Origin of the sequence: Synechococcus sp. WH 7805, from assembly GCF_000153285.1 — a bacterium.
Classification (GTDB): domain Bacteria; phylum Cyanobacteriota; class Cyanobacteriia; order PCC-6307; family Cyanobiaceae; genus Synechococcus_C.
Genome location: NZ_CH724168.1, coordinates 1,969,452 through 2,023,128, shown reverse-complemented (window position 1 = coordinate 2,023,128; position 53,677 = coordinate 1,969,452). Strand labels below are relative to the sequence as shown.

Below are 53,677 nucleotides of genomic sequence, written 5' to 3'. Positions count from 1 at the left end.
TCAATGTGCAGGGCCCGGTTTACGTGGGCGGAATGACCCGGATCGAAGACGGGGCAACCCTGATCGGCCCATCCATGATCGGCCCCAGCTGCCACATCTGCGAAGGAGCCACGATCGACAACTCCATCATTTTCGATTATTCGAGAATCGGTGCCGGCGTGCAGCTCGTGGAGAAGCTCGTCTTCGGTCGTTATTGCGTTGGCCGCAACGGTGACCATTTCGACCTCCAGGAAGCAGCTCTCGACTGGTTAATCACCGATGCTCGTCGGCAGGATGTCGTTGAACCCTCTCCGCAGCAGAAGGCGATGGCCGAACTGCTCGGCACCGATCTCACAGCACCGGCAGGCTGACGCCAGCTCGATCCAAAACTTCCGGGATCCGCTGTTCCGCCTTCACGGCCATCAAGTGGACCCCCTGGGCGATTCCTGAGAACTGACGCACCTGTTCTGCAGCGATCGCGATTCCCTCATCCATCGGATCATCCGCCTGATCGAGGCGATCAATTAAATGGTTGGGGATACAGGCGCCGGGAACCACGCGATTGATGAACCGGGCATTACGGGCTGACTTGAGCAGAAACACCCCTGCAAGGACTGGCAGCTCAAGAGGATCAGCGAGGTCTCGGCAGAATCTCTCCAGAGAACGAGGATCCATCACCATCTGCGTCTGCACGAATCGGGCACCAGCCTCACGTTTGCGGGTGAGACGTCGCGACAGACCGGACCAGCTGGCGCAGTGGGGATCAGCGGCAGTCCCTGCAAACAAATTGGTCGGACCGTCAGCAAGCCTGTCTTTGACGGGATCCTCCCCTCGATTGAATGCGCTCACCTGCTGCAGAAGCCGAACCGATTCCAGCTCGTGAACCGACCGGACAGACGATTGATCGCCAGCACGCACGGGATCACCCGTGAGGCAAAGCACATTGCGGATCCCGAGGGCATGGGCTCCCAGCAAGTCGGCTTGAAGTCCGATGCGATTCCGATCGCGACCTGCAACTTGCAGAACAGGCTCCAAGCCCGCATCGATCAACAGACGGCAAACGGCGAGACTGCACATGCGCATCACCGCCCGGCTGCCATCGGTGACATTGATGGCATGGACGCGCCCTCGCAGGCACTCGGCCATGGCAAGGGTTTCACTGGGATCACCTCCCCTTGGAGGCATCACCTCAGCGGTAAGGGTGAGGGAACCAGCCTCAAGGCTGCGCTGCAGCGCGGAATTCAATCGAAGAAACGCTTCTAAACGCCACTATGGAAGATCATTCGCAGGGGCTACCCCTAGGATGAAGTCATGATTCAATGTCAACGGTCAGCATGACCAGCGGCGAGGGGACGGGCTCAATGAATGCATCCCTCTCCGCAAGGGAACTCGAGATCATCGAGTTGGTCGCTGAAGGTTTAACGAATCAGGAAATTGCCGAGCGGCTCACCATCAGCAAGCGCACCGTGGATAATCACGTCAGCAATGTGTTCACAAAAACCGGATCCAAGAACCGGGTGGCCCTTCTCAACTGGGCGATGGATCACGGGAAGATCTGCCGCGATGGCTTCAACTGCTGCTCGCTTCCGGATACATCCGAGGACGCCCCCTGACAGCCAACGGCAGAGGCAATGGCAGATCGAGCATTGAACAATGATTCAGCGAGAGATCGAACAGCTCCGCGTAGGCGATGCACGCCTCGCGATCGAGACCGATGAATCGCAGTACTCCCTCATGGTCGTAGAGGCCGTGCACGTGGCACCTTCACGCTTCCTGAGAGAAATCTAAAGGAAAACAAAAGAAATCCTCAAGGGTGTTTGAGCTTATTGATGGCTGCCGAAGCCATAGCGACATCTGACCTCTTCGGGCCATTCCGCAATGGGTGCGACCGCAAGGGCCGCGTTGCTCCAGCGACCATCACTGGTCACTTCCTGGCCGCACCACGGAGGAAGCTCCAAGGGTGCATCGGCAGTGTCCAACTCCACCTCCGCAAGAACAAGGGGAGCGTTATCACCCTCAAAGCAGTCCACAACCCACTCACCACCGGAGAGAGCGAGGGAGTAGCGGGTCTTGATCAAGCGATGGGGCGCCAGGTCCCAGAGCGCCTCGGCATCGGTGGTAGGCAGAGGGTATTCGAACTCATGCCGGGCGATGCCTGATGCAGGCGCTTTGAGCGTCAGCCAAGCCTCGCCATCGGCACGCAAGCGCATCCGCACGGTGACACCATCCTTGGACGCCGCCAGATAGCCCTGCCTCAGTGGCTGAGGAGTGCCAGCGAAGGCACGCCAACCCTGTCCAGTCACCAGGAAACGTCGTTCGATTTCAAGCGGCATCGGTGGTTTCAGTTCAGCGATGGCATGCTGTCGACCAAACTGCCCGCCCAATGCAGTTTGCGAGACAGAGTGCGGTAATACGAGGGGTTTTGCTCCAGCTGCACCATGAGGGCGTGATGGGGAGCCCGCTGAATCACGCAGCATTCACCAGGAGCCATTACTTCACCGGCGGCACCATCCTTCCAGAGCTTCACCTGGCGATGGGAATCTCCAAGGGGCCAGATCACCAGACGCGACCGCGGAGGCAGCACGATCGGCCGACTGGACAGGCTCATCGGACAGATGGCGCTCACGATGATGGCATCAATCCCTGGGTGAAGAATGGGTCCTCCAGCAGCCATCGCGTAACCGGTGGACCCAGTGGGTGTGGCCAGGATCAATCCATCACCTCTCACCTGATCCACCACTTCTCCATCGATCTCCAATTCCAACGTGCAGGTTGGGGCGAGATCCTCGCGATAGGGGCGCAGATAGATGTCATTGAGAGCCCAGTGCCTCTCAATGACAGATGAATCATCCGGGAGTGTTCCTGAAACCGGACAAGTCAGGGCGTCAGCCCGATGGACCACGGCCTGAAGCATCATCCGTCGCTCCATGGCGAAATGATCCTCCAGAATCCGCGTCCAAATCGTGTCGTTGTGGAGCAGACCTGGCTCATGGGTGAGAAATCCCAGATGGCCACCCACGTTGAAGCAGAGGATGGGAACATCAAGAACAGCCAAGTGTCTCGCGGCTCCAAGAACAGTGCCATCGCCACCGAGCACAACAGCCAGATCGGGAAGCTCGGGCTCAGAGGCGAGGAGACCTGGAAATGGATCGGCCATGAGGCCACTCATGGCAATCGCGACGGAGACACCCAGCGACTCCAACTGGGATGCACACGCTCTTGCTTCCTTCTGGGCGAGTGGACTTTCAGCTCTATAGATCAGCCAAATCCGTTGAAGCTGCATGGTGAGGGCGCTGCCCTACCAGCGCAGAAGGTTGAAACGTTCCATATCCACTGTGACGCGATTGCGATAAAGGGACAAAAGAATCGCCAAACCAACGGCCGCCTCGGCCGCAGCCACGGTGATCACGAAGACCGAAAACACTTGTCCTCGAATCAACTGCCCATCCACGTAAGACGAGAACGCCATGAGGTTGATGTTCACTGCATTGAGCATCAATTCGATACTCATGAGCACGCGAACGGCATTACGACTGTTGATCAGCCCCCAGACGCCAGTGCAGAACAGCACTGCGGCGACAAGGAGATAGGCCTCGAGGGGAACGGAACCGGAAAGCAGCTCAGAAACCATGGGGAAGAAGGGAAGAGGACATCAGGCGGGTGGCTGATCCACCAGCAGAGGAGTGCGCGCCTTTTCAATCAGGCCTTGATCAACAGCTTCTCCAGTTCCAGGGTCAACCGCCTGAACATCACGTCGCGCCAACACGATGGCACCGATCATGGCCATCAAAAGCAATACGGAAGCCAGCTCGAAGGGAAGCAGATAATCGGTGAACAGGTGTTCACCGATGCGGATCGTTGCTCCCTCGCCAATCGGCTCTGGGCCCTCAGCCCAAGGGGTTGTGAGAACCACGCGGGTCAGAAGAACAAACAAGCCTGCACAGACCCCACCAGACAGAAGACGACGGACCGCGATCCCAGGAATCGGTGCCAGGTCTTCGCGCTTGTTGACCAGCATGATCGCAAAGAGGATCAGAACATTGACCGCTCCGACGTACACCAGCACCTGGGCGGCAGCCACAAAGCTGGCATTGAGCAGCAGGTAGAGACCAGCGACAGCCAGGAAAACGCCACCCAGCAGGAAGGCCGAATAAACAATGTTGCTGAGGAGCACAACACCGAGGGCTCCCAGAACGATGACTGCGCTGAGAACAAGAAAACTGATCAGCTGCGTCGACGCTGCGATCGTCATTCAGCGCTCTCCTTGCTGTTGTTGGTTGATGTGGCCGATTCTCCCTCATTGCCAGTGGTGCCAGCAGCATCACGCTTGAGAGAAGCAAGCACCTGATCCGGACGCTGTCCTGCCCGTGGACGCGCCGGGTCGACCCCGTGGGGGTGGACTTCACCGGCGGGAAGATACGCCAGTTCCCTCAGGGGTTGTACAGCGGGATCAGTGGTCACGCTCGTGGGTAAACGGCCCAAGGCCACATTGTCGAAGTTGAGGCTATGACGATCGAAAGCTGCCAGTTCGTACTCCTCGGTCATCGACAGACAGTTGGTGGGGCAGTACTCCACGCAATTGCCGCAAAAGATGCAGACTCCGAAATCGATGGAGTAGTTCCGTAATTCCTTCTTCTTCGTCTCCTTATTCATCACCCAGTCCACCACGGGCAGGTTGATGGGGCAGACCCGAACACAGACCTCACAGGCGATGCACTTATCAAACTCGTAGTGAATCCTTCCGCGGTAGCGCTCTGAAGGAATCAGTTTCTCGTAGGGGTACTGCACCGTCACGGGACGGCGCTTCATGTGGTCGAAGGTGACAGCCAGGCCTTGGGTGAGATTGCGCGCCGCGTCAACGGCGTCGCGGGTGTAGTCACCAACCTGTTTAAGGAAACCGAACATTGTCTGAAGTCAGGTAAGGAGCGGTCTGTCGAGAGGAAACCAGAGGGTCATGATGACGCCGTTGGCGTTCAAGTGTCGCGTTCACCCACCGAAGGCGACGGGGAATGCAAGTTTCAGAGCCGCGGTGACCAGCAGGTTGACCAATGCCAGTGGAAGCAAAAATTTCCAGCCGAGATCCAAAAGCTGGTCGATGCGAACCCGTGGCGTGGTCCAGCGCAGAAGAATGGCAATGAACACCAGGAGGTAGGCCTTCAGGACCGTCATCACAATGCCTGTAGCCCCTGTGATCACTTGAACCAGCGGAGCATCAACAGACTGTCCCAGCCAACCGGCAAGCCATTCCACGGGCACCGGAAATCCCCAGCCACCGAGATAAAGCACTGAAACCAGCAACGCCGAGAGCACCAGATTGATGTAACTGCCCAGGTAGAACAGGGCAAACTTCATTCCTGCGTATTCGGTCTGATAACCGGCAACCAGTTCCTCCTCAGCTTCAGGGAGGTCAAAGGGAAGGCGTTCGCACTCAGCCAGGGCACAGATCCAGAAGATCAAAAAGCCAACCGGCTGGCGCCAGATGTTCCAGCTCAGAATTCCAGCCCCTGTCTGCTGGCTGACGATGTCAACGGTGCTGAGAGAGTTGCTCATCATCACCACCGCAAGCACCGCAAGCGCGAGGGGGATTTCATAGCTGATCGACTGGGCTGCGGCTCGGAGTCCACCCAGCAGGGAGTACTTGTTATTCGATGCGTAACCACTCATCAGCAGACCGATGGGCTGAACGCTGCTGAGGGAGATCCACAGAAAGATGCCGACTCCCACATTGCTGATCAGAAGATTCTGTCCAAAAGGAACGATCAACCAGGACAGAATCACCGGGACGACAACGAGCACGGGGCCAAGCGTGAAGAGAAGCCCATCCGCCCTTGCCGGGATGATGTCTTCCTTCACCAGAAGCTTGAGGCCATCAGCAAGAGGCTGAAGAACGCCAAGGGCTCCGGCATATTCCGGGCCGATGCGCTGCTGAACAGCAGCAGAGATTTTGCGTTCCAACCAAACTGTCACCAGCACGCCGACCACTGCTGCCACAAGCACCAGCAGCATGGGGAGCGGCAGCCAGATCAATCGGGCCGCTTGATCGGAGAGACCGAAACCCTCCAGGGTCTGACTGAAGCTCTGTTCGAGATCCAGACCAGGACTCACTAGAGCCGATGCATTGGTGGCAAAGAAAGTCACCATGAACTGAGGATTGATGTGTGCAACTTAGGTGCTTGCGGAGGGAAGCCGGTCTTCAAGCGGGCTCCACTGACGCATCGATTGGCCTGTGTAGATCTGAGAGGGCCGGAAAATGCGGTTGGCGCCAAGCTGTTCCCGCCAGTGGGCAAGCCATCCCGCCACCCTGGCGATGGCGAATACAGGCGTGAACAGATCCCTTGGAATTCCGAGCTTGCGGTAGACCAAACCTGAGTAGAAGTCGACATTAGGGAAAATGCCTTTGGGTCCAAGGCGACACTCAGCAGCTGCTTCAAGGGCTCGAGCCACGTCGTACATCTCGTCGTGGCCAAAGCGGGCAAACAGCTCTTCTGCCAGCACCTGAAGAATCACGGCCCGAGGGTCTTTGACCCGATACTCCCGATGCCCGAAACCCATGACCTTGCGTTTGCTGGCCATGGCCGCATCGAGATAATCAGCTGCACGGTCAGCTGTACCGATCTCATCCAGCATGGCCAGAACATCCTCATTGGCGCCTCCATGCAGGGGACCAGCCAGGGTTCCGACAGCTGAAGCGACCACGGCATAGGGATCCGTCAGGGTGCTGGCCGTGACCCTCGCACTGAACGTGCTGGCGTTCAGGCTGTGTTCCGCATGCAGGATCAGACAACGGTCAAAGATCCGCGATGCCAGAGGGTCAGGCTCACGCTCCATGAGCATGTAGAGAAAATTGGCCGAATAGGCCAGGTCATCGCGAGGTTGAATCGGATCCTGTCCTTTGCGGATCAGTTGAAAGGCCGCCACCATCGTTGGGATCTTGGCGATCAACCGCACCACGGCGTCATAGATGTATTGGGGGTCATCGATGGCCCGCCGGGAATAAAACAGCCCAAGCGAGGCCGCACTCGACTGCAGAGCATCCATCGGATGACCATCCGATGGAAAGCACTTCATCATGTCTCGCACGCGGAAGCTCACCCTTCGGTGCATCTGCACTTCCTGCTCAAAGTCTCTCAATTGCTGAGGGCTGGGCAGTTCACCCCAGATCAGCAAATACGTGGTTTCGAGAAAACTGCAGTGAGAGGAAAGATCATCAACGGCATAGCCGCGATACGAAAGTTTTCCCGCTTGCCCATCGATGTCACAGATTGACGACTGAGTCGCAGGAACCCCTTCCAACCCGGGACGGAACACCAAACCGGTGCGTTCATGACGAATTTCAGCACTCTCGCTCCGACTCACTGTCTCCCTACTGCTCAATGGCAACTTAAACGGAGCCAGGAAGCAGGAGTCGTGGCCTCAGCAACGCCTGAAGCTGAGCATGTCCGAAGGGGTCGCAGGACAGGTCGTCCCAGCAGAGGTGGCAGAACCCCGCTTTGCGCAATCGCAAACTCCCAGGCGCAGCACCGATGAGTGCAGCGGCCAATCCGCTCAGATCGGGTTCATGGCCGACCAAGAGGCAACGTCCGTGAACAGATCTCACCAGAGGCCTTGGATCACCCCCGGGCGCGAGAGCGGACTCGACCTGGACAGCGGAAGCCAGGCCGGCCTGAACCGCCAGCTCGGCAGTCTCGACTGCACGCCTGTATGGACTGCAGAGCAACAGGTCGGACTGATACCCCAACTTGCTGAGGCGATCAGCCACCGCGAGAGTGCGCTCCACCCCGAGCTCCGTCAGTGGGCGATCCGGATGGTCCTGGTCATGGTCCCGTTCAGCAGCGATGCCATGACGGAACAGGAAAAGATCAACCGAAATGAAGTCGGGCATGCAGACGCAGGCTGCTCGACTCTCCACTTTGGTCCGACGTCAGATCTGGCGCTGCCACCAGAGTGAGGCTCTGCACCGCAGGGCTCAGTGATCGTCCTCCCAGGCCCTGGAGCAGAGTCCATGGACGCCACTTCCCGAGACCATCACGCGCCGGTTCGGCGGCGAGGGCAAACTGTTGCGTGATCGGTGCCTTGGCCAGGTTCCGCAGCACCTGGAGTTGCTGCTTAAGACCGCTCGGATCGCCCCCACTACGACGCTGGCGAAGTCCCTCAAGGGTCTGTCCCCACCAGTTCAAGCCAGCATCCTGTTCCAAAGCCACGGCAAGATCCGCCGTCAACGACTCCTCACCATGGCGTCGCTGACGCACCAACCGGGTCCAGACCTCAAGCGATTGCCCATCGGCATCCAGCGTGGATCCCACGAGTCCGTCCTGCTCAAGCTTGCTGCTCACGGCCTCTGATGGTGGTGCATCCGCGCGGCTCCCGAGAAGCCAACCCGCCTCACCCTGTTGCAGAAGCAGTGGACCGGAGTCGAGGGCAACGACGGCCGCCGCCCCTTCAGCAGCGGCGGAGTCCAGCGTCCGTTGAAGCACAGGGGCAATCCACTGCGCCAATGGATTGCGGCTATCCGGATTCATCAATGCCTGAGGCGCTGACAACAGCGCCAACATCTGAGCGTCACCCCCTGTGGCGTCAAGAAGAGCCTCGGCATCAGAACGTCCATCCGCCCCAGGAACCACCGCGTCCTGAAAGCGAACCAAAGCCTTCAGGTCAAGATCCGTTCCATGGGTCACCAGGCCAGCGACCAACCCGGTGAGATCACCACGCTCTGCGATCACCGTCGGAACGCCAAGCCAGCGCTGCATGGCGGCCGGGCTTGCCGTGAGAAAGGCCACACCGGAACCGAACGATGTCAGATCATCGGCGAGACGTGCATCACCTTGAAGGTTCAAACTCTCAAGCTGCGACACATCCAGGGCCTGTTCCAGCACACCTCGACCGGAAGCCAGGAGCAGCAGGTCATCGTCGATCAATGCCGTGGCAATCGGCTGAGGATCGCGACCCAACAGGGCACCCCGACCACTGATTACGCCCATGCCTCGATAACGGGTGATCTGCAAGTCAGTCCCAGCCAGGCTGCGTGTTTGCCAAAAACGCTGCAAAAAGCGTCGAGCTCCGTCGTCGTCCTGACTGGACAGGGCCAGAACCCAGCCCAAACCGCCCTGATCGTCAGCGTTGGAGCTGCTTTGATCCAACACGGCAAAACTGACCTGTGGGCCGATCCAGTTCACCAGTTCGTCATTGAAATTCAGCCCGGCCAAAGCGAAGGCACCATCGCGGAGCTGGCGTGTGCTTTCGCTCGCGGCCTCTCTCTGACGCACCGGAGCGACGGCTCGGGCATAGGCCGGGATGCGAGACGGATCCACCAGCCAATTCAGGGTGAGTTCAGCATCACGAGGCATGAATCGAGCCGCCCGGTTGAGCTCCAGCGGTCGATCAACGATCCGTAGCGGACTCTGTTGTGCCATCACCCACCACACCCCAAAGGCCAGGGTGAGGAGCACCATGGCCGATGCAACCAGAGCGAGCAGGAACGAACGCCCTTTCATGGACTGGCGGTGGAGGACATCACTGTCATCTTCATGCATCCAGGGTTCATGGCCAGCCCGGAGCCAGACTGATGGGATGAATCAACGCACCCCTCAACCCCTGAAAGCCACTGAGCTAGAGGCCTGGCTGCAAAAGAAGCCTGAGTTGTCTTTGGTCGACGTTCGTGAACATCGAGAACTAGCGATCGCCGCATTTCCTTATCCAGTGGAACATCTGCCTTTAAGCGCAGCGGAGCAGTGGATGGATGAGATCGACCAGCGACTGCCGGCTTCTCGGACCGTGGTTGTGATCTGCCATGCAGGGGTGCGCAGCTGGAACTTCGGATGCTGGCTCCTGGAACGAAATCCCTCGCAGGACGTTTGGAATCTGGAGGGCGGCATTGACGCCTGGAGTCTTGCTGTGGATTCAACTGTGCCCCGCTACTGAGGGTGATCCCGCCATGAAGCCCACATCGGATTCATGGTGGTCACGTTCGAAACCAGAGAATCATTCGTACGATCAATCCACCTCAACAGTTGCTGTGGAGCTCCTGCCCCAACGCCAACAGGACGTGCTTCAGGCCACGGTCCATCACTACGTGGACACGATTGAACCAGTGGGGAGCAAAACCCTTGTCCAGCGTTTTGGGCTCCAGGCAAGCTCAGCCACAGTGCGTTCCGCGATGGGAGCCCTTGAGCAAAAAGGGTTGCTGGTGCAGCCCCATCCATCGGCCGGTCGGATTCCCAGCGCGAAGGGATACCGACACTACGTGGACTGCTTGCTGCCGAAGCCTGGAGCCGCCGTTCACCATCTCGAACAGGAACTCACCCAACTGAGCTTGCGCTGGGCTGCACTCGACGATCTGCTGCAGCAGCTAGCAAGACGTCTGACCGATTTCACGGGGCTCATGAGCCTGATCACCGTGCCGCAACCGACAGAACGGCGACTGCATGCGATCCGCCTGGTCCGAACAGAGGAGAGGCTTTTGGTCATGTTGGTGGCTGATTCCAGCCAGACCCATCACCTGAATTTGCGCTTACCCCACGGCAGTGCCCATCAGGTGGCAGCCCTCGAACGTTGGACCGATGACCAACTACGTCGATCCGGACAGCTCGGCTGGGAGTCCCTGCCCCAGCAGCTGCAAACCTGTGGTCAGGCGCTGAGGGAAGCCCTAGAGCACAAGGATCCCTTTATTGGTCCTAGCGAGCAGGGCGCTCACGTTCACGGCGTCTCCAGGCTGGTGGCGCAGCCAGAGTTCAGCGACAGCGCCAAGGTGCGCCCCCTCCTGGATCTGATGGATTGCAATCCAGCCGCCTTCATCCCGAGTGATCCCTCCCGTGATGACTGTGTCTGGATCGGTGGGGAGCATCCCCACACGGCCCTGAGCGACTGTTCCGTGATTCAATCCAGCTATCGCAGCGGAGGAGGTGGTGTCGGGCAGGTTGCGCTGGTGGGCCCGATGCGCATGGCTTACGCCACGGCACGTGCTGCCGTTCAATCTGTAGCGAAACACCTCAACAATCTTCTGAGCTGATTGAACAATCTCAGAGCTGAATCAGAGAGCGTCTCCGAGGCGTTCAGCCACGGTGTTGACGTCCTTGTCGCCGCGTCCTGAGCAATTGAGAACCACTTCGGTCCCCGCAGGGAGTGTGGGGCAGAGAGTTTCCAGCCAGGCGAAGGCATGGGCCGTTTCCAGAGCAGGGATGATGCCTTCCAATCGACTCACGAGCTGAAGGGCATCCAGCGCCTCCGCATCGGTGACGGCTCCATATTCCGCCCGTCCAATCTCGCGCAGGTAACTGTGCTCAGGGCCGACACCCGGGTAATCAAGACCGGCACTGATGGAATGGGCTTCCTGTACCTGACCGTCCTGGTCTTGCAAGAGAAGACTCATCGCCCCGTGCAGCACACCAACCCGACCTTCCGTAATGGTGGCTGCGTGGCGGCCGGTGGCCACGCCGTCACCTGCGGCTTCCACACCGATCAACCGCACATCCGTGCATTCAACGAAGGGATGGAACAGACCCATCGCATTCGATCCTCCGCCGACGCAGGCCATCAGCACATCAGGAAGCCGTCCGAACGCTTCCCGGCACTGCTGCCGCGTTTCCTGACCGATCACAGCGTGAAAGTCGCGTACCAGCATCGGATAGGGATGAGGACCTGCCACTGACCCAAGGATGTAATGGGTGGACTCCACGTTGGTGACCCAGTCGCGGATCGCCTCACTGGTGGCGTCTTTGAGGGTGGCCGTCCCTGCGGTGACTGGCTGCACGGTGGCCCCCAACAGGCGCATCCTGAACACATTCAGGGCCTGGCGGCGCATATCTTCAGCACCCATGTACACCACACAGTCCAGGCCGAAACGGGCGCAGACCGTGGCGGTAGCCACACCATGCTGACCGGCACCGGTTTCAGCAATGATCCGCTTCTTACCCATGCGCAGAGCGAGGAGAGCCTGACCCAGGGCGTTGTTGATCTTGTGGGCGCCGGTGTGATTCAGGTCTTCACGCTTGAGCCAGATGCGCGGACCACCATCAGCACGGCGGTAGTGCTCGGTCAGACGCTCCGCCTCATAAAGCGGTGTTGCCCGACCGACATAGCTCTTCAGCAGCCGATTGAGCTCCGAGGTGAATGCAGGATCCTTCCAAGCCTCAGCGGCCGCCTGTTCCAGCTCGGCCAGAGCGGGCATCAGTGTTTCAGGCACATACTGACCGCCGTAGCGCCCGAAGCGACCCTCGCGAGCAGGACGGGAGCTGACGGCGAGGTCAGCAGCAGAGGGTTTTGGCGGCAGGGTGCTGGTCACGAAGCAACGGACCGCGCACGCGACCCTTGAGCGATACCTCAGCGTAAGCAGGCGATCACGCGATGCCGTGGATCACAGGCTTTGATCCGCAGATTTCTGAAGCCGACGGATTGCAGAGCGTCGTCCATATCAAGGCTGAAATAGTGCTCGATATAAGGCTCCGTACTTTTGAGGAGGGTGGCAACCGCAGCAGGCAGACGCTGCAGAACCGACGACGCAGGGTCCTGATCCACCATCACCAGTGCACCACCAGGACGCAGCAGCCGAAACGCCTCCGACAGCACGGCATGAATGGCGCTCTGAGGCAATTCATGGCACACAAACTGAAGACTGATCAGGTCGATTGAACACTCCTCCAGGCCCGTCTTTTCGGCCTTGCGATGCAGCCAGCCATCCACGACTCCTTCGCCATCTCGCACTCTGGCCACAGCGAGCATCTCGGGAGACAGATCCAGACCCTGGATGTGCACTGATGACTCGCGTCGCTTCTCGGCACGCAGGCGCAGCCAGCGGCTGAGATGCTGGGTGCTGACCCCCACAGAACAGCCCAGATCGAGGGCTTGATGCACGGGACCGATCAGCAACGGTTCCACCACCTCATGGATCGCATCCCGCAGACGGGTCTGAGCAATCAGCGGGGGCAGAGTCTCATCGGGCCAGATGCGCAGAGCCATCGCATCAGTGGCCTGCTCAGCCTCCGTTGCGGCCTGCCAACAGAGATTGCCTTGTTCGTAAGCATGGAATCGAACGCGGTAATAGTCAGGCGGCACCAAGCCGGGTGTCGTCACGTCCGCCAGCAGTGGGCTCGCTTGATGAAGCAACGTCTTGCGGCGGGCCCGCCAGGGGATTCCATTGCGTTCAGCCGTACGGATGATCAGCTGCCGGGCCTGAAAGAACAAAGGTCGCCGCAGCCAGCCGATGTTGATCAGCCGCTCAATCCACAGCCCCAGACCTTGGCTCGAATCAGCCCATTGCGGTTGCTGAACAACTGACTTCATCTCAAGAGCTCAATCTCTTCAGACAACAGTCTGAATGCTCGGGAACGACGGTGGGCTGGAGATAAAGTGATACCGACAGCAGGTTCAATCGCTGCCCTCAAAAACCAGCATCAATTGCCAAGTCCCGGATCAAAGGCGTTGGGATCGCAACAAATCCTGAATCAGAGAAGATCTTGAGCTGAGCAGGAACAACCAATCAACCCAACTGAGACAAGCACAAGAGCGCTGGTTACGAATCCCCCCCCAACCTCAAGCCTCAAAGGCATTTAGCGACATTCGCAACCAAAACACATATCAAACATTTTAGGCAAGCAGACAAGCCCTAGCTGAATACTTAGAAGCACTATCTCACTTTTGATACAGGATTCTCCAAATTCAGGAAACCAACGAATCACAGCAATAACATGATTAGCCTCATCGACAAGTTGGCCGTCCACGCCAGCGATCCCCCCTAAACCAGAGAAACATCTATCCCGTTGATTTCAACCCTGGTCTCATCGTTCACCCTCAAGCCATGCCTCGACTGATGAATGTTGTTGATCAGATCGCGAATCACTAGTCCAAGGTTTTCCACAGCAGTACTGGGTGAAGCACGAAGCCTTGGGCAAGACTGGCTTGAGCGATCGAGAGTTCCATGCCGAAAGGTGGCTGGCGAGAATTCAGCAGCAGTGAAAGCCTCCAACGACCTGAACCAACCACGGCTGGCACCCCCCGTTCCCAGCAGATTGTTCGGGTGCAGCCGACCCGAGGCGGAAAGGGAGGAAAGACGGTGACCGTGATTCGGGGGTTGCAACTCGATAACGCTGAAATCAAGGCACTGCTGAAAAAACTTAAGAGCCGTATTGGCAGCGGTGGCACCGTCAAGGAGGGCGAGATTGAGCTTCAAGGCGATCAAGTGGATCTAGCTCTTGAGCTCCTCACTCAAGAGGGCTTCAGGCCCAAACGATCCGGTGGGTGAATCGGGAGTCAACTGATTGTCGAGACGCAGGCCTGGGAGATAATGGCGGCCCGAATCGCTGCGTCATGCCCTCAACACCCACCTACGGTCAACTCACCAACCAAGGCGCTTCCACCAACATCGCCTGGCACCACGCCTCTGTTGACCGCAACGCCCGAGCTGAACAGCGCGGACATCGCAGTGCCATCCTCTGGTTCACGGGATTGAGCGGAGCCGGGAAAAGCACCTTGGCCAATGCGGTGAATCAGGCCCTGTTTGAACGCGGGTTAGCCACCTATGTGCTGGATGGAGACAACATCCGACATGGCCTCTGCAAAGACCTGGGCTTCTCAGACGCAGACCGCGAAGAAAACATCCGCCGCATCGGTGAAGTAGCCAAGCTCTTCTTGGATTCTGGCGTGATTGTTCTCACTGCTTTTGTCTCCCCCTTCCGAGCTGATCGCGATAAGGCCAGAGCCTTGGTGGAGGACGGTGACTTTCTCGAGATCTTCTGCTCTGCTGACCTAAGCGTCTGCGAAGAACGCGACACCAAGGGCCTTTACGCCAAGGCAAGAGCAGGCGAAATCAAAGAGTTCACGGGAATTTCCAGCCCATACGAAGCTCCTTCAGATCCCGAACTCTCCGTCGACACCGGAGCCGGTGATCTCGAGAGCTGCGTGAATGAGGTCGTCGACGCATTGGTCAGCCAGGGAATCATCCCCGCTCAGGCCTGATCAGGTCACCACTGGCCGGGATGCCTTGACGCTCTGCCCAGGCATCCACCAATGTTTTGAGGCAACTGGCCACGGGAACAGCCAGCAGCAAACCCAGAAGCTCGCCGAAGCCATAGAGCTCTCCTGCCTTGGCGCCGATGGGAAGGGCGATCAGCAACCAGGCCGGCTGGAGACCCACGATGCTGCCCATCAACCGGGGTTGGATCACCTGATCCACCAATTGTCCGACAAGGATCGCCGCCACTAAGATCTCAAGCCCTGTCTTGGGATCCTGAAAGGCAAGAAGTCCGCTGACCGCGATGATCGTGAGGGCGCTTGCGTAGGGAATCAGTGTGGTGAATCCGATCAGAACGGCGAAGAGAACTCCATAGGGAATTTTGAGCACAGTGAAAACGACGATCTGCCCAACCGCCAGGATCAAAGCCAGCAGGACCTGACCGGCAAAATATCCCCGGAATGTGCGTGAGAGCGTGCTGGTCACCAGTTCACGCCAATCCGTGGGAAGCCATCGGGCCAGGCCAGCCGCGATCGAGCGGCCACCCAGCAGGAAGAACACCGCCAACACCAACACAATCACGGTGTTGATGGTGGTTCCCAGGGTTGCCCCAAGGATGCCGAGCAGCCTCTGGCTGATCTGGCTGGCCACCCGACCGGCTCGGGTGAGGAGATCACTGCTCAGATCACCGAATTCACTGGGCAATCCCCTCGCATCAGCCAAGGATTGAAGGCTTGTGATCCAGCCCTCGGCCTCGCTGAGCAGGCCAGGCAAGGCATTGATGAGCTGCCCGAGCTGATCGATCAACAGAGGAACCAGGGTGATCCCCGCGAACACCAACGCACTGATGGTGACCAGAGTCACCATCACGATCGCCATCCACCGGGGCAGGCCGCGGCCGGTGAGCCAAACGCAGGGAATATCGAGCAGAAAAGCGATCAGTGCCGCCGTGAGAAAAAGGCCGGGAAACGGAGCCAACGGAACCGTGAGCTGCCGCAACACAAACAGATTCAGCGTGAGCAAGGGCAATGCCAGGCTCCAGCGGATCCAGCCTGGACCATTCATGGGCCGTTGTCTGTTTTGGGAATTGTGACCGCGAAAGTCCACAATCCATACCTCTGTCAGCGATCGGTGGCCATGGCGTCGAGATAGGCCGCAGACCCGAGCTCGACCAGGCGTTGATCCTTCGCGGTCACGGCGTCGTGAAGCTGACGTCGATAAGCCCCGAGACGCTCCGACAAGGCGTGGTCTTGGAGCGCCAGGATCTGCGCCGCCAGCAACCCAGCATTCAGCCCGCCCCCGATGGCAACCGTGGCCACGGGAATGCCACCCGGCATCTGCACAATCGAATGGAGGGAGTCCACACCGGACAGGGCCCTGCTGCGCACCGGCACGCCGATCACCGGCAAGGTGGTGAGAGACGCCACCATTCCTGGCAAGTGAGCGGCGCCGCCGGCACCGGCCACGATCACCTGCAGACCGCGGTTACGGGCCTCACGGGCAAAGTCCACCATCTCCAGGGGTGTGCGATGGGCCGACAACACGCGCACCTCCACAGCAACGTTCAGCGTCTCCAGAACCTCAACCGCCGGATGAAGGGTGGGGAGATCGGAATCACTGCCCATGATCACGGCCACCTGCGGTGACATCGGTGACTGAACTGGATCGGAAGGCGTCATGGCAACAGGCAAAACGCGCAGGGAAGGCGAGACTTCCATCGTCCCGCACCAGACCGCCCGCATGCGCCGGATCACCCACGTGCGACTGCCTCAATGCCCTGGGTCAACACCAAACCAGGACCTGCACTGGCTGATTCTGAATGAACAAGGCGTGATCACCGAGATCGGTCCCATGCCAGCGATGGCGGCCATGGCAGGAGAGAGCTGGAACGGAGACTGGCTCAGTCCACGGGGGATTGACCTGCAGATCAACGGTGGGCTTGGTCTTGCCTTCCCTGAACTCTGCGTCGACGATCTCCCCCGACTGCTGCAGCTTCTCGAGCAGTTGTGGCGTGATGGTGTCGAGGCCATCGCCCCGACCCTGGTCACCTGTGGCGTCGACCCCCTGCGCCGCGCACTCTCCGTGCTGCGCCAAGCCAGGAGCCTGCACAAACCGGGCCGCTGCCGCCTGCTGGGAGCGCACCTGGAGGGTCCTTTCCTAGCAACAGAGCGCCGGGGCGCTCACCCAAGCGAACACATTGTCCAACCCAGCCTTACGGAGCTGGAGAGACGGATCGCCGGATTTGAAACCGAGATCAGCCTGGTGACGCTCGCCCCGGAACAACCCGGGGCAGATCGCATGATCAGCCATCTGACCACCCTCGGGATCACCGTGGCCCTGGGCCACAGCACAGCCACCGCCGGCCAGGCCGCTGCAGCCTTCGATCAGGGGGTCAGCATGCTGACCCATGCGTTCAACGCCATGCCTGGCCTGCATCACCGGGCGCCTGGCCCCGTGGGGGAGGCCTGCCGTCGCGGCGGCATTGCCCTGGGCCTGATCGCCGATGGCGTTCACGTGCATCCCACCATCGCGGTGTTGCTGCAACGCATGGCCGGCGATCAGATCGTGCTGGTGAGTGATGCACTCGCGCCCTATGGGTTGGCGGATGGTGAGCACCGCTGGGACGAGCGCGTGCTGCACGTGCAAGACGGAACCTGCCGACTGGACGACGGAACCCTCGCGGGCGTGACCCTGCCCCTGCTGGCCGGCTGTTGCCGGCTCGCCCTCTGGAGCGGCGATGCGGATGGGGCAATCTGGGCCGCGACGATGGCACCGAGACGGGTCATCGGCATGGATCACAGCGTTGAGGGGCTGGTGGGGCAACCCATTGACCATCTGCTGCGCTGGGACCTGAGCGAAGCGGGGGCATCCCTTGCCTGGCGTGAAGCTGCTTAAGATCCCGCCGACGCACCACCAAGCCGATGACCCCTGAACAGCAGCTGAAGGACAAGCTGGCCGAGAAGCAGGAGGTGAAGGGGTATTTCGAAACCACAGGCTTCGATCGCTGGAATCGCATCTACAGCGAATCCGACGACGTGAACAAGGTGCAGCGCAACATCCGCATCGGCCATCAGAAAACCGTGGATGAAGTGCTGGCCTGGATCAAAGACAGCGGCGAATTCAGCGACGTGAGCTTCTGTGACGCTGGATGCGGTGTAGGCAGTCTCAGCCTGCCCTTGGCGGCGATGGGCGCAGGCTCGATCAGCGCCAGCGACATCTCCGAAGCAATGGCCCAGGAAGCGGAACGCCGGGCCCGCGAGGCCGGCCTCGACATGACCAAACTCAACTTCTTCGCCAGTGACCTGGAAAGCCTGAGCGGCGCCTTCCACACGGTGTGCTGCCTGGATGTCTTCATCCATTACCCCCAGGCAGCCGCTGAAGAGATGGTGAAACACCTCTGCAGCCTCAGCGAGCAACGGCTGTTGGTGAGCTTCGCCCCTTACACCCCACTGCTGGCGCTCCTGAAGAGCATCGGCCAGTTGTTTCCAGGCCCCAGCAAGACAACCCGTGCTTACACCCTGAAAGAGGAAGGCATCGTCAAGGCTGCGATGGCCTGTGGCTACGAGCCTGTTCGACGGAGCCTGAACAAGGCACCGTTTTATTTCTCGAGACTGATCGAATTTCGCAAGAAAGAATGATCAGGAGCCGAAGCGATTGAACAGCTTGAACTCAGCGACAGGGGCTTAGTGCTTCACGGGAATGATGTCGCTGATTGCCAAATTCATGGTCCCAGCGTTTGTCATGACCTACATCTGGGCAGCATCAGCTTGAAGATGTGCCAGCAAACAGACCTGCAGATTCCCATTTTTTAAACACAACGTTTCCCTTTTGCGACACTTCTCTTTTCCCCGTTGCGCACCCAGCAGCCAAGAGGAGTGAACTCAAAGCAACAACAGACAGTGAGCAACGCACGACCAATAGCCTTACAACTCTTGACTCGCGGCCAGCAGCAGTTCACCCGGGGCAAACCCAGACCCGGCTACGCAGCTGAGATGCAGGCCGTTCTCCAATGCGAGTGTGTGGGCATGCAGCCGATAGCCACCATCCCCAGGGACAGCGGCAGCATTGATCCGTTGCTGCGGCAGGTACAGCGGATCCCCGAGCAAGGGTGACCCCAACTGAGCCAAGTGAATGCGAATCTGATGCGGGCGTCCGGTGCTGATGGCCACCTCCACAAGATCGCCTTGATCACAGCGCTTCAGAAGGCGAAGCTCACTGCGGGCATGCAGGCGCCTTCGCAGAGGCTCGCCGTCGAAAGGATCAGGCCCCCAGACCCATCCCAGGAGCGGATGAACACGCTCCACCACATCGGTGGTCACCACCAGCGGCTGGTCCGCACGCAACCCCTTCACTGGGTTGGCCCAGGCCAGATAGGTCTTCCGGCAACCACCCTCCGGCCGGAACTGCCGGGAAAGCTCGGCCCGCGTTTGCGGTCGGCGTGCACACACCTGAAGCCCTGACGTGAACCGTCCCAAACGATGCACCGGCTTGGGAACCTGGCTGGCGCCAGCCGATCGACTGGCCTCCATCAACAAGGCCGAGAGGGTGTGCTGCAGAAATCCGCCGCCAGGCATCACCGGTAAACCTGAGGGCTTGTTAATGACCAGCACGTCACCATCGTCGTAGACGACGGACCACTGATCCGGGATCGCAGGCTCAAGCCATGGAGGTCGTCGCCATTGCACGACATCCCTTGAACCCACAGGCACATCGTTCTGAAGTGACTGTCCATTGAGAAGCAATTCACCGGAGCGGATCCGGCTGTCCCAAACGTCCCTGGGCGAGTGGCCATACCGGCTGGCCATCACTGCACTCAACATCCGACCCGACTCGGACCTATCCATTCGATCCGAATAGGTCCAGCCCTGATTCAATGCGGCTGGTCGCCAGCCCTTCACTCCACCAGGCGATGCTGCAGGGCGTAGCGCACCAGCTCTGTGCGACTGGAGGTGCCGGTTTTGATGAACAGACGACTCACGTATTTCTCAACGTTACGGATCGACGTTTCCAGCTGCCTGGCGATTTCCTTATTCATCAATCCTTCGGCGACTAACTGAAGAACACTGCTCTCGCGTGGTGTGAAGCTGTGCTGCACGGGTTCCTGCGCAGGAAGCGCCTCCGCCTGGGCCAGCAGCGAACGGATTTCGGTGATTTGCTTCGCCATTTGCCCCATATCAGCATCAGCAAAACGTGCTGCCTCCTGGAGCAGTCGCTGCTGGCGTTGAGCCACGTTGCGAACCCGCGCGACCAATTCATCGGGGTCAAAGGGCTTGGGAATGTAATCGTCAACTCCTGCGAGATACCCCTGCGTGCGGTCAGCGGTCATTCCCTTGGCCGTCAGGAAAATCACCGGTGTGCCTCCCAGCCGTTCATCAGCCCGCAAGCGCGTGAGCAGCCCATAACCATCAAGGCGGGGCATCATGACATCGGTGATCACCACATCCGGCAGCATCTGCTGGGCTTTGCTGAATCCCTCCTCACCATCCACAGCCGTGGTCACCTCGAAACCTTCGTCCTCGAGGTAGGCCTGAACGGCGGAACGCAGACCGGGTTCGTCGTCCACCAGCAACAGACGAACGGGTGGCTGCTCGGGCACTGAAGCAGTCATGACCTGTACGAGTCTGGGCGGAATCTAAGTGGGTCAGCCCCCAGGTAACCGCAGCACCTCCTGGGATTCGATCAGCAGAGTGGAATAACCGAGTTCTCTGGCCTTATCGGTCAAGGAAACAGGATCCTGTCCTGCCAGTTCGGGATGGCAGGCCGCCCACCACACCAGATGATCTTCCCTGGCTGTGGCGCGCACCGGGCCACCGGGATTGAGTTTGCGGATGTAAATCGCTTCTTTATCACGCGTGACCCGTACCGGCTCCTCGGCACTGCAGTCGACCGACTCACTGGGAATCAAGAGGTTGTCGGAGTATTCCTGCCACAACTTGAATTGGCGCAGCTCTGGATTGGACGGATCGCGTTTGATCGCAAAAATCCCCAGGGTGTAGTCATCGCCCACATCCTTGCCTTTAAGGACGACAAGATCCAAGGGACGCATGGATTTCATCTGTTCAAGGATCTCGTCCCGGCTAATCCCCTCAGCCATCAAGGGTTGTACGGCAGACACGGCCAATAGGCCCAAAATGGAGACCAGCCGAAGGGGACGCATCGCATCGATCACAACGTCCCACCATGCTGCCAACAACCACTGACGATTTGATCCCAGGCGACCTGATCCAGCTGGACCATCAGGCCACAACTCCCTGCCATCCCCTAGTGGTGCAGGCGATGGAGCCTTGGTGGCAGCAGGAATGGGGAAATGCTTCAAGCCGGCAACACCGACTGGGACTCACCGCAGCAGCTGCCGTGGCTTCAGCGCGCCACAGGCTGGCCTCCCATCTTGGAGTGGAGGATGACGAGCTGATCTTCACCAGCGGGGCGACGGAAGCCAACAACCTCGCTCTACTGGGCCATGCCCGCGCCCGTGCCAAGGCGGAAGGGCACTGCGGCCATGTGATCACCGTGGCTACGGAGCATCACGCTGTACTGGATCCCATGCATCAGCTCCAGCGCGAAGGCTTCGAACTGACTGTGCTGCGTCCACAGGACAACGGCCTCATCAATGCAAATGCCTTGAGCGGCGTGCTTCGCGACGACACGCAGCTGGTGAGCGTGATGGCAGCCAACAACGAGATTGGAGTGATCCAGCCATTGCAAGCGCTTTCGGACGTCTGCAAGAGCAGGGGCATCACTTTGCACACCGATGCGGCCCAGGCCTTTGGGCACGTGCGACTGATCCGGTCGGATCTGGGTTGCGATCTCATCAGCCTCAGTGCCCACAAGCTGAATGGCCCCAAGGGAATCGGCGCGCTGGTGAAACGCCGAGGAGTCTCGATCCAGCCTCTGCTTTGGGGAGGCAGCCAGGAACAGGAGCTCAGGCCGGGAACCTTGCCCGTGCCTCTGATCGTGGGCTTCGCTGCAGCGGCGGACCTCGCGCATGCCGACCTGGAGACCCGGCAGCACCAGCTCAGCGTTCTCACAAACCAGCTGTGGAGGGGCCTGAAATCACGCCATCCCCAGCTGCTGATGAATGGAGCTCATCAGCCTCGACTAGCCCACAACCTCAACATCACCGTCCCGGATGTCTCGGGCAACCGTTTGCATCGATGCCTCAAGCGCTCTCTGGCCTGCAGCAGCGGCTCCGCTTGCAGCAGAGGGAAACCGTCCCACGTCCTGCAGGCGATCGGTCGCAGTCGAGTTGAAGCGGAAGCCTCCTTACGTTTGAGCCTGGGTCGAACCACAACAGCCACAGACATCAATCGCGCTGTGGAGGTGATTGCAGCATGCATCTCCCAGCTAGACGGGAGCCAATGAGCAAGCCAAGCGTTTGAACACATCACAAAACCTGGAAAAATCCGTCAAAACGGTTACCTTCCGAACAATTGAGAAGCCTGTTCCATGACAACAGCACCCAGCAATGGACGGCTTCACGTTCTTCGAGCTGTTGAAGACGGCTGGAGTGCGTTCACGAAAGCCCCTTGGTCTTTCATCCTTTTCACTCTGCTTGTTGGCATTCTTTCAGTGATCTTTCAGCTGGTCGCCAATGCGCCCAGTACATACATCGAAGGACCAATCGTCATTCTCTTGACCATCACAGGAGTGATTGGATCGGTATTGATCAACCTTTGGGGAGTGATTGGCATGGTGCGCGGATCATGGATTGCCCTTGAGGGAACAAAACCTGACTTTTTAGATTTTTCTCGCTGGGATGGTTCCGCAGCTGGTCGGCTGTTCGTGCGTTCGATCGCGCTGAATATTGTGTTTTTAGTCATTCTGGCCGTGGGACTGGGTGTGGCCTTCGGACTTGGCCAACTCAATGAAGCATTGATCTGGCTCCCAGGAATCATCACGCTGGTTCTGTTCATCTATCTCTCGGTGAACCAGATGTTCTTGCCCTATGTGGCCCTACTCGAACAGCACAGACCTTTTGAAACCATTCAGCGCGGCCGTGATGCCGTTGATCCATCTTGGTGGTGGGTGGTGCTGCTGTTGATCGTCGATGCTGTGATCATCGTGATCGGCACGATTCTCTGCGGAGTGGGCCTTCTGGTGGCCGCCCCGGTGGTGGCCTGCATCACAACGGCGGCTTACCGCCAGCTCTTCGGAACAACCGATCACACTGGCTTGCTCAGAAGCGACGCTTCAACCACGCTCTGAACTGTCGACTGAAGCTGATCGACGCCTGGCAATGCGCAACTTGGCGCTGCGGCTTCGTGCATTTCTTTCCTGTTCATCTTCAGAGGCCGTCAGCGGTCGGCGGGTGATGCGTTCCAACCGTTCATCCTGCAAAAAAGCTGTCTTGACGCGCCGATCTTCAAGAGAATGAAAGCTGATGATCGCCAGCATCCCGCCAGGCTGAAGCCAGTCCGGGGACTGCTCAAGCAAGCGATCGAGCGCTGCCAGCTCGTGATTCACGGCAATGCGCAGGGCCTGAAACGTACGCGTCGCCGGGTGGATCCGCCCACGTCGGGCCTTGGGTGGGTAGCAACCGGCGATCGCGTAGGCAAGCGCGGCAGTCCCTGAATAGGTCCCCTGCACCGCCAGATCCGCCTTGATCCGGCGTGCGATCCGGCGAGACAGGCGTTCCTCGCCATAGGCGTAGATCAGGTCAGCCAGGTCGGATTCCTTCAAGCGTTCGATCAACTGCGCCGCCGTCTCACCCCCACCCTCCGGATTCATGCGCATGTCGAGGGGACCATCGAGGCGAAAACTGAACCCCCGCTGCGCCACATCGAGCTGGGGACTGCTGACGCCAAGGTCCGCCAGAACCAGGGATGCCGACCCAGGAGGGCTGTAATCAGCAAAGTTGGTGGCCACGATGGTGACCCGTTCCTGCCAGGGGCGGAGACGCGCTGCGGCCGCCGCTCTCGCTGTGGCGTCCTGGTCGAGCCCGATCAAGCGCAACCCTGGATAACGGTCCAGCAACAGACTGCTGTGCCCGCCTCCGCCCAGGGTGGCATCCACAACCAGGCCAGACTGCCAGTGGTCACTGGGCTCCTGGTCCAACGTCTTCAACAGAACATCGGCCAGCACCGGCACATGCTGAAAGGCTGAATCGGTCTCGGGAAGCTGATCGGGCATGGGTCCTTCCTAAGATCCCAACACGAATGTTCTGTACCGGCCCCATGACGCAGCTGGAAACGCGCACGGAGCCGATGGTGGTCAACTTCGGCCCCCATCACCCCTCCATGCACGGGGTGTTGCGGCTGGTGGTGACCCTTGACGGCGAGGACGTCGTCGATTGCGAGCCAGTGATCGGCTATCTCCACCGCGGCATGGAGAAGATCGCGGAGAACCGCACGAACGTGATGTTCGTGCCCTATGTGAGCCGCATGGACTACGCGGCGGGGATGTTCTACGAGGCCGTCGTGGTCAACGCCCCGGAAAAACTGGCCAACATTCCAGTGCCCAAGCGCGCCAGCTACATCCGGGTGCTGATGCTGGAACTGAACCGCATTGCCAACCATCTGCTCTGGCTGGGTCCCTTCCTGGCTGATGTGGGCGCTCAGACTCCCTTCTTCTACATCTTCCGGGAAAGGGAGATGATCTACGACCTCTGGGAAGCCGCCACCGGCCAGCGGCTGATCAACAACAATTACTTCCGCATCGGGGGCGTGGCCGCCGATCTCCCCTGGGGCTGGCTGGAGAAGTGTCGTGATTTCTGCGACTGGTTCGGCCCGAAGATCGATGAATACGAGAAGCTGATCACCAACAACCCGATCTTCCGGCGCCGTATTGAAGGTCTGGGTGTAATCGGCAAGGATGAAGCCATCAACTGGAGCCTCTCCGGGCCGATGCTCAGAGCGTCAGGCGTGCCCTGGGACCTGCGCAAGGTTGACCATTACGAGTGCTACGACGATTTCGATTGGGATGTGGCCTGGGAGAAGGAAGGCGACTGCTTCGCCCGTTATCGGGTGCGCATTGAGGAGATGCGCCAATCCCTAAAGATTCTTCGTCAAGCCTGCGACATGATCCCCGGTGGGCCCACCGAAAACGTGGAAGCTCGTCGTATGGCCGAAGGTAAAGACAGCGAATTCGCCGGTTTCGATTACCAATACGTGGCCAAGAAAGTGGCTCCCACATTCAAGATTCCGAACGGTGAGCTTTACACCCGCCTGGAATCAGGCAAAGGGGAAATCGGGATTTTCATCCAAGGGAATAACGACGTCACTCCCTGGCGTTTCAAGATTCGGGCCGCGGACAGCAACAACCTGCAGATCCTTCCCCACATCCTCAAGGGACACAAGGTGGCCGACATCATGGCGATCCTTGGTTCGATCGACGTGATCATGGGATCCGTTGATCGCTGATTCCTCCAGCTGGCTGAAATTGTCAAAAAAGGTGCGCTTCGGCGACACCGACGCTGCTGGTGTGATGCATTTTCATCAGCTTTTGCGTTGGTGCCACGAGGCCTGGGAGGAGAGCCTTGAGCGTTACGGCGTTGAAGCCCATGCTGTGTTTCCAGGCTGCCGCGGCCAGGAGCGATGGCCGGAGATTGCCTTACCGGTGGTGCACTGTCGTGCCGACTTTCTCAAGCCGGTGCATGGCGGTGATCATCTCCAGGTTCTGGTTGTTCCCCAGCGGCTCGATCCAGGAAGCTTCGAAGTGCATTATCGCTTCCAATTGGATGACCAGGATGTCGCCCACGGCTCGATTCGTCAGCTAGCGATCAGCAACACATCCCGACGGCGGTGCGCACTTCCGGAAGCGATTGATCGATGGCTAGAAGCGTCTTCCCTTGGAAGCATCAGTGGCCTCTGAAGCCCGCACCCAGAGAAGTGCAACCACCTGCAGAGGGGCCAGGCTGAGGAGAACACCAAGAGGATGAAAACCATCCAGAGACTGGGAGGCAAACAGCACACAACTGAGGGCAGCCGCCGGTAAAAAAAATGCGACTCCACGCTTGGGCCCCAAAGGAACAGGTTTGATCAAAACCATTGCTTCCGAGCGTCGATATAAAGCTCACGGAATTCCTCGGGGGTTTTTGTGAGATAGATGATTCCCTCGATCAGTCCAATCACCCCCATCACAAACGAGGCGACACCACAGGTGACCATGCCACCGGCAATAGTCACCACCAACATGATGATGCCGGCGTTAGTGAAACCAAGAACAAATTTGTGCGCGCCGAAGGATCCAAGAAAGACGCCCAGCAAACCCGAGGCAAGCTTCCTGTTACTGATCTCGGTGTCGGAGAGCGTAGTCATCACAGGGCCTGGTCTGTCCCGCTTCTAGCGATCGGAGCCAGACCTGCCAACGCGCACGCTCCCATTTTCCTGCAGCCGTCGGCTCGAGTTCATCGCATTCATGCCAAGCGATTGGACGCTCCGCAGGCATCCAGTCAGACACGAGGGCTCTCAATCCCCCGAGACACCTCGCCGCAACCTCAGAATCCCCATCAGCCCCACTCCAGCGCACCAGGGCCACCAGCCGCTCGCCCCACTCGCGATCCGACACAGCCAACAGCAGCACTGCTCCAAGCGGCAGTGACGCTGAACGAGCCGCAGCCATCAACCGCTCCTCGAGCTGGGGTGGATACACCGTGACGCCTCCCGAGAGGATCGCGCCATCCCGGCGCCCCAGCACATGCAGGTGTGGCTGAACAGCTGTCTCGGAAAGCCGGGCCCGATCACCGCTCCACCACCAGCCCTGTGAATCGGAGAGCGGATGCAGCTCGCCGGAATGGTCAACCCTTGCCAAGGCCAAGCGATCACAGCGAACAGCCAGGGCTCCGTCCGCACCCACCTGGAGATCAACGTCCTCGAGAGGCTGGCCACAGCTCGTACCACCAGTCAGAAAATCCCTGGGACGTTGGGCCGTCACCATCGCGGCAGTTTCCGTTGCGCCGTAACACGGAGCCAACTTCAGGCCGGCCTGACGAGAGGCGGCAGCCAGATCCTCCGGCAAGCTCGCCCCTCCAACCCAGATCACATCCATCGCTTGCAACCAACGACGACCGCGTGGGTGAACCAGCAGACGCCGCAGCTGGGTGGGAACCAACGACAGCAGCATCGGCTTCTGCCGCCAGGCAGGGTGTTGCACGCTGCGTTCCAGCAGTCGAGCCGGGTGTTTCATCAGCGCAGGTGCCAACCAGACGTGGGCAGCGCCCCACTGGCATGCACGCCACCAGGGCATGAGTCCGCTCACATGGTGAAACGGGAGGGGATTCCAGACCAAGGCCGTGGTGGGGTCGATGCTGATGCAGCGAAGCCAGTGGGCGGTTGCCTGGGCTGAGCGCTCCAAGTTGCCGACAGGATGCAGGCAGAAGGATCGACCTCCGGTGCTGCCACCACTGGACAAGACCAGCCCAGGCCCTTCTGGCCAGCCAACAGCCTCTGGCCACTGAACAGCCTCCGGAGGCACAGATCCCCGGTCCGCCGAAGGATCACGGCCGAGCAGCCGCACCCACTGTCCCTTGCCCAAGGCCGCCTGCAGGCGGATCGCGGTGTCCTCAGGGCTAAGGGGGTCGCACAGAACGGCGACAGCTGAAGTCATGGCATTGCCTCCGACGCATGGGCCCAGACCTGCTCAGGCTCGGAGGCGAACAACGGTCCTGAAGGGGTCCAGCCAGGTGCGAAGCCGGGGGCGACAGGTGTGGGGCCCTGCTGTTGCAACTGGGCGAGCAGAGCAAGCCAGCGAGCACCGATGCCGGTTTCAAACGCCGTGCTCAGCATCAGCTTTGGTCGTCCTCTCTGCAGATCCTGAAGCAAGGGTCTCGGATCACCCTCCAACACAGGCCGCCGCACCTGCCAACCCGGCCAGTGCTCACGAAGCTCGGGGTTTAGGTCCAGGGATTCATCCAAGGCAACGGGGACCCTCTCCCCTAACCGCGACAATCCCTCAAGATCGTTGGCCGCCAGTGGTTGCTCCAGCCAATCCAAACGCGGATCGTCCGCGACGGCATCGGCCCAACGATCCGCGGTGGCCCGATCCCAGCCGCCGTTGGCATCCAGACGCAGCCGGGCCTTGTCGGGAAGATGCTGGAGGAGCAGGCTCAGCAGCCTCCACTCCAAAGCCGGCTCGGCAGCTGCCACTTTCCACTTCAGCGTGAGCGGCTCCACCCTGCACGCTTCGCCCGCAACCTCCCCATGCTGCGCGAGCAGGGCCTCAAGCGCTGCGGGCATGGCATGGCCGGCGGGGAGCAGTTGGGCCGATGGCGGCGGCGGGCGCCAACGCTGACCGTTGGCGTGGGCATCACCCACCACACCGTCGAGCTCTGCCAGCGCGGCCCCGATTGCGAAGGCCAGGGCGGCGGGAAGGGACGGCAGCAGCACCTCCAGTGCCTGACGGGAGCGGCATACGTTCAGAGACCAAGCGCTGAGGACGTGCTCACAACGATGTTGGCCGCCAGGATCGAGCGGGGACACCTCCCCCCATCCCATCGATCCGGAACCAGAATCAACAATCCGAAGCAACCAGCCTCGGCGCCTCTGCCAACTCCCACGGGAGGTCACAAGCGGCCGACTCAGATCAAAGGCGTAGGGACGAAACGCCAGCTGCAGAGTCATGCCTTCAGATCAGCTGATGAACAGCGGCCTCGAACCGGGGTCCGATCGCCAAGCCGACGCTGAGCCCCACCCCATTGAGCGCCTGGAAGCGCAGGGCCAGGAATTTGCTGCCGGCGATCCTCTCCGCATTCCGGTGGTGGTCGCGCAGCAGACGGATGAGAGCTGAAGCTGCAGGCAAGCCCAGGCCTCCCAGCAAGGCCGTCAGCGGCCAATGTCCATCCAGAACCGGCACCCATTCCAGAGCGAGGGTGCCCGCAATGAACCAGGGAACGAGCGCCGCAGCGCGGGCCGTTCCCATCCGCACCACGGGCGAGCGCTTGCCGTGACGAGCATCCGTCTCCACCTGATGGAAATGGGAGCAGAACAGCACCAGGGTGGTGGCGATCGCAGGACCCGATCCGAGCGCCAGGGCTGAGGCCCAGGGCACCGTTGCCATCGCGGCGACAGGCTGAACCGGGGTGAGCACCATCAGAGCTGATGCAGTGGCCAGTGGACCAAAGGCCATCCAGCACAGGGGCTCACCCAGTCCGAGGTATCCCAAACGAAAGGGAGGACCCTGATAGAGGTAACCCAGAAGGCAGCACAGCAGCACCAGGCCCAGCACCCAGACGCTGCTGCGCAAGGCGATCACCGCCATCAACAGCAATCCCGCCACCAGGGCGCCATGCGCCAGCTGGCGGACCGGCCGTCGTCGTCCCAACAACGCCACCACGGAATGGGGTTTGCCCTCAACATCCACCCCGGTGTCGGCATCGAATAGATCGTTGCTGAGATTTTCCCAAAGCAGCAGCAAGACGGCTGCCACAAGAAATGCGATGGCCTGTCCCCAACGCACCGGAAGGCCGGCGCCGATCCTCCAGCCCAGGGCCAGAAGCATGGGCATCACCGCCACGGAGTACATCGGCCACTTGATAGCCGCCTTCCAAAGACGCCGTCGTTCCGCATCCGGGGAGTGAAGGGTTGCAACAGCCTGGCGATCTGACATGGACTGGACCCCTTGAGTCCTCATCAAGACTCATACATTTGAGCAGCACCCTTTCAACACTGCCGCCCGGATGTCGGCCGAGTCCTTCCCCAGCTCGATGGCGATGCGCTTCGGCGATCGGCTCCAGCAGGCCCTGCAGGCCTGGGAGCAGCGCCAGGGTGAGGACTGTGTAATGAGTCTGGCCGTCCCCATCGGCGGCCTCGATCCCCTGCGGCACCTGCCAGACCTGCGATCCTCCGACCCCTTCCGCTTCCTCTGGGACGGGGCACCGGGTCTGTGCCTGGCCGCGTCTGGTCGCTGCCACCACCTGGATCTCGCCGGTCCGAAACGATTCGAACTAGCACAGCGTTTCTGCGATGCCACCCTTTGCAGGGTCGTGGAAGGCTCTCCGGATGCACCGGCGCAGGCCCGATCCCGCATCCTTCTGGCCTTTTCGTTTTTCGAGCAGCCGAGCGAACAGCAGCCCAGGGGAGGCATGCCCTCCGTGCAGGCCGTGCTGCCCCGATGGCAACTGAGTCGTCAGGGTCGCCAGTGCTGGCTTCGGATCCACGGGGTCGCCCACGAAATCGAAGACGTCCGCCTGCTGATCGAAACGCTTTGGTTGATGGCCGAGCGGCTTCAAGCCCAGCCCCAGCTGTCAGAACCGTGGCCGGAAACGGTGCGGGGCAGTGTCAGCCCTGGCGATTGGGAATCGCGCTACGCGTCGGCCCTTGAACGGGGGTTGGAGCTGGTGAACCAGGGTGAACTCCACAAGCTCGTGCTGGCCGTTCGGCAATCGATTCAACTCAGCGCGCCCCTCAATCCCCTGCCGCTGCTTGATCGATTGCGGCACCAGCAGGCCGGCAGCTGTCGCTTCCTCTGGCAGCGTGACGCGCAGGACTCCTTTTTTGGAGCCTCTCCTGAACGGTTGCTCAGTCTGCGCAATGGACAACTCCGCAGCGATGCTCTGGCCGGGACAGCCGGTCGGCTTGAAACCGGAGAGTCGCTTCTGAATTCCGAGAAGGACCGCAGAGAACATGAATTAGTGGTGCAGGCGATCACTGATCACCTGAAGAGCCTCGGGCTGACCCCCCGCAGACCAAGGCGCCCCCAACTCGCTCGGCACGGACGGTTGATGCATCTCCACACGCCAATTACAGCGGCGGCCGAGGAACAGTTGCCGCTGAGTCTGGCTGGTGCCCTGCACCCCACACCAGCGGTAGCAGGTCTCCCCAGACGCCAGGCCATGGGTTGGCTGCGCAGCCTTGAGCCCTTCGAGCGCGGAGGCTATGCGGCTCCAATCGGCTGGATTGACAGTGCCGGCGACGCCGAACTGCGGGTTGCCATCCGCTGCGGCCACGCCCACGGTTCTCAACTCGACCTCACCGCTGGAGCCGGACTGGTGAGGGGGTCAGTGGCGGAACGGGAGCTGCAGGAAGTTGCTCTCAAACTGACCGTGCTGGCCGATCAGTTGGACCTCCAATCACAACAGGGTTCCAACCCTCTCGATCCTCCGTTGCCTCGCCTGTGACGCGTTAGCTACGCAGTTGCTGCAGCCGCTCAATCACCTGATCAGCAAGGGGTTGATCCATCAGCCGTTCCACTTCTCGAATGCCGGTTGGACTGGTGACGTTGATCTCACTGAGCATCCCACCGATCACATCGATGCCCACAAAAAACAAACCCTCGGCCCGCAGTGCCGGGGCTAGCGCGGCACAGATCTGACATTCCCGTTCACTGAGCACGGTGGGCTCCGGCTGACCTCCCACAGCCAGATTGCTGCGGAATTCACCGGCCGCAGGACGGCGATTGATCGCTCCCAACGGCTCACCATCCACCAGAAGAATGCGTTTGTCGCCCTCGGACACTGAGGCCAGAAAACGTTGCGCCATCACGGGAAGACGTTCCTGCTCAGTAACCAGCTCCAGCAAAGCGCCCAGCCCCGGCGCCTGCGATGACACCCGAATCACCCCCAGGCCAGCCCTGCCACCCAGAGGCTTGAGAACGATTTCCCCCTGCTCCTCCGCAAAAGCCTGCAGTTCTCCAACCCGGCCGGAGACCAGGGTGGGGGCCATCCAGCGACTGAATCGCAGGGCGCCCAGCTTTTCGTTCCAGCTGCGCAAGGAGGACGGTCTGTTGAGCACACACACCCCCGCACGCTCAGCCACATCCAGCAGATGGGTGGCATAGAGATAGGCCTCATCCACCGGCGGGTCCTTCCGCATCCAGATCACCTTGAAGGTGTTGAGGGGCAAGCGCTCACGGTCTCCGGCCCTCACCCAAGGATCGGGCTGGACCGGGGCAGCCATCGCCAGAGGCTCATCACCGAGGGCGATGAGATCAGCAGGGGTGCAAGCCCACACCTCCAAAGAGGCGCGGAAGGCCGCCTGCATCAGCGCCGCTGTGGAGTCCTTGGCGGGGTTGATCCGCTCCAGCGGATCCAGCACGAACAGATGGCGCATCACGAGATCAGTGAATCCGTTCCTCAGGAGAGCAGGGCATCGAGTGTCCCGGCCCTTTCAAGAGCGTGGAGTTCGTCGCATCCCCCGATGTGCTGATCTGCGATGAAGATCTGGGGAACACTGCGGCGGCCATTCCCACGCGCAGCCATGGCATCGCGGGCCGGCTCATCGCCGTCAACGGAGTACTCCGTGTAAGCAACGCCCTTGCGATCCAGCAGCTGCTTGGCACGGATACAAAACGGACAGGTGCGCCAGGTGTAGATCTCGACGCTCGGCATGGAGCATTCATCATGAACCCGAATCCTATGCAGAGCAGACCGCTTCGGAGCGATGGGAATCCATCCACCATCCGCCCGGCAGATCCGCAACGCTCTAAGGGGTGGGATTCGCAGGCCTCCTCGCCACGGGTCTCTTCGTGATTGCAGGCTCTGAAGCCTCGCTGAAGGCAGCGCGGACGAGAGTCTTGGGCACCCTGTTCGGTGGCCTCGTGGTGAAGCTATCGAACGGATGGCATCTGTTTGGATTGATGCTCGGATGCAGGACCTGCTGAACCAGAAGCCAGCCCAGCGTGCCCCGAAGTTGATCCCCTGTTCACTGCCGAGCAAGGGCGTTACTCACTGAGATAGGGTCTGAAAATATTGCCTCAGCGCACCTTTGCTCGATCTCACCGACTTCAAGCGCGACCTCTCCGAGCTCACTGACCGCCTGGGCCATGCCCAGGACTGTCTTTGACGTTCCTGCTTTAAACGCACGGCAGCAGGACCTCGAACAACTGGCTGCTCAGCCGGACTTCTGGGACGACCAACAGAACGCACAGAAGCAGATGCGGCGCCTCGATGAGGTGAAGGCGATGCTGCAACAGCTGGAGACTTGGCAGGGCGCGGTCTCCGACGCGCAGGCCACGCTTGAGCTCTACGACCTTGAACCCGACGAAGACATGTTGGGCGAAGCCCAAGGTGGCCTGAACCAGTTGCGCCGTGACCTAGATCGCTGGGAACTGGAACGCCTGCTCAGTGGTGAGTACGACAAAGAAGGAGCCGTGCTCTCCATCAATGCCGGTGCTGGAGGAACAGACGCCCAGGACTGGGCCCAGATGCTTCTGCGCATGTACACCCGCTGGGCTGAGGACCGCGGCATGAAAGTGACGGTGGACGAACTCAGTGAAGGAGAGGAAGCGGGCATCAAGAGCGCCACGATCGAAATCGAGGGTCGTTATGCCTACGGCTATCTACGCAATGAAAAAGGAACACACCGCCTGGTGCGTATCTCTCCGTTCAACGCGAACGACAAGCGGCAGACCAGCTTCGCCGGCGTGGAGGTGATGCCCAAGCTGGAGGAGGATGTCGACATCGATATCCCTGACAAGGATCTGGAGGTCACAACCTCACGATCCGGAGGTGCTGGCGGTCAGAACGTGAACAAGGTGGAAACCGCGGTTCGCATCCTGCACATCCCCACGGGCCTGGCGGTGCGTTGCACCCAGGAGCGTTCCCAGCTGCAAAACAAAGAGAAGGCCATGGCCCTTCTCAAGGCCAAACTTCTGGTGATCGCCCAGGAGCAGCGAGCTGCTGAAATCGCCGATATCCGCGGCGACATCGTGGAAGCGGCCTGGGGCAACCAGATCAGAAATTATGTGTTTCACCCGTATCAGATGGTGAAGGATCTGCGTACCCAGGAGGAAACCAATGATGTTCAAGGCGTGATGGATGGCGACCTGGAGCCCTTTATCCAGGCCTTGCTGCGCCAAGGTGTCGACAGCCCCGGCCAGGAGGAGGACAGCTGACCATGCCCGAGAAGGAAGGACCCACCACCCCACCGCCGAGTTTCGTCAAACAGGCGATGCGCAACATGGTGCGCAAAGGCAGCAAAAGCCTGTTCCACTTCGGACTCACCGCCACTGGCTTCATTGGATTCATCCTTGTGGTGGCCTGGCTGGGTCGCCCAACCCTTCCGCAATGAGCGCACGACGGCGCGATCCGGTCGTTCTCGACCTGGCCTTTACAGGTGCTGACGACGCCCAGATCAACACATTGGGAATGTTGGCCTCAACCGGACGGCTGCAGAACCCGGAGCCCTGGCAAAGCGACCTCTGCCGTTGGCTTGAGGCGCTCAAGCAGAGCTGGGAGCAACCAACAGCACCCCAACTGAGGGACTGTTTGGACGTCAGCCTGGGCCTGCAATTGACAGGCGATCGAGAGATTGCTGAGCTCAATGGCCGTTGGCGTGGCCTGCCTCAGGCAACGGATGTGTTGTCGTTTGCAGCACTTGAGTCGGAGATGCCGCTCCAGCAGGCGACAACCCTGGAGCTCGGGGACATTGTCGTCTCCGTGCCGACGGCAGCGCGCCAAGCGATCGAGCAGGGACACAGCCTGGAGAGGGAGCTGCAATGGCTCGTCAGTCACGGGCTGTTGCATCTCCTCGGCTGGGATCACCCCGATGAGACAACTTTGAACGCAATGATTGCCTGTCAAGAGCGCCTGCTTGCCATGGCCGTTAATGTTCAATCCCATGGTGAGATCAACTGTGAAACAGCAGATGAAATCACTGCTGAACCCTGAAGACGGAGCGCCGTTGTCCGAGGAGATCAGCCAGCGCAGCACCAAGCAAGCCCATCGAGCCGCCCAAAGAGGCGCTTGGCGGATTGCTGGCGACCTACCGGCCAGCTTCCGCTATGCCGCCCAGGGCCTGGCGTATGGGTTTGTCAGCCAGAGGAATTTCCGCATCCATGTGAGCATCGGTTCGGTGGTCTTCGGCCTGGGGCTCTGGCTTCAACTGCCTGCCATTCAGCTCGCCGTGCTGGTGCTCACCGTGGCCGCTGTCCTGGTGCTCGAGCTGCTCAACACCGCCATTGAATCGGTGGTGGATCTAGCCATCGGCCGCCGCTTCCATCCCTTGGCTCGGATCGCCAAGGACTGCGCTGCGGCTGCGGTACTGGTGGCGGCCCTCAGCTCGCTGCTGATCGCCCTGCTGCTCGTACTACCTCCTCTGATCTTTCGTCTCAGCCTTTGAACGATGCTCCTTGTCATCGATAACTACGACAGCTTCACCTACAACCTGGTGCAGTACTTCGGTGAGCTGGCGGCCCAGCATCCCCTGGCCTCCGAGTTGCGGGTGGAGCGTAATGACGCCCTCACCATTGAGGAGATCAGTGCACTCAAGCCCGATGCCATTCTTCTGTCTCCTGGGCCTGGGGATCCCGATCAGGCCGGGGTGTGCCTGGATGTGCTCAAGCAGTTGTCTCCTCAGATCCCAACCCTGGGCGTGTGCCTGGGGCATCAAGCCCTGGCTCAGGCCTATGGCGGCCGGATCATCCGTGCCTCTGAACTGATGCATGGCAAGACATCCCCTGTGCATCACCGCGGAGAGGGGGTGTTTGCAGGCCTGCCTCAACCACTCACCGCCACCCGTTACCACAGTCTGATCGCGGAACGCAGCAGCCTGCCTGAATGCCTCGAGGTCACCGCTGAACTGGCGGACGGCACCGTAATGGGACTGCGCCACCGCGACCACCACCATTTGCAAGGGGTTCAGTTCCACCCTGAAAGTGTGCTCACCGAAGCCGGCCACAACCTGTTGGCCAACTTCCTGCAGCAAGCGGAAAGTCGCTTACAGCACTGCTAGCTTCCAAAGCCCTCCGGTATGCCCCCATGACCGATCTCCTGCACAGACGGAGTGCCGGCAGCATGGCTGCGGCACTAACGGCGACTGCTCTACTGACCTCAGTCTCCGTCCCTGCCGCCCAGGCCGCAGGAGTGACCATCACCAGCTATGGCCACAGCGCCCTGCTGATCCGCGGTGGTGGACGTTCCGTTCTGGTGAATCCTTTCAAGGCCGTTGGCTGTGCCAAAGGATTGCGGGAACCGCGCGTGAACGCCACCGTGACACTCGCCAGCTCTGAGCTGCCTGACGAAGGGGCCCGGGTCGGGGGTGGTACTTATCTGGTGAAGCCTGGCTCCTATCGAGTCGGCGGGCTGAACCTCGAGGGCTTCTCAGCCCCCCACGACCGTGTCGGAGGCAGGCGCTTCGGCAATGCCACGCTCTGGCGTTGGCAACAGGGTGGCCTGAGCTTCGCCCATCTCGGAGGAACCGCGGCCCCCTTGAGCGGCGAAGACAAAGTGCTTCTTGGTCGCCCCGATGTGTTGATCATCGGCGTGGGCGGCGGCGGCAAGGTTTACGACGGCGTGGAAGCCGCCGATGTGGTGAGGCAGCTGAATCCACGGAGGGTGATTCCCGTGCAATACGTCAGCGGCGATGCGCCCCAGGGCTGTGATCAAAGTGGCGTGCAGCCCTTCCTCGATGCCATGGGAGGAACGAAGGTTCAACGGGTGGGGACGACGCTGTCCCTGCCTGGCTCCCTCGGAGACGACACCGTGATCGATGTGATGCGCTGATCCTGGATCAGGCCTCTTTCGATGCTGCCATTCCCTGACGGTTGCGGAAGGTGTCCACAAGATCAGAGGCGACCCCAAGGCGAACCATCACGTCCACGATGGCCTGGGGTTGTTTTGACACCGGCAGCACCGCGACCTCCTGCATCACCATGGTCGCCACAGGGCCGATCAGTTCGGCGAGATCGCTGCTGAGTTGCGCAGGATCCGTTGTGTGCATGGAACAGGGATCTCCCTGAGTCAGCGGCTGAGAGGCTGAAGGGGGCTCCGCTGACCATGAATCATCCGGGCGATGATCAGTGCCTGAGGCACCACTATTCAGCAGGGCATCAACCACCGGCGTGGGCACAGAGGCTTTGTCCAGTTGTGCGCGAAACGCTGCGGGATCCAATTCAGCCAGACGCGGGAGCTCATCAGTCCAGATGAAATCGGCGATGGGCCCGATGCGTTCCCGCAACTCAGCGAGCAGTGGATGGGCTGCCTTCCCACCATCACCTTCTGAGGGTGACTCAGGAACGACCATCCGCGTTGTTGAGGAGTGGGCTGGACTGGCTTGGCCCGCGGGAACGGGAGGCTGCACCACCGCTTGACGCAGTGCCGCATCAACATCACCGGCCGCCATCCCCGCAGCAATCAGCCGCTCACGCAAGGCACTCAGTTGCGGGGGCTCCACCGTGGTGGGCGCTGTCTCCAGCAGAAGATCCACCATCGGCCCATAGGTCACCACCAGGTGGCGCTGAAGTTCGGCCTTGCTGACCGAGTTCAAGACAGGCAGATCAGAACGACGGATCTCTGCAGCCGCCGGCATGGATGAGGCCACAGCCGTGGGTTGGTCAAGAAGCTGCAAAGCATCAGCAGCCGACTGAAGCCGACGGGCTGGCTGATCTTCCAGAAGCGGCGCTAGCCAGCGCACCACTTCAGAGTCCAGTCCCTCCAATCGCCAGCAGGCCTGGATCTCGTCGTAAAGATCTTTGGGACTCCCTCCTGTGAACAACAACAGAGCTGTCACGCCAAGGGCATAGAGATCCGCAGAGGGAGTGAGTCGTCCGAAACGAGCGCGTTCGGGTGCAGAAAAATAAGGGCGGCCCAGCTCCGAAACACTGGCTTCGAGCCGACGGTCGGTCTGCCGCAGTCTGGCTTCTGTACGAGCTCTCAACAGCGAGAAGTCCACCAGGAAAGGAGGGCAGCCGCTGTCTGAAGGAATCAGATTGGCCGGATGAATATCACCGTGCATCAAGCCCGCGGCATGCAGCGTCTCAAGCATCTGCAACACCTGACGCAGCAATTCTGCAAGTCTCTGTTTTTTTCTCAGGAGGTCAAGAGAACCATGGAGAGACGGACCAGAAATGTATTCCTGGATAAAACAAAAACGTCCATCACGTGCATAGGCATCAAGAACTCTTGGGATCCGAGGGTGACGCAGACGATCGAGGCTCGCCGCCTCAACCCTCAAAGCTTCTTCAAGACTGGCGTCTGTGGGAATCAACTTCAACACCGCCTGACGATCACGCTGTTTCTCTTTCAGAAGCAGTGTCTGTGGTTGACGTGATCGACTGAGGGAGCGCACAACGGTATACGGAGTGTCGTCTAACAGAAGGGACAGATCATCGCGATCATCCTGTTCCTGGCGACCGAAACGCAGCAAATCATCGGCACCTAAGCAATACAGTTCCATTCGCTCAGGCAACCCTTTGAGTTCAACAGTCCCGATGGATCGGGCCAACGGTCTGAAGCGCGAGTCAATCAACTCATAGGTTGAACGGGTGAAGGCCACGCCATTGGCGGGGCTGACAGTTTGCAGCCTGGAGGCCAGATGCACACCCTGACCAAGGATGTCATCGCCATCGGCATAAATTTCACCGGTATGCAGACCAAAGCGATGGGCCAGGGGTTGACGGCCTTGGCTGTGCAGGGATTGCAGCGCAGACTGGATGAACTCAAGCGCATGCGTCGGTCCATCGAAGGTGACCAGAAGTCCATCACCCAGCGACTTCACAAGGGCCCCACCATGACTCTGAAGAGCATCACGGATCAGAGCAAGATCCTCCTTGATGCGTTGAATTGCAATCAATTCATCCGCGAAGATTTTCACAGACGAATCAACCACGTCACTGAAGACAATGGCGCGCAGATGGCGAGCGTGCGTTGTCATAGAGGCCCCTCGCCAGGCATTGAGCGTGATGGGGTTCCATACACGACATAGGGCTGACCAGCCTGGGGAAGACTCCAACCCTCCACCTTGGACACAATCGCTCTCAGCTCCTGGAGCATCAGAAGATCAGGGATCACGCCCGTCGCGTAGCCAAGCGAAGAAGGAAGCTGGGTCACATTGTCATCAAGCTTTTGCACAAAAGGTTTGTAATCCTGGGCGAGAAGCGGCTGACTGAGAGCCAGCGCACCCAGAGGAATCGCATGGGTGTCTTCATGAATGACCCGAATCTCGTTGCCCTGCGTTGGAAGTGCGCCATCCCAGGCAATGACGTCAAACTCTCCGTTTTGCAGACCCTGCATCAGGTCTTGGTACGTGAGTTCATACCCCACCTGCGACAACGTCAGACCATGAAGATTGAACAGAGGGAGATAAAACCCAGTGAGGGAACCACGAGGCAGCAGCCCCAGGCGTGTCCCGCGAAGATCGGCTCGGGTCTTGAAGCGACTGTCTGCGCGAACAATCAATTGCGACTTTGCGTTCTGACGACGACCCAACTGACGAACAAGACTGAACTGCCCCTCTTGCTCGAGCGCAACAGCAGTCAGCCCCGGAGGAAGAAAAGCAAGATCCCACTCACTGTTCCTGAGACGGAGTCGAGCTTGCTCAGGGCTGAGAACAGGCTCCAAGAGGACATCACAACGACTGGATGCCATCAGAAGCTCCCGCAGCTTGAACTGCTCCTGCTCCGCCAGGATGACGCCTGCGGAACCACGCCGACCTTCCGCCGAACCCACCAAGCCGACGCGCAGACGACCAGTGGGACCGCAGAGCGCCTGCTCACCCGATGGTCCACCCGCGCAGGCGCCGAGAGCAAGAGAGAGAACGATCAGAAGACGCCTCATCAAGCCTTGCCCTGGCGATCCTTGAGCATCTGCATGGAGATCGCCAAGCTCTGCTTCATACGTTCAAAACTGCGCGCCAGCAAGCCGATTTCATCCCGACGTTCCCTCTCCTCGAAATTGACCGTCGCGGGAGTAACACTGGCTTCGTCGGCCTTGCGGCTGATGTCGCGCATCGGGCGAAGGATCAGCCTGTCAAGCACGGCATTCACAATCACACCCACCACACTGAAGGCAACAACAAGCAGTGCGGCCGTGAACAGCAGGGAGCGATCCTTCGCCATGAACACCGCTTCTTGCGGCACCGTGACAATCTGCGTTCCAACAATTTCATTCAGTTTCCATCCGAAGCCGCCGGTGTCTCCATAAGCAAGAAGCTGACTTGCGGGTGCTCGATCAGGTGTGGAATGACAGATGAGACAACTCTCTTTTCCGACCTTGATGGGCTGGGCCACAAAATGAACCGTTCCCAGTGGCGTGGATTTTTCACCCGATTGAATCTTGAGGGATGGATCACGCCGGAACGCCTCGATCACACCCGTTTCAAATGAATCCGCCTTGTCCCTTAAATTTGTTGGATTAATGGCAGCCTCACGGTATGAATATTCGCGGAATTCAGGCTTATCTTTGAGCAGTCCAGCTACCGTCTGAGCAGAGTAACTGGGAACAGCCTCCGGCCGAAATAGGCCAGCACCTTGATTAAGAGGGGCAAGAATGGGATTCACCTTCCTGCTGGTGTACTCCCTCACCGACAACATTGCGTCCATGAAAAAGGCCGCACGTTGATCAATCAACTGGCGAGCCTGCCAACCGAACAAAATGTTCAGCAATAAAATCGAAACAAGAATCGACAGCGAAAGAATTCCTGCAAGAGTGATCGCCAGCTGCTGTCGCAGAGGCCGCTGCCCAGATCCGAAGAACAGCTTCTTCACTGCTGGCATGACGGCCTCGCAATCCCTCGGACTGTCACAACCTAGTGATGACGAATAACTGCTGCCAACGCAAACCTAACCAGATTTCGAAACAAAGCTAAAAACTTCCCAGAACCGCTGCATCTGCTGCAAGGTGCCAATACTCACACGCAGGGACCCATCAATCTGGGGCTTCCCGGCCATGGAACGAACCAGGATCCCCTCCGCTCGAAGCGCTTGCTCCACCTCATCAGCAGGCCGCTGCGGCCACACCAACAGGTAATTACCCCCGTCACAGTGAAAAACAACACGCGAGCGTGTCATTTCAGTCCCGATCCAGTTACGCGCGCGTAGCACTTCCTCAACGTACTGATTGGTATAGGCCTGGTCCTCCAGGGCCGCAAACGCCGCCGCCGCCGCCAGGCTGTTCACGTCATAGGGTCCGGTGACGCGGCCAACCCTGTCGACAACTCCTGGGTGGCCAATGGCAAAGCCCAGGCGCAATCCAGCCAGACCCGCTGTCTTGGCGAGGGACCGCAGCACCAACACATTGGCCTGTGTCTGGAAATCGACGACTGGCAGCACGCTGTCTCCCGTGAACGCTTCATAGAGCTCGTCCACCACCACCAGCGTGTCTGGGGCAGACGCTGCGAGCGCCAGCACCTGATCCGCTGCAAGACGGGTCCCTGTTGGGTTGTTGGGATTGCAAAGCATCAGGATCTTGGGCCGTCTGCTCAGAGCGGAACGAATCGCTTCCAGAGGGAAGAAGAAGCCGGGCATTGCGTGGTGCACCGCCTCGATCACCATCCCCTGCATGCCGGCGCAGGGTGCGTAGTACCCGAAGGTTGGACTGGTGGTGAGCAGGGTGTCGCCTGGAGCCCCATAGGCGTGAATCACGGCATGGATTGCCGCATCCACGCCGTTGAACACCCCCACCTGCTCAGGAGCCAGGGGATGCCGCAGGCCCTCCTTCGACGCCTTCAGATTGGCGATCAACGCCTCGCGCAGTCCGTCGTATTCCGGATACACCGCGATGAGTTCCTCGGGGAAGGCTCGAATCGCAGCCACCACCTTCGGACTGGGGCCAACGGTGTTTTCGTTGAAATCCAGACGCAGCAGACCACGACGCCCCTCCAGGGGAGCGCTGTACCCCTTGAGGCGTTCCACCTCAGCTCGGGCGGCAGGGGGAGGAAACGGTGGAGTGAATCCGGTCATGGCCTCGACAACGCGTCACATCTCCAGCAGCCGGGCCCGCGTGCGGGCATCCACCTCCCGAGCCTCCGCCAGGGTGGTGCCGATGCAGGTCATTCCCAGCTTGCCGTGTTCTGAAAGACAACCGAGAAGATGAAACACGCTTCCGCTCTCCTTGAGGGCGTCGTAATGCAAACCGGCCTCCGCCACGGCATCGATCAGATCCATCGGCAGCAGGCCACGGAGTTGGGGATGCATGAAGTTGTCTGTGGCCAGGTAGTGCAGCTCACTGCCCTGGGGAGACAGGAAGGCACCGGTGGAAGCATCCATGTGGCCATTGCTGAGAAAGCGCAGCACCTGATGGGGATGGGTGGTGCCGCCTTTGCGGAGGTTGACCTCAATGGCCTGGAGATCCCAACGATCACCGAAACGCCGGGCCAGCCCATCCACCGAGAAATGATCCAACGCCCCCAGCTCAGCCAGAGCCTCGCCAACCGCCTGCCCCCAGCGCTGCAGCTCGAGCCGATAGGCCGGATCGGCCGGGAACTGACAACCGAGATACACCTGGCCGGACGCACCGCCGAGGTGCTGCTCATGGGTGGAGAGCACCTCCACGCAGCCGCCGGGAAGGATCACACCCTGCACGCTGGGGGAGGAGATCGCCTCACCACCCTCCAGCCATTCCTCCACCAGTGCCCCCTGATCCTGCAGCTGGCTGCGCCATCCAGCCGCAGGCATGGGCAAGGTCTCCAGAGCCAGCCTGAGGCGGTCACGGCGCTCCTGCGGTGAACAGGCCTGAAGCTGCAGCGGCTCCAGCTCGAGCCGGGCATTGCCCTCGCCACTGAACCCCTGATTGAGCTTCACCACCGCCCGGCGCAACCCCGGCTTGCGCTCCAGCAGATCCAGGCTGGCGTCAAGCAGACCGTCGAAGCTAAACACCAACTCTGATCCATCCGGATGGGGGAGCCCACAGCGACGGAACAGGGCGCGACCGCCAGCCTTATGGCCCCAGCTGGACAGCTGGGGGTCACAGCCCATCAAGGGAAGCTGCAAGGCCTCCGATAAGCGGCATTCGAGATCGCCAACGTTGTAACAACTCAGGTAACTGCGCCCCGGCCGCAGGCTGTCGCGGATGCGTTTCAGCAGCCGTGGTCGCTCCAGCAACTTGGCAGCCAAAGGCCTTGAACTGGCGTCATCGGTGTCGAACAGCTGAAGGCGCTGACGGGCATGGGAGATCGGCACCCCTTGCAGCAACTCGAGAACGGAATCCACCACCAGATCAGGCAGCAGCTTGCTGGTGACAAACACCATGCGCGCCCGCGGCTGCCGCAACCGGATGAGCTCGAACAACTGGCGTTCCTCGTAGTGGTGCGCTCCCTCAACAAGCGCCATCTGCTCCTGGCTCATATTGAGAGACGGCATCACCAGCACGTCCCAGGGGTCACTCCCTGGTCCCACCAGAGCGATGTCTGGTTGCAGCTGGCGCTGCAGATCCTGGAAGGAAAGCCTCAAAACCTCAATCTTGAATTCAGCGACAAGCCAGGCGCTACGACCGACTTAAAGCCAGTCTGCAGGAGCAGACCCGGTAGACCAGATCAAAACAAGGTTTGCTCGTGCTCAGGAGGGAAGTCAGCAAACCGTGCTTGTTCAGACAAAAACAAACCGCCAAAGCATTCACCGTTGAATCCGAGGCATTGATTCAATGAAGGCAGCAAATCATCAGCCCTGGAGAACGCAACCAGGCTTTTTACGGCCAGGTCAATCAAGCATTGAATCAATCCAAACACTCATTGGGGATTTTCTGCATGATCGCGACTCCCCCCACTTACTCAACGGAGTCGAATACCCAATTCAAGACGACGACATTCAGGAGGGCTGGGGCAAACAATCCCCTCTCGAAAAAGTTGTAAAAACAAACAAAGACCTGAGATCTCTCCTGGAAAATAATGACCTTTTACGCCATAGCCTCTGCATTCTTGAGCCAGCTGATCACGTTGGCCATAACAGTTGCGGTGAAACCGTTAGAGCATCCCTAAATGTTGCATGCCTTGCGCAAGGGATCGCCGATTGTGACTCGATTCTCTTCCCACTCTGGGACAGCCCAGAGATCGACCGGTCCCTGCTCTTGCAAGCCCTAAGTCGCTGCATGGCCGTAGTCGTCGAAGGCGGCCACCCGACGGTCCGCGAAGCAGACACATTCAAGGCCTGCCAATGGAGCCTGCAGGACCTGCAGAACTTATGCGAGGAACTCATCATTTCCCGACAAAGCCGCACACCTCCGGTTGTGTTTATCTGCCTTGGCCATCAACTCGCAGCGCAAGCCCACATTCATCTGATCCAAAAAGCGACAAGGGACATTCTCAACTGCTGCGAGTCAACCCTGAAGGAAAATATTCACACGCTCAAAGGGCTTCTTGATACCTGCAAAGAAATCGAATCCATTGGTAGAAACCTCAAAATTATTAAGGGCGGCAAGGATGAAATCGCCCACGGATGGGATGACCCCCAGTTCGCCGTAGGAGTTAACGAAATACCAGAAGCTGGCCACTGCGAACTGGTTCACTACGACCACAACAAACAACATCCAAGCCACCGCTTCAGCGAACTAATCCTTACCCATGCCGTATCAAGCGAGGAATACGATGGAATCATCGAACACTCCATCAGCTACGAGAAAAACTTAAACATTGTGATGTTTCACACTGATGAAGTCAACGAAGAGGCTATTTTGTTTGCCAATTGGGCCTACAGAAAACTTCACCACGCCCTTGTACCTTCGAGAAAACTGGTGGCGATTTCACCACTGGCATGGCTACTTAAGTTACCAAGTTCAGTGGAAATCCTCTGCTCAACAACAGTGCAGGGAAAACTCTGTACCGAGGTTGCAGCAACATGCATCAGTTACATGGACTTTGAAACAAAAAACATTCGGCGCTCATTTTCGTGCCAATTCCACCCGGAACTCCTCGACGACTTAAGAGAGTTCAGCAGAAGCGGCATTCCCGCATATTCAGAACTCAAAAAAGACGACGGGATACGCCTTTTAATGCGCATTCTTTACGAGGCCATCAAAGATTAGCGACAAGAAGCAATCAGAATAAGCTCAGCCCAATACCTAACCGATGCGCAAAACCAACTGAACTCATAAAAAACCGGCCCCGAAGGGCCGGAAAAGCAGACAACGTAATTCAATTCTTCAAACGAATGTGATCTCTCCAGCAGAGGCCGCTGCTGCAAAGCTTGTCTGCTGATCACCTTCTCCGAAGAATTCAAACCCAACCACATTCATAACAGGGCTTGGCTCAAGGGAATCGAGCGTTATCTGAAAGACCCCGCGCTGCCCCTCAACATTCTCAATCCTGTAAGTACCAGAGCTAAAAGTCAACGCATCCAAACCACTACCACCAATAAAGGTACCGCTACCAAAACCTCTTAGGACATCATCTCCTCTGCCCAAATCAACCGTACCGCCACCACCCCATCCATCCTTGAGGGCATCAAACACATCGTTGCCACCGCCACCATCAATAACGCCATCATTGAAGATTCCAAAGGCCTCTCTTTTGGCATTGGAGGCAGTACCAGTGATTGCATCATTACCAGATCCAGTTTTTATGGTGCTGGTGCTGTCGTTGAAGATGCCAAAGGCAAAGCGACGCGCTTCTGCATTGCCTGTGATGGTGTCATCGCCAGCACCAGCAATCAAAGCGCCGTTGTTGAAGTTAAGGATTCCATAGGCAACGCGACGACCTTCAGCGTCGCCAATGATCATGTCCCCACCAGCCCGTGTCTTCAAGGTGCCACGAGCGATCTCTACCCCAGAGGCCGCGCCATCAACAGTGGTGCCCTTGCCTTGGATAATGTCAGCTCCTAACCCAGTATCCAAGGTGCTTCGGACGATCTCGATACCAGCGGCAGGACCGACGGCCGTGGTGGCTTGGCCGTCAAAGGTATCGATGCCGAAACCTGTATTGAGGGTGCCACGGAAAACTTCGATACCAGCAACGGCGCCATCACCTGAAATGGCTTTTCCTGCAATTGTGTCATTACCTAAGCCTGTATCAAGAGCACCCCTAAAGATATCGATACCAGCAGCCGCTCCAACGGCCGTGCTGGCTCTCCCTTGAACAGTGTCATTACCAAAGCCTGTGTCAAGGGTGCCGTCGAGGGTGACTTCAACGCCAGAGACTGCGCCGTCGCCAGTGGTGGCCCTACCTTTGATTGAATCAATGCCCAATCCTGTATTCAGCGTGCCGTTGACGATCTCGATACCAGCAGCAGCCCCCTCGCCAGTTGTGGATTTACCTTCAATCGTGTCTCTGCCGGACCCTGTATCAAGGGAGCTACTGACGATCTCGATACCAGCAGCAGCCCCGAGGTTCGTGGTGGCCGTGCCTTGAATATTGTCGTCACCCAAACCGGCTTGCAAAGTGCCGCCGAGGATAATCTCGATACCAGTGACTGCGCCTTCTGCAGTGGTGCCCTTGCCTTGAATGGTGTCACGGCCATTGCCTGCATCTAGAGCCCCACTGGAAATAAAGATTCCAGCAGCATCGCCGTCGCCAGATGCTGCCAGACCTTCAACAATGTCACCACCACTCAAAGCATCAACGCCTACGCCAGACGAAATAATCCAGCCATCAAAAGAAATTCTTACGTCTTCCCGATTAGTGAAGGAGGGCTCATTAGTCAGAAAAGCCATTTTGGAAATTTTAAATCTAATTCTGCTCTAGTCAATTAAATTTTACTGGTCAACCCGCCCATTTCAATTTGAGCAAACCATCACCAAAGCACAACGTTTTGTTTCCTCAACCACCAATTCCCCTCAAAAGAATACAAGAAATTTCCAATCCATTGCCGCTTCTGACAAGCAAAACGGCAATGCCAATCAAAGAGCAATTCCTCAGGAAATCAGATTTCCTCCCCACCCTTAAAAGCAATCAATAACAGAGTTTTGGATTTCGAAGCCAAATCCATTTGACGCTCTTTCTCCTGCCAGTTTCACCCTGAACTTCTCGACGAACTGAGAGAATTCAGCAAAATCGGCATTCCAAACCATGCAGAACTCAAGATCGATAACGGTGTTCGCATGCTCATGCGCATTCTCTATGAAGCTATCAAAGAGTGATCAACCCGGGCATCCAAGAACAACCCAGAAGCAGGTGGGATTCCAACGTTGCCCAGGCCAACAAAAAACCGGCCCCGAAGGGCCGGAAAAATTATTCAATCGTTGAGCCCTAAGGTCTTTTAGATAAAAGTAATTTGACCGGCAGCAACAGCACTCGCAAATGACGTCTGCTGATCACCTTCCCCGAAAAATTCAAATTCAGTGACAGTCATGACCGGACTATTTTGAAGAGAGGAAAGTGTTATTTCAAAGCGATCCAACTGGCTTCCCACTCTTGCAATGTTGTAAGTGCCAGCGTTGAAAACAAGTGTATCGAATCCGACACCGCCATCAAAGGTGCCGCTGCCAAAACCTCTAACAGTGTCATTGCCACTGCCAAGATCAGCACGACCGTTGCCACCCCAACCACCTGTTAACGCATCAAACACATCATCGCCTGCGCCGCCATCGATCACACCATTGTTGAAGATACCGACAGCTGCACCAGTGTCACTTGAAGCAACACCAGTAACGGTGTCATCACCATCTCCAGTATCAATGGTGCTATTCCTCAAGTTGTTGATACCAAAGGCATTGCCGCTGCGACTTCTTGCCTTGCCTACAACACTGTCATTGCCAAGTCCGGTATCGATTTTCGTTTCGGCATTACTGCCATTCAGCGAGATGCCATAGGCATCACCACTCCTACTTTTTCCATTGCCTGTAATCCTGTCATTAGCAAGACCAGAATCGATCTTGCCGCCATTGATCTCAATACCATAAGCAATTCCAGTCCTACTGTTACCTCGCCCGATCACTTTGTCGTTATCAGCTCCGGAATCAATCGCACTATCACCGATCTCATTCCCATTGATCAGGGTTTTTCCAAAAATATCAATGCCAGTAGCCACACCATTTTTCGCGCGAGCAATGCCCTTAACAGTGTCATTCCCAAACTCTGTATCCAAAACGCTGCCAAAAATCTCAATCCCAATGCCGCTGCTGTTGGAGCTCAGACGCTGTCTACCTTCAATGAAATCATTACCAGCCTCCGCACTAATGTTTCTCAGGATCCGCCATCCATTCGAGGATCTTCTTTGGTCGGCTTGATTAGTGAAGGGGGGATTGTTGGCGAGAATCGCCATTCAAAAAAATGATTGTTCGGTATCCATTGTAACAACTATCCCCGTGAGCAGCTTTTGCCCGCTGAAGCCGCTGATCCGTACTGATACCTAAGGATGCACTGCCCCGAAACAGCCCTTCAAGCGTTGTCTCGATCCAATGAACGGTGATCGCAAAAGTTCATAGCATCGGAGAATCGCCGTTGCCTTCATGCCCACAACAGCAAACAGCTTTGAGGAGTTCAGGCAGCGGGTCGACTATTCCTTGTTAGAGCAGCTGAAGGCGGATCCACAGGCAACGACAGACGGAGTCGATTTGCGACCTCGGCAGGTGACATCGGGTCACTACGTGCCAGTGAGGCCGACACCGCTCCCCGATCCCGCCTACGTCGCCCACAGTTCTGTCCTGTTCGATGAGCTTGGGCTGAGTGAGGCGTTGGTTCATGACGACGCCTTTCAGAGAATGTTCTCTGGAGACCTGTCAGCAAGCACCGATCCCATGCATCCCTGGGGCTGGGCTACCGGCTATGCCCTGTCGATCTATGGCACCGAATACATCCAGCAGTGTCCGTTTGGAACCGGCAACGGCTATGGCGACGGGCGGGCCATCTCCGTCTTTGAGGGAGTGTTCAAAAACCAGCGCTGGGAGATGCAACTCAAGGGCGGCGGGCCGACGCCCTACTGCCGCGGTGCGGATGGACGCGCTGTTCTGCGCTCCAGTGTGCGCGAATTCCTGGCACAAGAGTTCATGCATGCCCTCGGCGTGCCCACCTCCCGCTCACTGAGCCTTTACGTCTCCCAATCGGAAACGGTTGCCAGACCCTGGTACTCGGAGAACTCACGCTCCTTCGATCCAGACATAATGGTGCAAAACGCAGCCGCGATCTGCACGCGCGTAGCCCCCTCCTTCTTGCGGGTCGGACAGATCGAGCTGTTCGCACGCCGGGCTCGCAACGACGCCCACCCCGAAGCACGCCAGGAGCTGCAGCTGATCGTGCAGCACCTGATCGAGAGGAACTACAGGCCCGCAATTGATCCAGCCGAGCCATTCCACAAACAGGTCATCGCGCTCGCCCACCTCTTCCGAGAACGGCTCACATCACTAGTGGCCCACTGGATGCGCGTCGGCTACTGCCAGGGCAACTTCAACAGCGACAACTGTGCCGCCGGCGGTTACACCCTCGACTACGGACCCTTCGGTTTCTGCGAACTGTTCGATCCCCGCTTCCAACCCTGGACCGGTGGTGGGACCCACTTCTGTTTCTTCAACCAGCCCGTGGCCGCGGAAACAAACTTCAAAATGTTCTGGTCATCTCTGCGCACGCTGCTGGATGGCGATCGACAAGCCCAGGAGGAGCTCGATGCACTCCATGACGGCTTTGCTGCAGTGATGCAGCAGAAGATGGAGGCGATGTGGGCCAGCAAAATCGGATTGCCGGCCTACGACGACACCCTGGTGACGGAACTGTTGCAGCTGCTGGCAACAACCGGAGCTGACTACTGCAAGGCCTTCCGCCTTCTGTCGACGCTGCCCAGAGCTGTCTCCGAGCTGACTCCGAGCTTCTACCAGCCCTGCCCGGACGAGCTCGCCGGCCGATGGCAGGGCTGGCTGGGTCACTGGCGCAGCAGCCTGGAAGCCCAAGGCAATCTCAGCGAGACGTCGGCAGCGATGCAGCAGGTGAATCCCGCCATCACCTGGCGCGAGTGGCTGGTCGCGCCGGCCTACCAGCGAGCGGAGCTCGGAGACATGAGCCTCATCCATGAGCTGCAGCAGGTGTTCAGCAACCCCTACGACGACCCATCAGACGCCGTTCTGTCGACATACGGCCAGCTGCGACCGCGTGAGCTGTTCAATGCCGGTGGAATTTCTCACTACAGCTGCTCCTCATGACCGCTGCCATGCCCCCACAACCCGGTGCGGCCGATCGCCTACGAGCTCTACTCCGCCAAAACACCTGCCACGTCATGCCCTGCTGCTTTGATGCCCTGTCAGCACGTCTGGTGGAGCAAGCCGGCTGTCCGCTCACCTTTATGAGCGGGTTCTCCGTGGCTGCCGCCCGCGCCGGACTGCCCGACACCGGTCTTCTGACGGTGACGGAGATGCTCGATCAAGGACGCTCGATCTGCGATGCCGTGTCGATCCCGGTGATTGGTGACGGCGACACAGGCCATGGCAATGCCGCCAACGTGCAACGCACCATGCACCAGTTCGCCAAAGCTGGGTTCGGCGGAATCATGCTGGAAGACCAGGTAGCCCCGAAGCGTTGCGGGCACACTGGCGTGAAGGAAGTGGTCGATCGCGACACTGCGATCGCGAGGATCCATGCAGCGGTGGAGGCCCGCAATCAGGGAGCCGATCTGGTGATCGTGGCGCGGACGGATGCCCGCTCCGCCATGGATGAAAGCCAAGGCGAGACAGGGGCCCTCGAGGAAGCACTCTGGCGTCTGAAAGCCTTCGCTCAACTCGGCGCCGATGTGCTGTTTCTTGAGGCCCCCCGCAGCGAGCAGGAAATGCTCAGGTTTTGCCAGGAGGTGCCCGGTCTGCACATGGCCAACATGCTCGAAGGAGGCATCACGCCGCTTCTGAAACCCGATCGGCTGGGTGCCATGGGCTTTGATCTGGTGGCCTACCCCCTCACCCTGCTGTCAACGGCAGCCTTCGCGATGCGAAAAGCACTGGCTGACCTCAAAGCTGGCAACACTCCTGAGACGATGCTCAGCTTTCAGGAACTGAAAGCACTGGTTGGATTTGAAGCCGACAACGCCATGGGGGGATGAAATCAACAGCAAACGGTATGCATCGGAATCAGCTACTGCAGAGACTGTTCACCGGCGTGGGACTGGTGCTAGGGCTCGCAGCCACTGTTTCAACAGGAGCCCTCAAAGCAGAGGGGTTAACGACTGATTCATCTGAGCATCTTCTGGTTGGGACAGTTGACAACTATCTGCCCTGCTCTGACGAAGCGAACAACAACTACGAAGGTTTATCCATTGATGTCTGGCGTCGTGTCGCCGAGAACATCAACAGGCCATACACCATTGTCTCGCTGCCCACCTTCAGCCAAGCGGTCGATGCCGCAGCCTTTGGCTCAGTTGACCTGATCGCCTCCTGCCACAAAATCACACCCGAGCGACTCGAGCTCGTTGAATTCTCTGTCCCCTACACCCGCGACAGCCTCGGCATGCTGAGCCGAAAAATTAATTCCCTGAAAATCGGGATTGGCACACAGCTCCTTTAAGACACAATCATCAAAACGTCGCTGATTACCCTGCTTGTCATCAGTGAAATGTCGGCTCTAGGCGTTGCTTCTCTGGAGAAAAATTTTGATGGGATGAGTGGATTCAGCGGCAAACCGTCGACCCGCTTCACCAAGGCCTGGATCATGCTTCTGCTCAGCAGCGGAGTCGACAAACTCCTGCACCAAAATCAACGTGCTCATGCCCTGATCGTGCTTGCGAGCGGGATCCGAATTCTGTTTCTTTCCATTCTCGTTGGCACGACCGCTGCGTTGATTTTTGAAGACCGCAAACCGATGAACGCCAACAATATCAACAAATCGTATTTGAATAAAATTTTATCGGAAGGTGTCGCCGTCAACGCAGGCACAAAAATGCATGATTGGTTGTTAAATCAGGTAGAAATCCACAATCTCGATCAAGCAAGCCACAGCGGCATTGTCGCCACCGAACGCAAAGGAGCACTGTCCGAAGCGCTCGACTCCGGACTTGCAAATCACACCGTTTCTGATGTTTCGGTTCTAACGCAGATCCTTCAAAACGTGGACGAACCCGACAACTATTGGATCTCCCTCGAGATGCCAAACAAAACCCCACAAGCCTTCATCTTTGGAGCCAATCTCGATCCGACAACGAAACAAGCCATCAACATTGCATGATCAAGACTGAACTATGAAGGCGACACAGCCAGGCTGGAAGCAAGCTGGCAAAAAACGTCCACCAATCCATCAACTCGGTAGCCGCAATATCTCGAGCCTGAATCGCAGATCTCAAACAACCATGAGTCGAGAAGCCAGCGTGTTCCGGTCATCCCCGTTGATCAGCGCCAGCAGTAGCAGCACCCGCGCTTTCTGGGGACTGAGATCACCCGCTGGCAGCAGACCAAGCCGCGCGTGATCCTCACAGCGGTGCACAGGCCCCATCCCGCAACGGTTCGCACGAAGCATGAGAGGCCGAGGACCCTGCCATTGCGCAAGCGCGTTCCGTTCGACTGCTGACAATTGCCCAGCGCCGGTCCCGGTAAACACCAGGCCCTCCACCCCAGCCGACAGCAACGCTGGAATCAACGCTTCAGACGGTTGCACGCATCCGTGCAGGATCACCACCTGAGGCCAGATCGTCGGAAGCGACAGACCAGCAAAAGGAACCGACGCGCTCCGTTCCACTCCAGACAGATGAACACCGAAATCATCGACCCAACCCAGGGGGCCTCGTGTTGCACTGTGAAAAGCACCGACTCCCTGCGTGGCGCGTTTCGCAACATCACGGGCACTGTGGATCTGGCCATCCATCACCACCATCACGCCGCGACCGCGAGAATCAGCACTGCAGGCCACCTGCACGGCCTGGTAGAGGTTGAGGGGGCCATCGGCACTGAGAGCGGACGCAGGCCGCATCGCTCCCACCAAAACCACCGGCCGGGGATCATCAATAAGAAGCTGCAGCAACCAGGCGGTTTCTTCAAGCGTGTTGGTGCCATGGGTGATCACCACGCCAACCAAACCTGGATCCTCAGCCAGGATCTGCCTCAGACGACTCACCAGATCGCGCCAGTGGTTGAAGCCAAGGTCAGCGCTGTCGACATTGGTGATCTGCTCCACCTGGATCTCGGCGAGCCGATTCAACTGAGGCAGAGTTGTCAACAACGCCTCAGCACCGATCACCCCCGCGGCGTAACGATTCAGCTGGGTGGACTCAGGAGCCGTACCGGCGATGGTGCCACCGGTGCCGAGCAGCAGAAGGCGTGGGATGCTGGGCCCAGTCACATCCGTTCCAGGCTGGGAATCCCCAGCAAGCCGAGGCCTGCTTTGAGCGTGTCGGCAGTGAGCCTGCAAAGCGCCAGCCTTGAGGGGAGAGCCTCTGACTCGGCCTTGAGCACCGGCACCTGGTCATAGAAGCGGTTGAACACCTGGCTGAGCTCGAACAGGTAGCTGCAGAGGCGGTTGGGCAAGAGCTCTTCCTCCACCTCGGCAATCACCACATCGAACTTGAGCAGCTCCCGCACCAGGGCCCACTCCTGGGGCTCGCTGAACTGCAGCTGTGCCGTCGACACCTCCAGGTCACCCCCCTTGCGAGCAATCCCGGCGATGCGCACCACGGCATACAGGAGATAGGGCGCCGTATTGCCCTGCAACGCCAGCATCCGATCGAAGGAGAACTGGTAATTCGTGATTCGGTTCTGACTGAGGTCGGCGTATTTCACGGCCGCCAAACCGACGGTGGCGGCAACGTGGTGAATGAACTCCTCCGACTCGCTGCGCTCCTCCGCCTTCAGACGTGAGCGCAGGTCGGCTTCGGCCCGCTCCACGGCTTCATCGAGCAGATCCCGCAGACGCACCGTGTCACCGGAGCGGGTCTTGAGCTTCTTGCCGTCCTCTCCCTGCACCAGACCAAAGGGCACGTGCTCGAGGCGAGCGCCGTCAGGAATCCAGCCGGCCCGTGTGGCCACCTGGAACACCCCAGCGAAGTGATTCGCCTGGCCGGCATCGGTCACATAGATCACCCGGCGAGCGCCGTCACCATCGGGAACCGCTCCAAAGCGGTAGCGAATCGCCGCCAGATCGGTGGTGGCGTAGTTGAAGCCTCCATCACTCTTGCGCACGATCACTGGCAGGGGATTGCCGTCCTTGCCCTGCACACCTTCGAGGAACACACACTCCGCACCGTCGTCGGTGACCAACAGCTCAGCGTCCTTCAGCCCATCAATCACCGCCGGCAGGAAAGGGTTGTAAAACGATTCACCGCGTTCGCTGAGGCGAATATCGAGCC

57 protein-coding genes and 1 pseudogene (1 of these 58 running past the window's edge) are annotated in these 53,677 nt (G+C 59.0%); 25 read left to right on the top strand and 33 right to left on the bottom strand.

Annotated elements, in window-relative coordinates; genetic code table 11:
• Window positions 1-350: pseudogene (locus tag WH7805_RS10215) on the top strand (NDP-sugar synthase); the annotation flags it as partial.
• Here the strand turns inward: WH7805_RS10215 and WH7805_RS10210 are convergent.
• Complete coding sequence (locus WH7805_RS10210; RefSeq protein WP_006043004.1) at window positions 331-1,224, bottom strand: methylenetetrahydrofolate reductase; 894 nt, start codon at window positions 1,222-1,224, stop codon at window positions 331-333. The pseudogene WH7805_RS10215 and the gene WH7805_RS10210 sit on opposite strands and share 20 nt — an antisense overlap.
• 74 nt (window positions 1,225-1,298) lie before the next feature.
• Between WH7805_RS10210 and WH7805_RS10205 the strand changes: the two genes are divergently transcribed.
• Complete coding sequence (locus tag WH7805_RS10205) at window positions 1,299-1,592, top strand: helix-turn-helix transcriptional regulator (RefSeq protein WP_006043003.1); 294 nt, start codon at window positions 1,299-1,301, stop codon at window positions 1,590-1,592.
• A gap of 40 nt (window positions 1,593-1,632) precedes the next feature.
• Window positions 1,633-1,767: a hypothetical protein gene (locus tag WH7805_RS15115; protein WP_006043002.1), complete on the top strand. Its 135-nt coding sequence runs from the start codon at window positions 1,633-1,635 to the stop codon at window positions 1,765-1,767.
• A 35-nt stretch (window positions 1,768-1,802) separates the two neighbouring features.
• Here the strand turns inward: WH7805_RS15115 and WH7805_RS10200 are convergent, their stop codons facing one another.
• The 9 genes from WH7805_RS10200 to WH7805_RS10160 form a co-directional block, all read right to left on the bottom strand.
• Window positions 1,803-2,312 carry a CYTH domain-containing protein gene (locus WH7805_RS10200; RefSeq protein ID WP_006043001.1) on the bottom strand — a complete coding sequence of 170 codons (510 nt, stop codon included), beginning with the start codon at window positions 2,310-2,312 and terminating at the stop codon, window positions 1,803-1,805.
• An 8-nt stretch (window positions 2,313-2,320) separates the two neighbouring features.
• Window positions 2,321-3,262 (bottom strand): NAD(+) kinase, encoded by a 942-nt coding sequence (locus WH7805_RS10195; RefSeq protein WP_006043000.1) that lies wholly within the window; start codon window positions 3,260-3,262, stop codon window positions 2,321-2,323.
• A 15-nt stretch (window positions 3,263-3,277) separates the two neighbouring features.
• Window positions 3,278-3,610 (bottom strand): NADH-quinone oxidoreductase subunit NuoK, encoded by a 333-nt coding sequence (gene nuoK / locus WH7805_RS10190; protein ID WP_006042999.1) that lies wholly within the window; start codon window positions 3,608-3,610, stop codon window positions 3,278-3,280.
• A gap of 21 nt (window positions 3,611-3,631) precedes the next feature.
• Window positions 3,632-4,231, bottom strand: coding sequence for an NADH-quinone oxidoreductase subunit J (locus tag WH7805_RS10185; protein WP_006042998.1), 600 nt, complete (start codon window positions 4,229-4,231; stop codon window positions 3,632-3,634).
• The gene (ndhI, locus tag WH7805_RS10180; protein ID WP_006042997.1) at window positions 4,228-4,884 is read right to left on the bottom strand and encodes an NAD(P)H-quinone oxidoreductase subunit I; all 657 of its coding nucleotides are present in this window, start codon (window positions 4,882-4,884) and stop codon (window positions 4,228-4,230) included. The genes WH7805_RS10185 and ndhI overlap by 4 nt, the downstream gene beginning before the upstream one ends.
• Before the next feature lie 81 nt (window positions 4,885-4,965).
• The gene (gene nuoH, locus WH7805_RS10175; RefSeq protein ID WP_186473476.1) at window positions 4,966-6,084 is read right to left on the bottom strand and encodes an NADH-quinone oxidoreductase subunit NuoH; all 1,119 of its coding nucleotides are present in this window, start codon (window positions 6,082-6,084) and stop codon (window positions 4,966-4,968) included.
• Window positions 6,085-6,144: 60 nt separating this feature from the next.
• Window positions 6,145-7,335, bottom strand: a complete 1,191-nt coding sequence (locus WH7805_RS10170; protein ID WP_006042995.1) for a citrate synthase — start codon at window positions 7,333-7,335, stop codon at window positions 6,145-6,147.
• 25 nt (window positions 7,336-7,360) lie between these two features.
• On the bottom strand, window positions 7,361-7,861 hold the full coding sequence (locus WH7805_RS10165) for a histidine phosphatase family protein (RefSeq protein WP_006042994.1): 501 nt from the start codon (window positions 7,859-7,861) through the stop codon (window positions 7,361-7,363).
• Entirely contained in the window at window positions 7,839-9,509 is a 1,671-nt protein-coding gene (locus WH7805_RS10160; RefSeq protein WP_006042993.1) for a DUF3352 domain-containing protein, read from the bottom strand. The genes WH7805_RS10165 and WH7805_RS10160 overlap by 23 nt, the downstream gene beginning before the upstream one ends.
• A gap of 37 nt (window positions 9,510-9,546) precedes the next feature.
• On the opposite strand from WH7805_RS10160, the gene WH7805_RS10155 reads away from it, so the two are divergent.
• Both WH7805_RS10155 and hrcA read left to right on the top strand, forming a co-directional pair.
• A complete protein-coding gene (locus tag WH7805_RS10155; RefSeq protein ID WP_006042992.1) occupies window positions 9,547-9,897 on the top strand; it encodes a rhodanese-like domain-containing protein in 351 nt (116 codons plus the stop codon).
• A 94-nt stretch (window positions 9,898-9,991) separates the two neighbouring features.
• Entirely contained in the window at window positions 9,992-10,984 is a 993-nt protein-coding gene (hrcA, locus tag WH7805_RS10150; RefSeq protein WP_038005373.1) for a heat-inducible transcriptional repressor HrcA, read from the top strand.
• A 21-nt stretch (window positions 10,985-11,005) separates the two neighbouring features.
• Here the strand turns inward: hrcA and trpB are convergent, their stop codons facing one another.
• Both trpB and WH7805_RS10140 read right to left on the bottom strand, forming a co-directional pair.
• Window positions 11,006-12,256, bottom strand: coding sequence for a tryptophan synthase subunit beta (trpB, locus tag WH7805_RS10145; protein ID WP_006042990.1), 1,251 nt, complete (start codon window positions 12,254-12,256; stop codon window positions 11,006-11,008).
• 38 nt (window positions 12,257-12,294) lie between these two features.
• Window positions 12,295-13,254, bottom strand: coding sequence for a class I SAM-dependent methyltransferase (locus WH7805_RS10140; protein ID WP_006042989.1), 960 nt, complete (start codon window positions 13,252-13,254; stop codon window positions 12,295-12,297).
• Between the two features lie 634 nt (window positions 13,255-13,888).
• On the opposite strand from WH7805_RS10140, the gene WH7805_RS10135 reads away from it, so the two are divergent.
• The gene (locus WH7805_RS10135; protein ID WP_006042987.1) at window positions 13,889-14,212 is read left to right on the top strand and encodes a translation initiation factor; all 324 of its coding nucleotides are present in this window, start codon (window positions 13,889-13,891) and stop codon (window positions 14,210-14,212) included.
• 65 nt (window positions 14,213-14,277) lie between these two features.
• The gene (cysC, locus tag WH7805_RS10130; RefSeq protein ID WP_006042986.1) at window positions 14,278-14,925 is read left to right on the top strand and encodes an adenylyl-sulfate kinase; all 648 of its coding nucleotides are present in this window, start codon (window positions 14,278-14,280) and stop codon (window positions 14,923-14,925) included.
• On the opposite strand, the gene WH7805_RS10125 is transcribed toward cysC, so the two are convergent.
• Together WH7805_RS10125 and purE are read right to left on the bottom strand one after the other, a co-directional pair.
• Window positions 14,906-15,985, bottom strand: a complete 1,080-nt coding sequence (locus WH7805_RS10125) for an AI-2E family transporter (RefSeq protein ID WP_006042985.1) — start codon at window positions 15,983-15,985, stop codon at window positions 14,906-14,908. The two genes, cysC and WH7805_RS10125, sit on opposite strands and share 20 nt — an antisense overlap.
• 56 nt (window positions 15,986-16,041) lie before the next feature.
• On the bottom strand, window positions 16,042-16,599 hold the full coding sequence (purE, locus tag WH7805_RS10120; RefSeq protein ID WP_006042984.1) for a 5-(carboxyamino)imidazole ribonucleotide mutase: 558 nt from the start codon (window positions 16,597-16,599) through the stop codon (window positions 16,042-16,044).
• 61 nt (window positions 16,600-16,660) lie between these two features.
• Here purE and WH7805_RS10115 point away from each other — a divergent pair, with 61 nt between their 5' ends.
• Both WH7805_RS10115 and bchM read left to right on the top strand, forming a co-directional pair.
• A complete protein-coding gene (locus WH7805_RS10115) occupies window positions 16,661-17,815 on the top strand; it encodes an N-acetylglucosamine-6-phosphate deacetylase (RefSeq protein ID WP_038005367.1) in 1,155 nt (384 codons plus the stop codon).
• Window positions 17,816-17,841: 26 nt separating this feature from the next.
• Window positions 17,842-18,558: a magnesium protoporphyrin IX methyltransferase gene (gene bchM / locus WH7805_RS10110; protein ID WP_006042982.1), complete on the top strand. Its 717-nt coding sequence runs from the start codon at window positions 17,842-17,844 to the stop codon at window positions 18,556-18,558.
• Window positions 18,559-18,843: 285 nt separating this feature from the next.
• Here the strand turns inward: bchM and WH7805_RS10105 are convergent, their stop codons facing one another.
• Genes WH7805_RS10105 through WH7805_RS10095 form a run of 3 tightly spaced genes read right to left on the bottom strand, consistent with a single transcriptional unit; the run spans window position 18,844 to window position 21,077 of the window.
• Window positions 18,844-19,764 carry an RNA pseudouridine synthase gene (locus WH7805_RS10105; protein ID WP_232198993.1) on the bottom strand — a complete coding sequence of 307 codons (921 nt, stop codon included), beginning with the start codon at window positions 19,762-19,764 and terminating at the stop codon, window positions 18,844-18,846.
• A 50-nt stretch (window positions 19,765-19,814) separates the two neighbouring features.
• Window positions 19,815-20,528, bottom strand: coding sequence for a response regulator transcription factor (locus WH7805_RS10100; protein WP_006042980.1), 714 nt, complete (start codon window positions 20,526-20,528; stop codon window positions 19,815-19,817).
• A gap of 33 nt (window positions 20,529-20,561) precedes the next feature.
• Window positions 20,562-21,077: a hypothetical protein gene (locus WH7805_RS10095; protein WP_006042979.1), complete on the bottom strand. Its 516-nt coding sequence runs from the start codon at window positions 21,075-21,077 to the stop codon at window positions 20,562-20,564.
• A 23-nt stretch (window positions 21,078-21,100) separates the two neighbouring features.
• On the opposite strand from WH7805_RS10095, the gene WH7805_RS10090 reads away from it, so the two are divergent.
• Together WH7805_RS10090 and WH7805_RS10085 are read left to right on the top strand one after the other, a co-directional pair.
• Entirely contained in the window at window positions 21,101-22,282 is a 1,182-nt protein-coding gene (locus WH7805_RS10090) for a cysteine desulfurase family protein (protein ID WP_006042978.1), read from the top strand.
• 84 nt (window positions 22,283-22,366) lie between these two features.
• Complete coding sequence (locus WH7805_RS10085) at window positions 22,367-23,125, top strand: hypothetical protein (protein WP_006042977.1); 759 nt, start codon at window positions 22,367-22,369, stop codon at window positions 23,123-23,125.
• Here WH7805_RS10085 and rsmH read toward each other — a convergent pair.
• Window positions 23,111-24,049 (bottom strand): 16S rRNA (cytosine(1402)-N(4))-methyltransferase RsmH, encoded by a 939-nt coding sequence (gene rsmH / locus WH7805_RS10080; RefSeq protein ID WP_006042976.1) that lies wholly within the window; start codon window positions 24,047-24,049, stop codon window positions 23,111-23,113. The genes WH7805_RS10085 and rsmH overlap by 15 nt on opposite strands.
• A 44-nt stretch (window positions 24,050-24,093) precedes the next feature.
• Between rsmH and WH7805_RS10075 the strand changes: the two genes are divergently transcribed.
• Both WH7805_RS10075 and WH7805_RS10070 read left to right on the top strand, forming a co-directional pair.
• Window positions 24,094-25,278: an NAD(P)H-quinone oxidoreductase subunit H gene (locus WH7805_RS10075; protein WP_006042975.1), complete on the top strand. Its 1,185-nt coding sequence runs from the start codon at window positions 24,094-24,096 to the stop codon at window positions 25,276-25,278.
• Entirely contained in the window at window positions 25,268-25,729 is a 462-nt protein-coding gene (locus tag WH7805_RS10070) for a thioesterase family protein (RefSeq protein WP_006042974.1), read from the top strand. The genes WH7805_RS10075 and WH7805_RS10070 overlap by 11 nt, the downstream gene beginning before the upstream one ends.
• A gap of 167 nt (window positions 25,730-25,896) precedes the next feature.
• Here the strand turns inward: WH7805_RS10070 and WH7805_RS10060 are convergent, their stop codons facing one another.
• Genes WH7805_RS10060 through menA form a run of 4 tightly spaced genes read right to left on the bottom strand, consistent with a single transcriptional unit; the run spans window position 25,897 to window position 29,461 of the window.
• Entirely contained in the window at window positions 25,897-26,175 is a 279-nt protein-coding gene (locus WH7805_RS10060; protein WP_006042972.1) for a TM2 domain-containing protein, read from the bottom strand.
• Window positions 26,144-27,463, bottom strand: a complete 1,320-nt coding sequence (locus tag WH7805_RS10055) for an AMP-binding protein (RefSeq protein ID WP_006042971.1) — start codon at window positions 27,461-27,463, stop codon at window positions 26,144-26,146. Before WH7805_RS10055 ends, WH7805_RS10060 begins: the two co-directional genes overlap by 32 nt.
• Window positions 27,460-28,476 (bottom strand): o-succinylbenzoate synthase, encoded by a 1,017-nt coding sequence (gene menC, locus WH7805_RS10050; protein ID WP_006042970.1) that lies wholly within the window; start codon window positions 28,474-28,476, stop codon window positions 27,460-27,462. Before menC ends, WH7805_RS10055 begins: the two co-directional genes overlap by 4 nt.
• Before the next feature lie 4 nt (window positions 28,477-28,480).
• Window positions 28,481-29,461 (bottom strand): 2-carboxy-1,4-naphthoquinone phytyltransferase, encoded by a 981-nt coding sequence (menA, locus tag WH7805_RS10045; RefSeq protein ID WP_006042969.1) that lies wholly within the window; start codon window positions 29,459-29,461, stop codon window positions 28,481-28,483.
• 70 nt (window positions 29,462-29,531) lie between these two features.
• Between menA and WH7805_RS10040 the strand changes: the two genes are divergently transcribed.
• On the top strand, window positions 29,532-30,971 hold the full coding sequence (locus tag WH7805_RS10040; RefSeq protein ID WP_006042968.1) for an isochorismate synthase MenF: 1,440 nt from the start codon (window positions 29,532-29,534) through the stop codon (window positions 30,969-30,971).
• A gap of 4 nt (window positions 30,972-30,975) precedes the next feature.
• Here the strand turns inward: WH7805_RS10040 and gshB are convergent, their stop codons facing one another.
• Together gshB and grxC are read right to left on the bottom strand one after the other, a co-directional pair.
• The gene (gene gshB, locus WH7805_RS10035) at window positions 30,976-31,902 is read right to left on the bottom strand and encodes a glutathione synthase (RefSeq protein ID WP_006042967.1); all 927 of its coding nucleotides are present in this window, start codon (window positions 31,900-31,902) and stop codon (window positions 30,976-30,978) included.
• 23 nt (window positions 31,903-31,925) lie between these two features.
• Window positions 31,926-32,180 (bottom strand): glutaredoxin 3, encoded by a 255-nt coding sequence (grxC, locus tag WH7805_RS10030; protein ID WP_006042966.1) that lies wholly within the window; start codon window positions 32,178-32,180, stop codon window positions 31,926-31,928.
• Window positions 32,181-32,556: 376 nt separating this feature from the next.
• On the opposite strand from grxC, the gene prfB reads away from it, so the two are divergent.
• The 6 genes from prfB to WH7805_RS10005 all read left to right on the top strand — a co-directional run bounded on the left by prfB (window position 32,557) and on the right by WH7805_RS10005 (window position 36,293).
• Window positions 32,557-33,685, top strand: a protein-coding gene (prfB, locus tag WH7805_RS10025) for a peptide chain release factor 2 (protein WP_156783672.1) whose coding sequence is annotated in 2 segments (ribosomal slippage) — window positions 32,557-32,631 and window positions 32,633-33,685 — 1,128 coding nt in all. Because the reading frame shifts where the segments join, the coding sequence is not laid out codon by codon here.
• Between the two features lie 2 nt (window positions 33,686-33,687).
• Entirely contained in the window at window positions 33,688-33,861 is a 174-nt protein-coding gene (locus WH7805_RS13900; RefSeq protein ID WP_006042962.1) for a DUF3285 domain-containing protein, read from the top strand.
• Window positions 33,858-34,460: an rRNA maturation RNase YbeY gene (gene ybeY / locus WH7805_RS10020; RefSeq protein ID WP_006042961.1), complete on the top strand. Its 603-nt coding sequence runs from the start codon at window positions 33,858-33,860 to the stop codon at window positions 34,458-34,460. Before WH7805_RS13900 ends, ybeY begins: the two co-directional genes overlap by 4 nt.
• Window positions 34,438-34,911 (top strand): diacylglycerol kinase family protein, encoded by a 474-nt coding sequence (locus WH7805_RS10015; RefSeq protein ID WP_006042960.1) that lies wholly within the window; start codon window positions 34,438-34,440, stop codon window positions 34,909-34,911. The genes ybeY and WH7805_RS10015 overlap by 23 nt, the downstream gene beginning before the upstream one ends.
• 3 nt (window positions 34,912-34,914) lie before the next feature.
• On the top strand, window positions 34,915-35,523 hold the full coding sequence (locus WH7805_RS10010) for an aminodeoxychorismate/anthranilate synthase component II (RefSeq protein ID WP_006042959.1): 609 nt from the start codon (window positions 34,915-34,917) through the stop codon (window positions 35,521-35,523).
• A 26-nt stretch (window positions 35,524-35,549) separates the two neighbouring features.
• On the top strand, window positions 35,550-36,293 hold the full coding sequence (locus WH7805_RS10005; protein WP_006042958.1) for an MBL fold metallo-hydrolase: 744 nt from the start codon (window positions 35,550-35,552) through the stop codon (window positions 36,291-36,293).
• A 7-nt stretch (window positions 36,294-36,300) separates the two neighbouring features.
• Here WH7805_RS10005 and WH7805_RS10000 read toward each other — a convergent pair whose 3' ends face one another.
• The 5 genes from WH7805_RS10000 to WH7805_RS09980 all read right to left on the bottom strand — a co-directional run bounded on the left by WH7805_RS10000 (window position 36,301) and on the right by WH7805_RS09980 (window position 42,955).
• Window positions 36,301-38,442: a protein kinase gene (locus WH7805_RS10000; RefSeq protein ID WP_006042957.1), complete on the bottom strand. Its 2,142-nt coding sequence runs from the start codon at window positions 38,440-38,442 to the stop codon at window positions 36,301-36,303.
• Entirely contained in the window at window positions 38,439-39,344 is a 906-nt protein-coding gene (locus tag WH7805_RS09995; RefSeq protein WP_006042956.1) for a phosphate/phosphite/phosphonate ABC transporter substrate-binding protein, read from the bottom strand. The genes WH7805_RS10000 and WH7805_RS09995 overlap by 4 nt, the downstream gene beginning before the upstream one ends.
• Window positions 39,344-40,282, bottom strand: coding sequence for a DUF3365 domain-containing protein (locus WH7805_RS09990; protein WP_006042955.1), 939 nt, complete (start codon window positions 40,280-40,282; stop codon window positions 39,344-39,346). Before WH7805_RS09990 ends, WH7805_RS09995 begins: the two co-directional genes overlap by 1 nt.
• A 66-nt stretch (window positions 40,283-40,348) precedes the next feature.
• Window positions 40,349-41,467, bottom strand: coding sequence for a histidinol-phosphate transaminase (locus WH7805_RS09985; RefSeq protein WP_006042954.1), 1,119 nt, complete (start codon window positions 41,465-41,467; stop codon window positions 40,349-40,351).
• Window positions 41,468-41,482: 15 nt separating this feature from the next.
• Entirely contained in the window at window positions 41,483-42,955 is a 1,473-nt protein-coding gene (locus tag WH7805_RS09980; protein ID WP_006042953.1) for a peptide ligase PGM1-related protein, read from the bottom strand.
• Window positions 42,956-43,145: 190 nt separating this feature from the next.
• Between WH7805_RS09980 and WH7805_RS09975 the strand changes: the two genes are divergently transcribed.
• Window positions 43,146-44,522 carry a hypothetical protein gene (locus WH7805_RS09975; protein ID WP_006042952.1) on the top strand — a complete coding sequence of 459 codons (1,377 nt, stop codon included), beginning with the start codon at window positions 43,146-43,148 and terminating at the stop codon, window positions 44,520-44,522.
• Between the two features lie 117 nt (window positions 44,523-44,639).
• On the opposite strand, the gene WH7805_RS09970 is transcribed toward WH7805_RS09975, so the two are convergent.
• Together WH7805_RS09970 and WH7805_RS09965 are read right to left on the bottom strand one after the other, a co-directional pair.
• Window positions 44,640-46,145, bottom strand: coding sequence for a hypothetical protein (locus WH7805_RS09970; protein ID WP_156783671.1), 1,506 nt, complete (start codon window positions 46,143-46,145; stop codon window positions 44,640-44,642).
• Between the two features lie 545 nt (window positions 46,146-46,690).
• Window positions 46,691-47,695, bottom strand: coding sequence for a calcium-binding protein (locus tag WH7805_RS09965; protein WP_006042950.1), 1,005 nt, complete (start codon window positions 47,693-47,695; stop codon window positions 46,691-46,693).
• Window positions 47,696-47,882: 187 nt separating this feature from the next.
• Between WH7805_RS09965 and WH7805_RS09960 the strand changes: the two genes are divergently transcribed.
• The 4 genes from WH7805_RS09960 to WH7805_RS09945 all read left to right on the top strand — a co-directional run bounded on the left by WH7805_RS09960 (window position 47,883) and on the right by WH7805_RS09945 (window position 51,567).
• Window positions 47,883-49,562: a protein adenylyltransferase SelO family protein gene (locus tag WH7805_RS09960; protein WP_006042949.1), complete on the top strand. Its 1,680-nt coding sequence runs from the start codon at window positions 47,883-47,885 to the stop codon at window positions 49,560-49,562.
• An 8-nt stretch (window positions 49,563-49,570) separates the two neighbouring features.
• A complete protein-coding gene (locus WH7805_RS09955; protein WP_038005362.1) occupies window positions 49,571-50,449 on the top strand; it encodes an oxaloacetate decarboxylase in 879 nt (292 codons plus the stop codon).
• Window positions 50,446-50,910: an ABC transporter substrate-binding protein gene (locus WH7805_RS09950; RefSeq protein WP_038004638.1), complete on the top strand. Its 465-nt coding sequence runs from the start codon at window positions 50,446-50,448 to the stop codon at window positions 50,908-50,910. The genes WH7805_RS09955 and WH7805_RS09950 overlap by 4 nt, the downstream gene beginning before the upstream one ends.
• Window positions 50,911-51,003: 93 nt before the next feature.
• Window positions 51,004-51,567 carry a hypothetical protein gene (locus tag WH7805_RS09945; RefSeq protein WP_156783670.1) on the top strand — a complete coding sequence of 188 codons (564 nt, stop codon included), beginning with the start codon at window positions 51,004-51,006 and terminating at the stop codon, window positions 51,565-51,567.
• A 111-nt stretch (window positions 51,568-51,678) separates the two neighbouring features.
• Here WH7805_RS09945 and WH7805_RS09940 read toward each other — a convergent pair whose 3' ends face one another.
• Together WH7805_RS09940 and argS are read right to left on the bottom strand one after the other, a co-directional pair.
• The gene (locus tag WH7805_RS09940; RefSeq protein WP_006042945.1) at window positions 51,679-52,674 is read right to left on the bottom strand and encodes an asparaginase; all 996 of its coding nucleotides are present in this window, start codon (window positions 52,672-52,674) and stop codon (window positions 51,679-51,681) included.
• Window positions 52,671-53,677, bottom strand: the 3' portion of a protein-coding gene (gene argS / locus WH7805_RS09935; protein WP_006042944.1) for an arginine--tRNA ligase. It continues 766 nt past the right edge of the window; the window shows 1,007 of its 1,773 coding nt (coding positions 767-1,773); the start codon falls outside the window, past its right edge — the gene reads right to left on this strand; it ends in the stop codon at window positions 52,671-52,673. The genes WH7805_RS09940 and argS overlap by 4 nt, the downstream gene beginning before the upstream one ends.

What these genes read in the sequence shown, in the direction of transcription:
- WH7805_RS10205 (WP_006043003.1), top strand. Translation starts at nt 1,299, where the DNA reads ATGTCAACGGTCAGCATGACCAGCGGCGAGGGGACGGGCTCAATGAAT.
- WH7805_RS15115 (WP_006043002.1), top strand. Translation starts at nt 1,633, where the DNA reads ATGATTCAGCGAGAGATCGAACAGCTCCGCGTAGGCGATGCACGCCTC.
- WH7805_RS10200 (WP_006043001.1), bottom strand. Translation starts at nt 2,312, where the DNA reads ATGCCGCTTGAAATCGAACGACGTTTCCTGGTGACTGGACAGGGTTGG.
- WH7805_RS10195 (WP_006043000.1), bottom strand. Translation starts at nt 3,262, where the DNA reads ATGCAGCTTCAACGGATTTGGCTGATCTATAGAGCTGAAAGTCCACTC.
- nuoK (WP_006042999.1), bottom strand. Translation starts at nt 3,610, where the DNA reads ATGGTTTCTGAGCTGCTTTCCGGTTCCGTTCCCCTCGAGGCCTATCTC.
- WH7805_RS10185 (WP_006042998.1), bottom strand. Translation starts at nt 4,231, where the DNA reads ATGACGATCGCAGCGTCGACGCAGCTGATCAGTTTTCTTGTTCTCAGC.
- ndhI (WP_006042997.1), bottom strand. Translation starts at nt 4,884, where the DNA reads ATGTTCGGTTTCCTTAAACAGGTTGGTGACTACACCCGCGACGCCGTT.
- WH7805_RS10165 (WP_006042994.1), bottom strand. Translation starts at nt 7,861, where the DNA reads ATGCCCGACTTCATTTCGGTTGATCTTTTCCTGTTCCGTCATGGCATC.
- WH7805_RS10160 (WP_006042993.1), bottom strand. Translation starts at nt 9,509, where the DNA reads ATGCATGAAGATGACAGTGATGTCCTCCACCGCCAGTCCATGAAAGGG.
- WH7805_RS10155 (WP_006042992.1), top strand. Translation starts at nt 9,547, where the DNA reads ATGAATCAACGCACCCCTCAACCCCTGAAAGCCACTGAGCTAGAGGCC.
- WH7805_RS10140 (WP_006042989.1), bottom strand. Translation starts at nt 13,254, where the DNA reads ATGAAGTCAGTTGTTCAGCAACCGCAATGGGCTGATTCGAGCCAAGGT.
- WH7805_RS10135 (WP_006042987.1), top strand. Translation starts at nt 13,889, where the DNA reads ATGCCGAAAGGTGGCTGGCGAGAATTCAGCAGCAGTGAAAGCCTCCAA.
- cysC (WP_006042986.1), top strand. Translation starts at nt 14,278, where the DNA reads ATGCCCTCAACACCCACCTACGGTCAACTCACCAACCAAGGCGCTTCC.
- WH7805_RS10125 (WP_006042985.1), bottom strand. Translation starts at nt 15,985, where the DNA reads ATGAATGGTCCAGGCTGGATCCGCTGGAGCCTGGCATTGCCCTTGCTC.
- purE (WP_006042984.1), bottom strand. Translation starts at nt 16,599, where the DNA reads ATGACGCCTTCCGATCCAGTTCAGTCACCGATGTCACCGCAGGTGGCC.
- WH7805_RS10115 (WP_038005367.1), top strand. Translation starts at nt 16,661, where the DNA reads ATGCGCCGGATCACCCACGTGCGACTGCCTCAATGCCCTGGGTCAACA.
- bchM (WP_006042982.1), top strand. Translation starts at nt 17,842, where the DNA reads ATGACCCCTGAACAGCAGCTGAAGGACAAGCTGGCCGAGAAGCAGGAG.
- WH7805_RS10105 (WP_232198993.1), bottom strand. Translation starts at nt 19,764, where the DNA reads ATGGATAGGTCCGAGTCGGGTCGGATGTTGAGTGCAGTGATGGCCAGC.
- WH7805_RS10100 (WP_006042980.1), bottom strand. Translation starts at nt 20,528, where the DNA reads ATGACTGCTTCAGTGCCCGAGCAGCCACCCGTTCGTCTGTTGCTGGTG.
- WH7805_RS10095 (WP_006042979.1), bottom strand. Translation starts at nt 21,077, where the DNA reads ATGCGTCCCCTTCGGCTGGTCTCCATTTTGGGCCTATTGGCCGTGTCT.
- WH7805_RS10090 (WP_006042978.1), top strand. Translation starts at nt 21,101, where the DNA reads ATGCTGCCAACAACCACTGACGATTTGATCCCAGGCGACCTGATCCAG.
- WH7805_RS10085 (WP_006042977.1), top strand. Translation starts at nt 22,367, where the DNA reads ATGACAACAGCACCCAGCAATGGACGGCTTCACGTTCTTCGAGCTGTT.
- rsmH (WP_006042976.1), bottom strand. Translation starts at nt 24,049, where the DNA reads ATGCCCGATCAGCTTCCCGAGACCGATTCAGCCTTTCAGCATGTGCCG.
- WH7805_RS10075 (WP_006042975.1), top strand. Translation starts at nt 24,094, where the DNA reads ATGACGCAGCTGGAAACGCGCACGGAGCCGATGGTGGTCAACTTCGGC.
- WH7805_RS10060 (WP_006042972.1), bottom strand. Translation starts at nt 26,175, where the DNA reads ATGACTACGCTCTCCGACACCGAGATCAGTAACAGGAAGCTTGCCTCG.
- WH7805_RS10055 (WP_006042971.1), bottom strand. Translation starts at nt 27,463, where the DNA reads ATGACTTCAGCTGTCGCCGTTCTGTGCGACCCCCTTAGCCCTGAGGAC.
- menC (WP_006042970.1), bottom strand. Translation starts at nt 28,476, where the DNA reads ATGACTCTGCAGCTGGCGTTTCGTCCCTACGCCTTTGATCTGAGTCGG.
- menA (WP_006042969.1), bottom strand. Translation starts at nt 29,461, where the DNA reads ATGTCAGATCGCCAGGCTGTTGCAACCCTTCACTCCCCGGATGCGGAA.
- WH7805_RS10040 (WP_006042968.1), top strand. Translation starts at nt 29,532, where the DNA reads ATGTCGGCCGAGTCCTTCCCCAGCTCGATGGCGATGCGCTTCGGCGAT.
- gshB (WP_006042967.1), bottom strand. Translation starts at nt 31,902, where the DNA reads ATGCGCCATCTGTTCGTGCTGGATCCGCTGGAGCGGATCAACCCCGCC.
- grxC (WP_006042966.1), bottom strand. Translation starts at nt 32,180, where the DNA reads ATGCCGAGCGTCGAGATCTACACCTGGCGCACCTGTCCGTTTTGTATC.
- WH7805_RS13900 (WP_006042962.1), top strand. Translation starts at nt 33,688, where the DNA reads ATGCCCGAGAAGGAAGGACCCACCACCCCACCGCCGAGTTTCGTCAAA.
- ybeY (WP_006042961.1), top strand. Translation starts at nt 33,858, where the DNA reads ATGAGCGCACGACGGCGCGATCCGGTCGTTCTCGACCTGGCCTTTACA.
- WH7805_RS10015 (WP_006042960.1), top strand. Translation starts at nt 34,438, where the DNA reads ATGAAATCACTGCTGAACCCTGAAGACGGAGCGCCGTTGTCCGAGGAG.
- WH7805_RS10010 (WP_006042959.1), top strand. Translation starts at nt 34,915, where the DNA reads ATGCTCCTTGTCATCGATAACTACGACAGCTTCACCTACAACCTGGTG.
- WH7805_RS10005 (WP_006042958.1), top strand. Translation starts at nt 35,550, where the DNA reads ATGACCGATCTCCTGCACAGACGGAGTGCCGGCAGCATGGCTGCGGCA.
- WH7805_RS10000 (WP_006042957.1), bottom strand. Translation starts at nt 38,442, where the DNA reads ATGACAACGCACGCTCGCCATCTGCGCGCCATTGTCTTCAGTGACGTG.
- WH7805_RS09995 (WP_006042956.1), bottom strand. Translation starts at nt 39,344, where the DNA reads ATGAGGCGTCTTCTGATCGTTCTCTCTCTTGCTCTCGGCGCCTGCGCG.
- WH7805_RS09990 (WP_006042955.1), bottom strand. Translation starts at nt 40,282, where the DNA reads ATGCCAGCAGTGAAGAAGCTGTTCTTCGGATCTGGGCAGCGGCCTCTG.
- WH7805_RS09985 (WP_006042954.1), bottom strand. Translation starts at nt 41,467, where the DNA reads ATGACCGGATTCACTCCACCGTTTCCTCCCCCTGCCGCCCGAGCTGAG.
- WH7805_RS09975 (WP_006042952.1), top strand. Translation starts at nt 43,146, where the DNA reads ATGAAGGCAGCAAATCATCAGCCCTGGAGAACGCAACCAGGCTTTTTA.
- WH7805_RS09970 (WP_156783671.1), bottom strand. Translation starts at nt 46,145, where the DNA reads ATGGCTTTTCTGACTAATGAGCCCTCCTTCACTAATCGGGAAGACGTA.
- WH7805_RS09965 (WP_006042950.1), bottom strand. Translation starts at nt 47,695, where the DNA reads ATGGCGATTCTCGCCAACAATCCCCCCTTCACTAATCAAGCCGACCAA.
- WH7805_RS09960 (WP_006042949.1), top strand. Translation starts at nt 47,883, where the DNA reads ATGCCCACAACAGCAAACAGCTTTGAGGAGTTCAGGCAGCGGGTCGAC.
- WH7805_RS09955 (WP_038005362.1), top strand. Translation starts at nt 49,571, where the DNA reads ATGCCCCCACAACCCGGTGCGGCCGATCGCCTACGAGCTCTACTCCGC.
- WH7805_RS09950 (WP_038004638.1), top strand. Translation starts at nt 50,446, where the DNA reads ATGAAATCAACAGCAAACGGTATGCATCGGAATCAGCTACTGCAGAGA.
- WH7805_RS09945 (WP_156783670.1), top strand. Translation starts at nt 51,004, where the DNA reads ATGAGTGGATTCAGCGGCAAACCGTCGACCCGCTTCACCAAGGCCTGG.